The organism is Winogradskyella bathintestinalis, assembly GCF_030407435.1.
GTDB classification, from domain to species: Bacteria; Bacteroidota; Bacteroidia; order Flavobacteriales; family Flavobacteriaceae; genus Winogradskyella; species Winogradskyella bathintestinalis.
This window is the reverse complement of the sequence record NZ_JASDDK010000001.1, coordinates 1,095,757-1,153,427: the sequence shown is the minus strand read 5'-3', so window position 1 is coordinate 1,153,427 and position 57,671 is coordinate 1,095,757. Positions and strand designations below refer to the sequence as shown.

47 protein-coding genes and 2 tRNA genes (1 of these 49 running past the window's edge) are annotated in these 57,671 nt (G+C 34.3%); 18 read left to right on the top strand and 31 right to left on the bottom strand.

Annotated elements, in window-relative coordinates; translation table 11 throughout:
- Positions 1–810: the 5' portion of a cardiolipin synthase gene (gene cls / locus QMA06_RS04805; protein WP_290205713.1), read on the bottom strand. 645 nt of this gene lie to the left of the window's left edge; the window shows 810 of its 1,455 coding nt (coding positions 1–810); the start codon lies at positions 808–810; its stop codon lies off the left edge, out of view.
- Between the two features lie 283 nt (positions 811–1,093).
- Here cls and QMA06_RS04800 point away from each other — a divergent pair, with 283 nt between their 5' ends.
- Both QMA06_RS04800 and QMA06_RS04795 read left to right on the top strand, forming a co-directional pair.
- Positions 1,094–2,683 carry an FMN-binding glutamate synthase family protein gene (locus QMA06_RS04800; RefSeq protein WP_290205712.1) on the top strand — a complete coding sequence of 530 codons (1,590 nt, stop codon included), beginning with the start codon at positions 1,094–1,096 and terminating at the stop codon, positions 2,681–2,683.
- Between the two features lie 159 nt (positions 2,684–2,842).
- Positions 2,843–5,017 (top strand): FUSC family protein, encoded by a 2,175-nt coding sequence (locus tag QMA06_RS04795; RefSeq protein ID WP_290205711.1) that lies wholly within the window; start codon positions 2,843–2,845, stop codon positions 5,015–5,017.
- A 6-nt stretch (positions 5,018–5,023) separates the two neighbouring features.
- Here QMA06_RS04795 and QMA06_RS04790 read toward each other — a convergent pair whose 3' ends face one another.
- Positions 5,024–5,719 carry a DUF2490 domain-containing protein gene (locus QMA06_RS04790; RefSeq protein WP_290205710.1) on the bottom strand — a complete coding sequence of 232 codons (696 nt, stop codon included), beginning with the start codon at positions 5,717–5,719 and terminating at the stop codon, positions 5,024–5,026.
- 99 nt (positions 5,720–5,818) lie between these two features.
- Positions 5,819–6,259, bottom strand: coding sequence for a PepSY-like domain-containing protein (locus QMA06_RS04785; protein ID WP_290205709.1), 441 nt, complete (start codon positions 6,257–6,259; stop codon positions 5,819–5,821).
- Between the two features lie 196 nt (positions 6,260–6,455).
- On the opposite strand from QMA06_RS04785, the gene QMA06_RS04780 reads away from it, so the two are divergent.
- The 5 genes from QMA06_RS04780 to QMA06_RS04760 all read left to right on the top strand — a co-directional run bounded on the left by QMA06_RS04780 (position 6,456) and on the right by QMA06_RS04760 (position 10,803).
- Positions 6,456–7,127: a response regulator transcription factor gene (locus QMA06_RS04780; protein WP_290205708.1), complete on the top strand. Its 672-nt coding sequence runs from the start codon at positions 6,456–6,458 to the stop codon at positions 7,125–7,127.
- The gene (locus tag QMA06_RS04775) at positions 7,127–8,392 is read left to right on the top strand and encodes a sensor histidine kinase (protein WP_290205707.1); all 1,266 of its coding nucleotides are present in this window, start codon (positions 7,127–7,129) and stop codon (positions 8,390–8,392) included. Before QMA06_RS04780 ends, QMA06_RS04775 begins: the two co-directional genes overlap by 1 nt.
- A 252-nt stretch (positions 8,393–8,644) precedes the next feature.
- Positions 8,645–9,103, top strand: coding sequence for a PepSY-like domain-containing protein (locus QMA06_RS04770; protein ID WP_290205706.1), 459 nt, complete (start codon positions 8,645–8,647; stop codon positions 9,101–9,103).
- 117 nt (positions 9,104–9,220) lie between these two features.
- Positions 9,221–10,099 (top strand): SdiA-regulated domain-containing protein, encoded by an 879-nt coding sequence (locus QMA06_RS04765; protein WP_290205705.1) that lies wholly within the window; start codon positions 9,221–9,223, stop codon positions 10,097–10,099.
- Complete coding sequence (locus QMA06_RS04760) at positions 10,099–10,803, top strand: TVP38/TMEM64 family protein (RefSeq protein WP_290205704.1); 705 nt, start codon at positions 10,099–10,101, stop codon at positions 10,801–10,803. The genes QMA06_RS04765 and QMA06_RS04760 overlap by 1 nt, the downstream gene beginning before the upstream one ends.
- 342 nt (positions 10,804–11,145) lie before the next feature.
- Here the strand turns inward: QMA06_RS04760 and QMA06_RS04755 are convergent.
- From QMA06_RS04755 to mraZ, 15 genes are all read right to left on the bottom strand, one after another.
- Positions 11,146–11,219 (bottom strand) — tRNA-Arg (locus tag QMA06_RS04755).
- A 38-nt stretch (positions 11,220–11,257) separates the two neighbouring features.
- A complete protein-coding gene (locus QMA06_RS04750; RefSeq protein ID WP_290205703.1) occupies positions 11,258–11,704 on the bottom strand; it encodes a GatB/YqeY domain-containing protein in 447 nt (148 codons plus the stop codon).
- Between the two features lie 161 nt (positions 11,705–11,865).
- A complete protein-coding gene (gene ftsZ / locus QMA06_RS04745) occupies positions 11,866–13,809 on the bottom strand; it encodes a cell division protein FtsZ (RefSeq protein WP_290205702.1) in 1,944 nt (647 codons plus the stop codon).
- Positions 13,810–13,923: 114 nt separating this feature from the next.
- Entirely contained in the window at positions 13,924–15,255 is a 1,332-nt protein-coding gene (ftsA, locus tag QMA06_RS04740) for a cell division protein FtsA (protein WP_290205701.1), read from the bottom strand.
- Between the two features lie 3 nt (positions 15,256–15,258).
- A complete protein-coding gene (locus tag QMA06_RS04735; protein WP_318036590.1) occupies positions 15,259–15,981 on the bottom strand; it encodes a cell division protein FtsQ/DivIB in 723 nt (240 codons plus the stop codon).
- A complete protein-coding gene (gene murC / locus QMA06_RS04730; protein ID WP_290205700.1) occupies positions 15,974–17,377 on the bottom strand; it encodes a UDP-N-acetylmuramate--L-alanine ligase in 1,404 nt (467 codons plus the stop codon). The genes QMA06_RS04735 and murC overlap by 8 nt, the downstream gene beginning before the upstream one ends.
- Positions 17,378–17,406: 29 nt before the next feature.
- Positions 17,407–18,537 (bottom strand): undecaprenyldiphospho-muramoylpentapeptide beta-N-acetylglucosaminyltransferase, encoded by a 1,131-nt coding sequence (gene murG / locus QMA06_RS04725; protein WP_290205699.1) that lies wholly within the window; start codon positions 18,535–18,537, stop codon positions 17,407–17,409.
- 106 nt (positions 18,538–18,643) lie between these two features.
- On the bottom strand, positions 18,644–19,831 hold the full coding sequence (locus QMA06_RS04720) for an FtsW/RodA/SpoVE family cell cycle protein (RefSeq protein WP_290205698.1): 1,188 nt from the start codon (positions 19,829–19,831) through the stop codon (positions 18,644–18,646).
- Positions 19,832–20,024: 193 nt separating this feature from the next.
- Entirely contained in the window at positions 20,025–21,431 is a 1,407-nt protein-coding gene (murD, locus tag QMA06_RS04715) for a UDP-N-acetylmuramoyl-L-alanine--D-glutamate ligase (RefSeq protein WP_290205697.1), read from the bottom strand.
- A gap of 61 nt (positions 21,432–21,492) precedes the next feature.
- Complete coding sequence (mraY, locus tag QMA06_RS04710) at positions 21,493–22,734, bottom strand: phospho-N-acetylmuramoyl-pentapeptide-transferase (RefSeq protein WP_290205696.1); 1,242 nt, start codon at positions 22,732–22,734, stop codon at positions 21,493–21,495.
- Between the two features lie 149 nt (positions 22,735–22,883).
- Complete coding sequence (locus QMA06_RS04705) at positions 22,884–24,347, bottom strand: UDP-N-acetylmuramoyl-L-alanyl-D-glutamate--2,6-diaminopimelate ligase (RefSeq protein ID WP_290205695.1); 1,464 nt, start codon at positions 24,345–24,347, stop codon at positions 22,884–22,886.
- The gene (locus tag QMA06_RS04700) at positions 24,344–26,356 is read right to left on the bottom strand and encodes a penicillin-binding protein (protein ID WP_290205694.1); all 2,013 of its coding nucleotides are present in this window, start codon (positions 26,354–26,356) and stop codon (positions 24,344–24,346) included. Before QMA06_RS04700 ends, QMA06_RS04705 begins: the two co-directional genes overlap by 4 nt.
- An 87-nt stretch (positions 26,357–26,443) precedes the next feature.
- Positions 26,444–26,761 carry an FtsL-like putative cell division protein gene (locus tag QMA06_RS04695; RefSeq protein WP_290205693.1) on the bottom strand — a complete coding sequence of 106 codons (318 nt, stop codon included), beginning with the start codon at positions 26,759–26,761 and terminating at the stop codon, positions 26,444–26,446.
- A gap of 219 nt (positions 26,762–26,980) precedes the next feature.
- On the bottom strand, positions 26,981–27,877 hold the full coding sequence (rsmH, locus tag QMA06_RS04690; RefSeq protein WP_290205692.1) for a 16S rRNA (cytosine(1402)-N(4))-methyltransferase RsmH: 897 nt from the start codon (positions 27,875–27,877) through the stop codon (positions 26,981–26,983).
- Positions 27,864–28,334: a division/cell wall cluster transcriptional repressor MraZ gene (gene mraZ / locus QMA06_RS04685; protein WP_290205691.1), complete on the bottom strand. Its 471-nt coding sequence runs from the start codon at positions 28,332–28,334 to the stop codon at positions 27,864–27,866. Before mraZ ends, rsmH begins: the two co-directional genes overlap by 14 nt.
- Before the next feature lie 455 nt (positions 28,335–28,789).
- Here mraZ and QMA06_RS04680 point away from each other — a divergent pair, with 455 nt between their 5' ends.
- The 3 genes from QMA06_RS04680 to QMA06_RS04670 all read left to right on the top strand — a co-directional run bounded on the left by QMA06_RS04680 (position 28,790) and on the right by QMA06_RS04670 (position 31,005).
- Positions 28,790–29,554, top strand: a complete 765-nt coding sequence (locus QMA06_RS04680; RefSeq protein WP_290205690.1) for an alpha/beta fold hydrolase — start codon at positions 28,790–28,792, stop codon at positions 29,552–29,554.
- 142 nt (positions 29,555–29,696) lie between these two features.
- Positions 29,697–30,314 carry a ribosome biogenesis GTP-binding protein YihA/YsxC gene (gene yihA / locus QMA06_RS04675; protein WP_290205689.1) on the top strand — a complete coding sequence of 206 codons (618 nt, stop codon included), beginning with the start codon at positions 29,697–29,699 and terminating at the stop codon, positions 30,312–30,314.
- Between the two features lie 43 nt (positions 30,315–30,357).
- Positions 30,358–31,005, top strand: coding sequence for a hypothetical protein (locus tag QMA06_RS04670; protein ID WP_290205688.1), 648 nt, complete (start codon positions 30,358–30,360; stop codon positions 31,003–31,005).
- Between the two features lie 7 nt (positions 31,006–31,012).
- On the opposite strand, the gene QMA06_RS04665 is transcribed toward QMA06_RS04670, so the two are convergent.
- Entirely contained in the window at positions 31,013–32,107 is a 1,095-nt protein-coding gene (locus tag QMA06_RS04665) for an ABC transporter permease (RefSeq protein WP_290205687.1), read from the bottom strand.
- Positions 32,108–32,115: 8 nt separating this feature from the next.
- Positions 32,116–34,305, bottom strand: a complete 2,190-nt coding sequence (locus QMA06_RS04660) for a carboxy terminal-processing peptidase (RefSeq protein ID WP_290205686.1) — start codon at positions 34,303–34,305, stop codon at positions 32,116–32,118.
- A 256-nt stretch (positions 34,306–34,561) separates the two neighbouring features.
- On the opposite strand from QMA06_RS04660, the gene surE reads away from it, so the two are divergent.
- From surE to QMA06_RS04640, 4 genes are all read left to right on the top strand, one after another.
- Positions 34,562–35,335 carry a 5'/3'-nucleotidase SurE gene (gene surE / locus QMA06_RS04655; RefSeq protein WP_290205685.1) on the top strand — a complete coding sequence of 258 codons (774 nt, stop codon included), beginning with the start codon at positions 34,562–34,564 and terminating at the stop codon, positions 35,333–35,335.
- 126 nt (positions 35,336–35,461) lie between these two features.
- Positions 35,462–36,622: a lipid-A-disaccharide synthase gene (gene lpxB / locus QMA06_RS04650; protein ID WP_290205684.1), complete on the top strand. Its 1,161-nt coding sequence runs from the start codon at positions 35,462–35,464 to the stop codon at positions 36,620–36,622.
- A gap of 3 nt (positions 36,623–36,625) precedes the next feature.
- The gene (locus QMA06_RS04645; RefSeq protein WP_290205683.1) at positions 36,626–37,135 is read left to right on the top strand and encodes a C40 family peptidase; all 510 of its coding nucleotides are present in this window, start codon (positions 36,626–36,628) and stop codon (positions 37,133–37,135) included.
- A gap of 249 nt (positions 37,136–37,384) precedes the next feature.
- Entirely contained in the window at positions 37,385–39,415 is a 2,031-nt protein-coding gene (locus QMA06_RS04640; RefSeq protein WP_290205682.1) for a ComEC/Rec2 family competence protein, read from the top strand.
- Positions 39,416–39,547: 132 nt separating this feature from the next.
- On the opposite strand, the gene QMA06_RS04635 is transcribed toward QMA06_RS04640, so the two are convergent.
- The 4 genes from QMA06_RS04635 to QMA06_RS04620 all read right to left on the bottom strand — a co-directional run bounded on the left by QMA06_RS04635 (position 39,548) and on the right by QMA06_RS04620 (position 46,455).
- On the bottom strand, positions 39,548–40,099 hold the full coding sequence (locus QMA06_RS04635) for a thioredoxin family protein (RefSeq protein ID WP_290205681.1): 552 nt from the start codon (positions 40,097–40,099) through the stop codon (positions 39,548–39,550).
- Between the two features lie 84 nt (positions 40,100–40,183).
- Positions 40,184–42,304 carry a peptide MFS transporter gene (locus QMA06_RS04630; protein WP_290205680.1) on the bottom strand — a complete coding sequence of 707 codons (2,121 nt, stop codon included), beginning with the start codon at positions 42,302–42,304 and terminating at the stop codon, positions 40,184–40,186.
- Positions 42,305–42,380: 76 nt separating this feature from the next.
- Positions 42,381–44,210 (bottom strand): peptide MFS transporter, encoded by a 1,830-nt coding sequence (locus QMA06_RS04625; protein ID WP_290205679.1) that lies wholly within the window; start codon positions 44,208–44,210, stop codon positions 42,381–42,383.
- Positions 44,211–44,253: 43 nt separating this feature from the next.
- The gene (locus QMA06_RS04620; protein WP_290205678.1) at positions 44,254–46,455 is read right to left on the bottom strand and encodes a S9 family peptidase; all 2,202 of its coding nucleotides are present in this window, start codon (positions 46,453–46,455) and stop codon (positions 44,254–44,256) included.
- 93 nt (positions 46,456–46,548) lie between these two features.
- Between QMA06_RS04620 and QMA06_RS04615 the strand changes: the two genes are divergently transcribed.
- Both QMA06_RS04615 and QMA06_RS04610 read left to right on the top strand, forming a co-directional pair.
- Positions 46,549–47,922 carry a hydroxymethylglutaryl-CoA reductase, degradative gene (locus QMA06_RS04615; protein ID WP_290205677.1) on the top strand — a complete coding sequence of 458 codons (1,374 nt, stop codon included), beginning with the start codon at positions 46,549–46,551 and terminating at the stop codon, positions 47,920–47,922.
- A gap of 230 nt (positions 47,923–48,152) precedes the next feature.
- Positions 48,153–49,088, top strand: a complete 936-nt coding sequence (locus QMA06_RS04610) for a GYDIA family GHMP kinase (protein ID WP_290205676.1) — start codon at positions 48,153–48,155, stop codon at positions 49,086–49,088.
- Between the two features lie 155 nt (positions 49,089–49,243).
- On the opposite strand, the gene QMA06_RS04605 is transcribed toward QMA06_RS04610, so the two are convergent.
- The 7 genes from QMA06_RS04605 to QMA06_RS04575 form a co-directional block, all read right to left on the bottom strand.
- A complete protein-coding gene (locus QMA06_RS04605) occupies positions 49,244–51,391 on the bottom strand; it encodes a peptidylprolyl isomerase (protein WP_290205675.1) in 2,148 nt (715 codons plus the stop codon).
- 107 nt (positions 51,392–51,498) lie between these two features.
- A complete protein-coding gene (locus tag QMA06_RS04600) occupies positions 51,499–52,788 on the bottom strand; it encodes a hemolysin family protein (RefSeq protein ID WP_290205674.1) in 1,290 nt (429 codons plus the stop codon).
- 3 nt (positions 52,789–52,791) lie between these two features.
- Positions 52,792–52,983, bottom strand: coding sequence for an LPXTG cell wall anchor domain-containing protein (locus QMA06_RS04595; protein WP_290205673.1), 192 nt, complete (start codon positions 52,981–52,983; stop codon positions 52,792–52,794).
- A gap of 134 nt (positions 52,984–53,117) precedes the next feature.
- Complete coding sequence (gene lptC, locus QMA06_RS04590; protein WP_290205672.1) at positions 53,118–53,672, bottom strand: LPS export ABC transporter periplasmic protein LptC; 555 nt, start codon at positions 53,670–53,672, stop codon at positions 53,118–53,120.
- Positions 53,672–55,066, bottom strand: a complete 1,395-nt coding sequence (locus QMA06_RS04585) for a hypothetical protein (RefSeq protein WP_290205671.1) — start codon at positions 55,064–55,066, stop codon at positions 53,672–53,674. The genes lptC and QMA06_RS04585 overlap by 1 nt, the downstream gene beginning before the upstream one ends.
- Before the next feature lie 16 nt (positions 55,067–55,082).
- Positions 55,083–56,405, bottom strand: a complete 1,323-nt coding sequence (locus QMA06_RS04580; RefSeq protein ID WP_290205670.1) for a hypothetical protein — start codon at positions 56,403–56,405, stop codon at positions 55,083–55,085.
- Positions 56,405–57,133 carry a type III pantothenate kinase gene (locus QMA06_RS04575; protein ID WP_290205669.1) on the bottom strand — a complete coding sequence of 243 codons (729 nt, stop codon included), beginning with the start codon at positions 57,131–57,133 and terminating at the stop codon, positions 56,405–56,407. Before QMA06_RS04575 ends, QMA06_RS04580 begins: the two co-directional genes overlap by 1 nt.
- A gap of 102 nt (positions 57,134–57,235) precedes the next feature.
- Between QMA06_RS04575 and QMA06_RS04570 the strand changes: the two genes are divergently transcribed.
- Both QMA06_RS04570 and QMA06_RS04565 read left to right on the top strand, forming a co-directional pair.
- A tRNA-Phe gene (locus QMA06_RS04570) sits at positions 57,236–57,311 on the top strand.
- A 51-nt stretch (positions 57,312–57,362) separates the two neighbouring features.
- On the top strand, positions 57,363–57,647 hold the full coding sequence (locus tag QMA06_RS04565) for a GIY-YIG nuclease family protein (RefSeq protein ID WP_290205668.1): 285 nt from the start codon (positions 57,363–57,365) through the stop codon (positions 57,645–57,647).
- Positions 57,648–57,671 lie beyond the last annotated feature (24 nt).

The following is a 57,671-nucleotide window of genomic DNA, read 5'->3' as shown; positions in this document are numbered from 1 at the left end:
TTGCAGGTAAGCCGTCGCCTGACCATTAATCATTACGTGCGTATCCCTCCAATATACATGCGCTTCTTTTTCTAAATCGTTCCGGTATTTATCACTCATATTAATTCCACCAACAAAACCAATAGTACCATCGATAACTATAATTTTTCTATGGTTTCTATAATTGAGGCGGTTGGCAAAGGCATACCATTTTATTTTATAAAAAGGCGCCGTCTGAACACCGGCATCATTTAGTTTTTTAATAAATGTTTTGCCTAGTCCGTGACTTCCAAAATCGTCGTACATAAATCGTACTTCTACACCTTCTTTAGCTTTTTTAATTAATAGATCCGCCACTTGATTTCCGGTGAAATCATTTTCATAAATATAATATTCAAGATGAATATGAGATGTAGCACTTTCTAAAGCCTTCAAGAGTTCTGGAAACTTTTCTTCGCCATTGATAAATAATTTCACATCGTTATTTGCCGTAAGTGGACTACTACCAGAGCGCCGAATATATTCAATTAGGGTTTTATGTTTCTCACCAACTAGTCCTGAATTTTGAATGGCTTCCGAATAGATCTTCATTTTATCGCTAATGCGTATCCGTAGCGGTTCGTCTAGAAACAACTTTTTAGTATATAATTTTCGTTTTCGATAATTAATACCAAATGAAAAGTAAAAAATCATGCCAACAAACGGCACAAACACAATGAATAAAATATAGGCTAATGCCTTGGTACTGCTTCTTGTGTCGTACAACACTCTGAAACAGATTAAGGTCACTAAAAGAATATAGGCAATTTGTATAAGAAGAATCCAATTCATTATATAATGTAAATCATGCTTCGTTAAAATAAGATTTTTATCCTTAAAACCCCTATTTCGATGCCGCTCATCGTAACTTTTTTTTTGAGCTGGTTCTATTTTTAATATCTCGATTATGTTTATCGCTAATTAAAATGATGGAAGCCCATCCTAGTAACTAGATTGTAATTAAAGACTTAACCAAATTAATGCCGATTACCACTAGTAAAATATAGAATTATGTTATAGTCCCATCTTATTCATTAAATTTGCTACGTATTACATTTAAGAAACCAATTACACTATGAAAGTACGTGAGCAGTTTATTATTATCTCTATAATTGTCATTTTAGCCATTATCGGAATTTCGTTGATTTGGCAACCGTTTTTATGGGCGTTTTTATTAGTTGGCCCTTTAATTATTATGGGCGTATTCGATATTATCCAAAAGTCCCATGCCATTAGAAGAAACTTCCCGCTTATTGGTCGTTTTAGATATGTGTTGGAGTCTATTCGACCAGAAATTATGCAATACTTTGTTGAAACTGATACTCAAGGTAGACCGTTAAACCGCATATTGAGATCATTAATTTATCAACGCGCTAAAGGAGTTAATGATACTGAACCCTTTGGTACACAAATGGATCTTTATCGCTCGGGTTACGAGTGGATGGAACACTCCATGTATGCCAAGCACAACCCAAAACATATCAGCGATTTTCCGCGTTTAATCATTGGCGGCAAAGATTGTAAACAACCGTACTCGTCTAGTTTACTAAATATTTCTGCTATGAGTTTCGGATCCTTAAGTGACAATGCGGTATTGGCTTTAAACAAAGGCGCTAAAATGGGGAACTTTGCCCATAATACTGGAGAAGGCGGTATTAGTGATTATCATTTAAAACATGGCGGAGATTTGATATGGCAAGTGGGTACTGGTTATTTTGGATGCCGAAATGATGACGGCACCTTTAACGCAGAAACTTTTAAGAAAAATGCGCTAAGGCCAGAGGTAAAAATGATTGAAATTAAGCTATCTCAAGGAGCAAAACCTGGTCATGGAGGTATTTTACCCGCCTCAAAAAACACAGAAGAAATTGCAAAAATAAGACACATTAAACCAGGGATTGCAGTACATTCTCCACCTTCGCATTCTGCCTTTTCAGATCCTATTCAGTTTATGCATTTTATTAAAAAACTTAGAGACCTTTCTGGTGGGAAACCTGTTGGTTTTAAACTTTGTCTAGGGAGAAAACAAGAATTCATGGATTTTTGTGAGGCCATGATTTTTACAGGAATCCAACCCGACTTTATTTCTGTTGATGGTGGTGAAGGTGGTACTGGTGCAGCACCTGTAGAGTTTTCTAATTCCATAGGCATGCCTTTACGTGAAGGTTTAGTTTTTGTAAATGATACATTAGTTGGTTTTGGACTTCGAAAAGATATTAAGGTGATTGTTGCCGGAAAAATAATTACAGGATTTCATATGGCAAGAGCTTTAGCACTAGGCGCCGACGGTTGCAATAGCGCACGCGCCATGATGCTTTCTATAGGTTGTATACAAGCACTACAGTGTAACACCAATACTTGTCCTGTAGGCGTGGCTACCCAAAACCCTTCTTTAGTCAAAGGTTTAGTTGTTGAAGATAAAGCTCCTAGAGCCTATCGCTATCACGAAGCTACCATTAAAAGCCTTTTAGAACTTTTAGCTGCAGCAGGCCTAAACCATCCGAGCGAAATTACTAGAGCACTCATCAGTAAACGCGTAGGATTATTTGATGTGCAAACCTATCAAGATATCTATCCTCCTATCAAAGAAGGCGTTCTGCTAAATATTGACACCATTCCTGAATCTTATAAGAAATATTTTCAAATGACTCGGCTAATGAAATGATAAAGTACTACTATACTCAATTTAAATAATTGGTTTTATTGCCCCAATCATTTTATGCACAACCTAAAGTAAAGATTTTTTTCAAGTTGTATCTTTGTATACAATCTTAAATCTATAAATTCCATTTTAAAGTTTATCTCAAAACACGTCAAAGAATTATTGGAATTCTTTAAAAGCACCAGTTTTTCAAAAGCTGTTTTAATCGGTGTTGCTGTAACCATACCTATTATTCTGGGCATTGCAACCGACCAATTAGAAATAGGACTGGCCCTATGTTTTGGCGCGTTTTGGTGTTCACCGAGTGATGTTAGCGGTAGTCTAAAACACAAACAGATAGGAATTTTATTCTCCGGACTTTTAGTGGTAGTTATTAGTTTTATTGGCGGCTATCTCGATATTGTAAATTATCTCCTTTTCCCTATTCTGGGAATTCTAACGTTTAGCATTGCCTTTATTTCTATATATGGATTTAGAGCTTCACTCATTAGTTTTTCAGGGTTATTGGCTTTGGTTCTTAGTTTTGCACACATCTTAGAAAATTTAGAAATCTATCAATATGCGTTGCTAGTTGGCGTTGGTAGCTTATGGTATTTATTGTTATCGACCTTATGGTACTACATTAATCCGAAAGCACAAACTGAAGAAACTCTAAACGAAACCTTTGCTCTTACCGCAGATTTTTTAGATCTCCGACGCCAGCTCATTGGCGAACAACCCCATAGGGCATCTCTACAAACGCAACTCATGGTTTTGCAAAGTGAACTGACCGAGCATCATCAAACCTTACGTGAAATTTTTATTTCCTCTCGTAAAAGTTCAGGTAAATCTACTTACCACAATAAACGTTTATTAGTTTTTGTTCAATTAATTGAACTTATGGAAACGGCGATTGCAAATCCAGTAAATTATAATAAAATGGATAAGCTCTTTGAAGCGCATCCGGAGTTTAAAACGGATTTTCAAAAACTGATTTCCGAATTTTCCTATCAACTACGTGTTATTGCTCAGAATTTAAATAAACCCAAACATTTTCCGAATAACAAAACGCTGTCTAAAATTTTTGAAACACTCGAAACTGACCTATTAAAATTCAAAAATGAAAATCATTCTGAAGATTACGAGCGCTATCTTATGCTTCAAAACTTATTGGATTATCAGAAAAAACAGTTTGAAAAATTAAAGAAAATTAAATGGTTATTGGGTAATCCAGATATCGCTACGTCTCAAATTATAACTAAAGACAAGCTAAAACGTTTTATTAATTCTCAAGATTACAATCCGAAATTAATTTTTAGAAATCTCAGTTTTAGATCTACAATTTTTAAGCACTCATTACGCTTAGCCATAATTGTTATGTTGGGATATGGCATTGGGCTATTTTTCGATTTTCAAAATCCCTATTGGATTATTCTCACCATAATTGTGATTATGCGACCCAGTTATGGACTTACCAAAACGAGGTCTAAAGATCGAATTATTGGAACACTTATAGGAGCGGTAATTGCCACCGGTTTGGTATTTTTAATAAGTAATCCTTATGTGTATGGAGCATTAGGCGTCTTATCATTGGTCATTGCCTTTTCGATGGTGCAGAAGAATTATAAAGCGTCGGCAACTTTTATTACGTTGAGTGTCATTTTTATATATTCTATAATAGAACCTGATATCCCCAAGGTTATTCAGTTTAGGGTGCTCGATACACTAATAGGGGCTGCACTTTCTTTTTTAGCCATGCGTTGGTTATTGCCCGCTTGGTCTTATATGGAAATTAGCGATAACTTGAAAGATGCCCTAAAAGCCAATACTGCCTTCTTTAAGTCAATTAGTAGCTATTACAAGAAAAAAGGGGTTGTCCCTACTAGCTTAAAAGTACACCGAAAAGAAGCTTTTTTACAGATGTCTAATTTAAGTTCAGCTTTTCAACGTATGGCGCAAGAACCCGAATCGAAACAAAACTATATAGATGACATCTATGAACTTGTGGTGATTAATCATAGTTTTTTAGCCTCCCTAGCGTCTTTGAGTACTTATATTCAAAATCATAAGACAACGGAAGCTTCTGAAGACTTTAAATTTATAACGGATAAAATCAATACTAATCTAGACCAAATTTGTGTCCAATTAAAACATATGAATTTTGAAGGCTCACCAAATTCTTCAACCTTTAAAACGGCAGATTTTACTTTTCCTGACCACCACTTAAGTAATGATATCACTCAGCTTATAAATAGTGAACGTCGACGCAAAGAAGCACATTTAATTCGAGAACAATTGTATTGGCTGTTTAGTTTGAGTGAGAAGATGCTGAAATTAACTTACAAATTTAATACGTAATTTAAACTAGCGTTTGAGCTCAATTTCAACCCCAGTAATTAAAAATAATTCGTGTCCTATATTTTGGGTATAATCTGCCAAACGGTATTGCAACCCAATTTCAAAACCAGTACTTGATCCAAATTGCCAACCAAACACACTACTTAACCGTTGTTCTAATTCTGGCTTTTGAGTTTTTGCAATTTCAAATAGTGTTTCTGTTTCCGCTTTAATGTAGACGGTATTCTTTTCAACATTATTAAGCGCCCTATTTGAACGGTTTAAAGGAAAGGTCAACCCCAACTCGTAACGCAATCTATATTTAGAAGTTGATGAATAAAAACGTTGCTCAGTTCTAATTTTTTGTTCCATACTGAAAAGGGTTTTATCAATCCCCCATTCAAAAGCTTGTAAAAATCGAAATTCATTTTCTTCCGTAGGTTTAAAATTTTTCTCAAAACGGTATTGTATCCCTACAGCCAGCGATTGATTAGAGTTTAATGCGTATTCAGAAGTATGGGAGAACTCTAAATGTTTAATAGAAAAGTTATAGGTGGCGTCGTTATAAACAAAATTTCTATTTTCTATTCCAAAACTGTGACTGTATTTGGAGGAGATACGGTATTCTAACTTTATTTCAGGTTCAAAGAATAACGTATAGTTTTCTTGAGCTGCCACTGGCAATACAAATACGATGCATACTATTAAAATTTTATAACGCATGGTTGAAAGATAATTAAGAAACCTCAATAAATTTTATAGGACATAAAAAAAGGTTGGATTTTCACCCAACCTTTAAAGTGTCTATTACTGTTGCACAATTTAGTCTTCAATAGAACTCAATACTTTACCATTAGCATCAAAAATCACCTTCATTTCTTTAGTCCAACCTTTTTCAAGTTCAACTTCATAGGTTTTTTTATTTTCCATTTCGGTAACTTCAATACCATCAATTTTATATCCAGCGTAATCATTTTTAATTGCTGTAGAAATCGCAGCTGGTAAATCTCTCTCTGTAACTTCCATTTCAGATTTTACAACATTACCGTCCTTTGTATACCAAATTTCGTGTTCAACTTTTTTCATGTCAAATTCAACCTTGTAATTCATCCCTTCTTTTTCCCATTCTACATCAGATGCTGTTTTATAGGTATTTTGGAAGTTAGTCATTAAATTTGACGGTACTTCGTTCATTTTTAAATCTTGTGCATTCATTGCTATTGTTGCAAAAATGGCTAACGTTGTTATTTTTAAAGTTTTCATAATTTTTGTTTAATTAATTTGACACAAACTAACTGCAGGAATCTGTAAAGAATCGGGAATATGGCCTTATTGAAAGTTAAACTATGTTAAATGAGCAATCTACAATCTATAAACGAATACCAACAAATACCCTAAGGGGCAATTCCCAATTGTTTATAGTTTTATAGTATATTGTTGTAAAAAAGTAACATAAGCCATGAAAATTTTAATCATAGAGGACGAACCACAAATGATGGATAATATGCGACAAACCTTAGAACGTGAGCATTATCAGGTAGAAACAGCATCTGATTTTAAAACGGCTAGCGAAAAATTAGGGGTTTACGACTATGATTGTATTTTACTCGATATTACGTTACCAGACGGGAATGGTTTAGAACTTTTAGAACAAATAAAATCTCAAGGTAACGGTGATGGGGTGATCATTGTCTCGGCCAAAGATTCTTTGGACGATCGTTTAAAAGGTCTTAATTTGGGAGCAGACGATTATTTGCCTAAACCATTTCATAATGCAGAATTAAATGCACGCGTAAAAGCGGTGTTAAGACGATTACATTTTGATGGCCATAACCAAATTGACATTGGCAATATTACAATTCATCCTGAAAACCGCGAAGTTAACATTGAAAATGAACTATTAGAGCTCAATAGAAAAGAATACGATATACTGATGTATTTAATTACCAATAAAAACCGTTTGGTTACAAAATCTGCCTTGGCTGAACATGTTTGGGGCGATCATATAGACCAAACCGATAGTTTTGATTTTATCTATTCGCAAATTAAAAATTTACGTAAAAAATTAAACAAATCAACCATTACTATCGAAGCGGTTTATGGTGTTGGTTATAAATTGAATGTCGATTAATGAAACTTCTCAATCACACCACAAAATACTTATCCCTATTACTTTTGCCTTTAATAACCCTTTGGGCCATTGCTTTTTATTATGCCATGCTCGATGAAATTTATGATAGTTTGGACGATGGTTTAGAAAACCAAAAAATATTATTGCAAAGACGTATCAGTCACAGTCCTTCAATTATTAACAATACGGATTTTAATGGGCATGCCTACACTTTTAGACCCATCTCAAAAAGCGTTTTCGAGAATTTTAAAGAAAGTTATCGCGACACCTTAATGTATATGTACAATGAGGATGATTATGAACCGGTACGGATTTTTGAAAGCACCTTAAAACATGAACAGAATTTTTATAAATTAAAAATAATTACGTCCATGGTTGAGGAGGATGATCTGATTTCTGACATGGTAAAATATCTCATTATTTTGTACGTATTGTTAGTCATTAGCATTTTAATCCTAAACAATATTTTATTAAAAAAAATATGGAAACCCTTCTACTACTCGATTGCTCAACTTAAAAATTTTAAAATTGAGAAAGAAAATAAAATCAAAACCAAACCAAGTTCTATCGATGAATTTATATTATTAAATAAAACCATTACAAAACTGATTAAAAAGTCGAGCGATAGTTACACAGAACAAAAACACTTTATAGAAAATGCTTCACACGAGCTACAAACCCCGTTAGCCATAAGCATTAATAAACTCGAATTATTTATTGAAAACAACTCCTTAAATGAGGACCAAATTAAAGCTTTAGCTTCTGTTTTAGATAATTTAAACCGTTTAACTCGTTTAAACCGGTCCTTGCTTTTGCTTTCTAAAATAGAGAACAAGCAATTTTTAGCCGAAGAAGTGGTGCACTTCTCACAATTGACCTCACAGATTTTGGAGGATTTTGAAGATTTAATTACTCATAAAAGTATATCTGTAAATTTCGATACATCTTCGGATTTAGAGATTACTATGAATAAAGACTTGGCTATCGTTCTACTTACTAATTTTATTAAAAATGCGATTGTGCACGGTAATTCTCATTCAGTAATTCATATACAGACCAAAAGTAAACTGTGGTCAATTACTAATATTGGTCAACCCAACGCATTAGATCAAACTGAGATTTTTGCACGATTTAAAAAAGTGGGTAGTAATAAAAAATCTACCGGTTTAGGTCTTGCCATAAATAAGGCCATCGCCACAAAATATAATTTAGAACTAACTTATAGCTATAATGATGCTCATATTCTTTCTATTCATTTTCCGTAAGAATTAACTTCAATTTAGATTTTGATTTCTGAACTTTAAAAAAGATAAACCAGCATTTGAGTTAAGGCTAAAGCGAAGCTTTTCATCTTGTTTTTCCAAAACGTGTGTTAAGACTTGGATGACACCTAGATCAGCGTTAAAACTATCTTAAAAATTATGAGTGGTTGTGAGATTCCCAATTCTTTTCAGATTTTGATATGATTTTTGAATCAAATTTAAAATAATACTAAACTCAAAAATTTAAAGAAGAAAATGAAAAAATTAGCAATTTTAGCCATGACCATTTTAGCAATTAATTTCACTTCATGTAGTGATGATGACGATGCTGTTTCTATGTCTGAAGTACCCAATGAAGTAACTTTAGCCTTCGAAACACAATTCCCAGAAGCCACAGATGTTGATTATGAAACATTTAATGACCAATACGAAGTCGATTTCGATTTAAATAATGTGGACTATGAGGCCTTATACGATATGGATGGTACTTTAGTAAAATATAAATATGATATATTAGATACCGACGTACCTCAGGAAATTCTAACTGCAATTATTAATGAATATGACGACCGACCTATCGATGACGCTGAAATTTTAGTTATTGACGGTACTAATTATTATCAAATTGAATTGGATAATATCCCTACGGATGACCAAATTTTATTTAATACCGATGGCACGGTAAATACTACTATTGCCTATTGGGATTCATAGGAAATCTGGAATTACAATTTTTAATATCATCCCAATTTATCATAGTAAAATAAGTTATATTGGGATGATTATATTATTATATTAATTTAAAGGCACAACAATTATAAATTTTAACCCATGAAAATATCAAAATCCAACGGCGTAGCTATTATAACCGTTATTTGTGGCATTATATTGTTGTTATTGCAAATTCCTGTAACCAACGCACTCGTCGATAAAAGCAAAAAAATTGATGCTAAATATTCGAAATTTTACGAGATTAAAAACACTTACAAATTACCGGTAATGTTGAATGAAATTAGTGGCGTTACTTGGCTTTCAGATAATACATTTGCATGTATACAAGATGAAGATGGTATCATATTTATTTATAATGTACTCGAAAATAAAATAATTCGTAAAATCAAATTTGCCAATTCAGGTGATTATGAAGGGCTTGCAATTCACGATAATGATGCTTTTGTAATGCGAAGTGACGGCCTTCTTTTTGAGGTAAAAAATTATAAAACTGATAGTCTTTCGGTGACAAAGTTTCAAACGCCTTTTACAACAAGTAATAATATAGAAAGTTTAGTTTACGATAGCCAAAACAATAGATTTCTCACCGCAACTAAAGATGACGATTTGGGTGACAAACATATCAAAGGTATTTATAATATTGATATGGCTACGAAAGATATGGACAGCATACCTGTGATAAATATTAATTTAGAAGATAAGGCTTTTAAAAATTTTAAACATAAGAAAATTGAAAAGACCTTTAATCCTTCTGATATTGCTATTCATCCTAAGACACAAGATATCTACGTTATAGAAGGTAAAAAACCGAAACTCTTAATTTTAAATAGTAAAGGAAAACTCCTAAAGATTCTTGAGTTAGATAAGCGCAAATTTGCGCAACCCGAAGGGATAACCTTCAGTGATGACGGACGTCTGTTTATATCTAATGAAGCCGATAGTGAAAGTGCAAATATTCTTGAATTAACACTAAAATAATGACTAAAAACAACCAAAATGTTTCTAAGAACAAATGGCCCGTTTACATTTCAATAGCTTTATTAGCAGGTATTGTAGCTAGTTACTTTTTAGTCACCGATGTTCAGCAATTTATGGACAATGCGTGGCAAGTCTTAACTAGCGATGACGAACAGCGCATTTCAGAATGGGTTAATGGTTTTGGCTGGCTTGGTCCTGTGGTGCTCATTCTAGCTATGATTGTGCAGATGTTCTTGATTATTATTCCTACCGTCTTGCTCATGGTGGTTTCTATTTTGGCTTATGGTCCTATTTGGGGAAGTCTTATTATTTTAGCTGCTGTATTCTCAGCCTCCACTGTTGGTTATATAATTGGTAATTATTTCGGAAAAAATATTGTTCTAAAATTATTGGGACAAAAGACAGAAGATAAAATAGAATCGTTTATTGATCATTATGGCTTTTGGGCTGTAATTGTAACACGATTAAATCCTTTTTTATCTAATGATGCTATCAGCTTTGTTGGTGGTATGCTTAAAATGGGCTATTGGAGATTTATCGGCGCAACGCTTATCGGCATTTTACCGTTAACCATATTTATAGCCATTGTGGGTGAAAGCACAGAACGCTTAAAATCTGGTTTACTTTGGGGTTCTGTTGTCTGTCTTATTGCTTTTGGTCTGTATGTATATTGGGATAAGCGGAAACGAAAAAAAAATAATTAGCCTCTCATCACTTCGCTCATTTTTCTCTCTCCACTTTATTTACTCAGACTAAAATGAGATTGCTGTGCGAAGTATAAAGTTCATCTCGACCTTCGCTGCAAAATAGTTTAAAAAAACACATCGTAATTTTAAGGAATTGTCACGCATCCCTTAAAGCTCCGCTTTGAAAATTAAAAAGCTGTATTTACAAATTCAAGCGTGATTAGCGCATCAATTAAAAAAAACACATCGTAGTTTTATGGAATTGTTGCGCATTCCATAAAGCTCCGCTTTGAAAATTAAAAAGCTGTACTTACAAATTCGAGCGCGCTTGATTTGACGTACAGCTTTTTAATTTATTCGTGACCGCGAAGGGATTCGAACCCCCAACCCTCAGAGCCGAAATCTGATATTCTATCCAGTTGAACTACGCAGCCATAAATACCTGAGAAAGCAGATATTACTAATATTATATTTAAGACAATTTAGCTTTTACAATTTTTGAAATCGTTTTACCATCGGCTTGTCCTGCTAATTTCTTATTAACTAATCCCATTACTTTACCCATATCCTTCATACCTTCTGCTCCTACAGCTGCAATTGTTTTCATAATTTCGACTGTAATTTTCTCTTCTGAAAGTTGCTCAGGTAAAAACTGACTAATAATTGTTGCTTGTGCCAATTCTGGCTCTGCCAAATCTGTTCGGTTTTGTTCTGCAAATATAGCCGCACTATCTTTACGTTGTTTTACTAACTTCGATAAGATTTTTATTTCTTCCTCTTCCGTTAAATCTTCACTACTACCTGACGTTTTAGCTAATAATAGTTCCGATTTTACAGCACGCAAAGCAGCTAAAGCCGTTTGATCTTTTTCTTTCATTGCTGTTTTCATGGCAGTCATCACTTCAGCTTGTAAGCCCATAGTTCTATTCTATTTTTAAGAATTGCAAAGATAGTAAAAGTTTCCTAAGACTTTCACTACTATTCACCCCAACATTAAAATTAATATATACAAAAGCCCAAAAAGGATTGGTGACTTTTTGGGCTCGACATGGTGTTTAACACAACAAATAAAACTTGCTATTAATCTACATTATCGTGTAAAAATGAATTATTGCTTCTTAACTGAATGTCGTCATTCTCATCTTTTCCGACAGACATTCTAGAAGCTTTGGTTTCAGAAGAGTGCTGAGCATCTTCTAGGTTTACTCCTTGTCGTTTGTAAGCAGGTACTTTTTCAATTTCATTTACATTAGCATCATTAAACTTATAATTAAAATCTTTCATTTTTCTTCTGCGCTCATCTGCACGAGCAATCAACATTTCTGAAATTGGACTATTCATTGGGTCAATTTCATCTGGTGCTTCAACAGGCTCTTCTCTTGATATCGTTTTCTTCTCAAAAACAACTTCTTCTTTCACTTCTGTTCTTTCCTTTTTAGTATTAATCGAAGATTCAAACGTTTCAAAATCATCTAAAGCATAACGCTTTTCTCCTTTTTCATTTATTTCAGTTACAGAAATAATTTCAACAGGTTGATTTACATCAATATCTTTAACATCTTCCTCTAAACTAAAAAACATTTTATCTTCTTCTGCTTTTGGTTTTTCAACGTCTTGCTCAGGCTTTTTATTTGCTAACGGTAAATCGAATGAGAACGTTATTTGCTCCTCTTGAATTTCTTCAATTGGTTCGGCCTTATTGACAATCGGTGTAATTACAAAATCTTCTGGCTTTATTAAAGGTTCTGGCTTTTTGTCTAGAACTTCATCGTAAACAACATTCATGTTTTTCAAAAAATCGGTCGTCGCTATTAAATCGGTGCCTTTATTTTCATCAACTTTAGATTTAGGCTTCATAGGCTCTGCTTCATCTTCAATAAGCGTATGGCGCACAATTGGTGCTTCCTTTTTTTCTTCTAAAACAATATCTGGTGTGATAATCGCTGGATCTTTAACAGGCGTATTGATGGTTGGTTCTGGTACTTCCTCTAAAGCATGAACAACCTTCTTAGTTTCTGTATTTGAAATTTCATTCTGTTGGTCTAAATCAAAACCCGTCGCAATGATTGTTACCGAAATAGATTCTTGTAAATCGTCATCTTCACCAACACCCATAATTATGTTAGCTCCATGACCTGCTTCATTTTGAATATGATCATTGATTTCTCCAATTTCATCAATAGTAATTTCTTGAGATCCAGAAACGATTAGCAACAATACGTTTTTAGCTCCCGTGATTTTATTATCATTCAGTAATGGCGAATCTAAGGCGCTCATAATAGCTTCTTGTGCTCTAGTCTGACCAGAAGCCGTAGCAGAACCCATAATCGCCGTTCCACTATTGCTTAAAACAGTCTTAGCATCACGTAAATCAATATTTTGCGTGTAGTGGTGCGTAATAACTTCTGCAATCCCTCGAGATGCTGTGGATAATACCTCATCCGCCTTAGAGAAACCGGCTTTGAAACCAAGATTTCCGTAAACTTCACGAAGCTTATTATTGTTAATCACCACTAATGAATCTACATGAGAACGTAGTTTTTCAATACCGCGTTGGGCTTGCGCATTACGCATTTTACCTTCAAACTGAAATGGCATCGTTACGATTCCGACCGTAAGAATATCGAGCTCTTTCGCCATTTTCGCAATGATTGGTGCAGCTCCAGTTCCTGTTCCACCACCCATTCCTGCAGTAATGAAGATCATTTTGGTATTGGTGTCTAACATTCGGCGAATGTCTTCTAAACTTTCTATTGCAGCTTCTTCACCAACATCTGGGTTTGCTCCCGCCCCTAAACCTTCGGTTAAGGCTACTCCTAATTGTATTTTATTGGGAACACCACTACTTTGAAGGGCTTGTGAATCTGTATTACAGATTACAAAATCAACGCCTTTAATGCCTTGCTGAAACATGTGATTGATGGCATTACTACCACCTCCACCAACACCAATTACTTTGATGACGTTTGATTTATGTTTAGGCAAATCAAATGAAATATTTCCAAATTCGTTGCTATTACTCATGATTTATGAATTTTCAATTTTTATTCTTTTTAATTATGGATTTTAATCGTTATGCGCTTCGCATCTGCAGATAATTCGCAGTAAATACAGCTTGTGAGCTATCTCTACTTGCTATTATTCTGCATTATCTAAAAAATCCTTTACGCGTTCCGTTAACTTATCTAAAAACGAACGCCGCTCTTTTACTTTTTCTTCTATTCTCACTTCAATTTCTGGCTCTGATAATTCCTCCGCTTCATTTTCAATTATTTCTTCCTCTTCAATGGCTTCTGCTTTTTTACGTTCTTGACGCTTTAAGCCATCCATTACCAGACCAACGGCTGTAGCAAACAGCGGACTTGCAATATCTTCATCGCTATCTCCAGCCAAATGCTCATTAGGATAACCAATTCTGGTATCCATGCCTGTAATATATTCTACTAATTGCTTTAAGTGTTTTAACTGACTTCCACCGCCTGTTAACACAATGCCACCAATCAGCTTTTTCTTTTGTTCTTCGTGTCCGTAATTTTTAATTTCTACGTAAACTTGCTCTATAATTTCCACGACTCTGGCGTGGATAATTTTAGACAAATTTTTCAACGTAATTTCTTTTGGCTCTCTTCCTCTTAACCCTGGTATAGATACAATTTCGTTATCTTTATTTTCTCCTGGCCATGCCGAACCAAATTTCACTTTTAACAGTTCTGCTTGCTTTTCAATTATAGAACAGCCTTCTTTGATATCTTCGGTAATAACACCACCACCAAAAGGAATGACGGCTGTATGGCGAATAATACCATCCTTAAATACCGCTAAATCGGTTGTTCCACCTCCAATATCAATCAGCGCAACACCAGCTTCCTTTTCTTCTTGACTTAAAACCGCATTTGCGGAAGCCAACGGTTCTAGCGTGATTCCTTCGAGTGTTAATCCGGCACTTTTAATGCAACGACCAACATTTCTAATAGAAGACACCTGACCGACGACAACATGAAAATTAGCTTCTAATCGTCCGCCATACATTCCAATCGGCTCTTTAATTTCTGCTTGGCCATCAATCTTGAATTCTTGTGGCAATACATGGATAATTTCCTCTCCCGGAAGCATCACCAATTTATGCACCTGATTGATTAAGCGATCAATATCTTCTTCATCGATCACCATATCTGAATTGGGGCGCGTAATATAATCGCTATGCTGTAAACTACGAATATGCTGACCTGCGATACCAACCGTGACATCTTCGATTTTCTCGGATGCTGCAGCTTCAGCTTCTTGAACTGCTTGCTGAATGGACTGAATCGTTTGGGTAATATTATTAACCACACCACGATGCACACCCATACTTTTGGCTTTACCCAAACCTAAGATTTCTACTTTATCGTATTCGTTTTTGCGACCAATCATGGCCACAATTTTTGTGGTTCCTATATCTAGACCTACCGAAATATTTTGTTTGTCCATAGTTTATTTTTTGGTACAAATAACTTGTTTATCAAATTTTAAATTCACCAATGTATAGTTATCTAAAATCTGGTCTTTTAAAGCCTTTTGATAAAACGCCTTAAAATTGTTTAACTTTTTTTCGAGTTGATTCAAAGTTCCAACATGAACTGTGAAGTCACTTTTTCGAATTTTAAAATCAATGGTATTATCGTCGTTTTGACGAATCTCAATAATATGCTTTTTTAAGAAATCATCTTCATCCACAATTTTTGCAAATTGAAAGACTGTTTCGAGCTTATTTTTCTCAATATTTCCGGTAACGAGTGGCACTCTTGCAGCATAATTATAAGACAACGGCATAAATCCTCCTTCATCATCAATATAATACGATGCTTTTGTGTGCACTCTTGCGATAGGTCGCTTTTGTTCAATTTCAGCCGAAAGCCTTCCATTTACTGACATGAACACTTCCGCTTGCTTTATCATTGGATTAGAATTCAGGGCAAATTCCAATTTGTTCAAATCTATAATTTCTTTAGGCTGTTTCGAAACTGGTTCTAGATTTTGTATTAACAATTTACTAACATTAACATCTGTTATAAACAATTTGTTTTCTCCTAGAAATTTTATATTCGGTTCACCAACGATTCTTGTTTTATTTCGCTCATTAGAAAACGCAAACAAAAAGATCACTACAACAAATAAACCTATGATTTTGATATAGTTATAATTCACCTTAATCATGAAACGCTTCTTTTATATGTTGAACTTCAGCTCCAATATCACCCGCTCCAATAGTTAAAACGATTTGCGCGTTAGAGTTTTTAATTTCATTGATTATTTCTGACTTTTGAATTAATTTTTTATTCGAATTTTCAATCTTATCTAACAACCATTCGGATGTCACTCCTTCGATGGGTAATTCTCGAGCTGGATAAATATCCAACAACAATATTTCATCGAATTTTGATAGAGTTTCTGCAAATTCACTCACAAAATCTTTGGTTCTACTGAATAAGTGGGGTTGAAAAATAGCCAACACTTTTTTGTGAGGATACATTTCTCTAACCGCTTGATGTACTGCCTTGATTTCTTCAGGATGATGTGCGTAATCGTCTATAAAAACAAAATCTTCAGCTTTTATTTGATAGGTAAATCTGCGTTTTACTCCCTTATAAGACTCCAAGCCTTTAGCGAGTTCCTCATAAGGACAACCATATTCTGCTGCCATTGCAAATGCACTAATAGCGTTAGATAAATTATGTCTTCCTGGTAAACTAAATTTATAATTTTTATGAATTCCTGCTGGTGTTTTTATATCGAATATATAACTACCATTTTCAATAGAAATGTTTTGTGCGCTATAATCTGAATCATCTTCAATGCCGTAAGTGATGCCTTTTAATGGCAATCCGTTTCTAACAAACAACTTGCCATTTGGCTCTATACATTCTGAAAAATCCTTGAAGGTTTTAATCAATTCGTCAGCATTACCATAAATATCTAAATGATCAGCATCCATTGACGTGATGCAGGCCAAATCTGGAGATAAGGTTAAAAATGAACGATCAAATTCATCGGCTTCCACCACGGTTACTTCAGTGCCATTTAATATTAAATTGGAATCATAATTTTCACTAATACCACCCAAAAATGCCGTCATAGGTACATTGCACACTTTTAGCAAATGTCCTAATATACTAGTTGTAGTAGTTTTACCATGGGTTCCTGCTACCGCTAAACAAAAGGTTTGTTTTGTGATTTCTCCTAAAACCACAGCACGTTTAAGTACTTTAAAGTTGTTGTCCTTAAAATAATTAAATTCGGAATGATTTTTTGGAATAGCTGGAGTGTATACCACTAGCGTATGCTCAGAATTTAAAAATTCTTTTGATACCTTTTGAATATTATCTTTAAAATGGATTTGAACTCCTAAACCTTCAAGTGATTTTGTAATTTCGGTTGGTGTTTTGTCATAGCCAGCGACCTGTTTGCCGTTGGCCACAAAATAACGTGCAATAGCACTCATACCAATGCCTCCGATGCCGATAAAATAGACGGAAGAAAAAGCCCACCCTAAATCCTTCCCATTAGAAAGGACCTCCTCATTGTTGCTTATATGTTCTCTATTTCTGCTCATTTATTTTTGGCGTTCTCTGCTTCAATATCTTATTTATAGGAATTGTACGTTGGGTTCTTTTGTAATAGTTTTTCAACCTCATCCACAATAGCATTCGTGGCATTTACTAAAGCCAAAGCTTTGATGTTTTCACTTAATTCCTCTTGCTTTATTTGATCAATAATCAATTGAGAAAATTCATTTTGAAAATCAGTATCTAAATCTTGTTCTCGTATTAAGATTGCCGCATTTTTATCTGCAACCGATTTTGCATTTTTTGTTTGATGGTCTTCAGCCACATTTGGTGACGGAATAAAAACCACAGGTTTACCAACGATGCATAATTCTGAGACCGAAATCGCGCCCGCTCTAGAAATGATAACATCTGCCGCTGCATAAGCCAAATCCATCTGATTTAAAAAAGCGTGAATTTGCACATTTTTTAAGGTATTGTGTTTCTTATACTGATCGAAATATAACTTTCCACACTGCCAGATGACTTCGACATTTTGAGCTTCAAAAAATGTAATATTCGCTTCAATTAATTGGTTGATGCGTCGCGCTCCTAAACTTCCACCTAAAACTAAAAGTGTTTTTTTATCATGCTTTAATGCGAAAGCGTCTTTACCTTCTATTTTTTTATTCTTAACGTCTAATAAATCCTTTCGAATTGGGTTTCCCGTTAGTTTAATTTTATCTTTTGGGAAGAATTTTTCCAACCCTTCATAAGCCACACAAATGGTATTTACTTTTTTGCCTAATAACTTGTTTGTGATTCCCGGAAACGAATTCTGTTCTTGTATTAAACTAGGAATGCCTTTCGAAGACGCTACTTGCAATAAGGGGCCACTTGCAAAACCTCCAGTTCCAATAACCACATCTGGTTTAAATGCATTTACAATTTTTCTTGACCGTAATAAACTGCTTATTAACTTAAACGGAAATGCTAAATTCCTCAACGTCAATTTGCGCTGAATACCTGAAATCCATAAGCCTTCAATTTTATAGCCCGCTTGTGGCACTTTATCCATTTCCATACGGTCGGAAGCACCAACAAACAAGAATTCTGCATCAGGATGGCGCAACTTTAATTCGTCCGCTATAGCTACCGCAGGATAGATGTGTCCCCCTGTGCCGCCACCTGATAATATGAATCGATATGTTTTAGATTTAAGATTCAAAGCTTACGATTTCCCTCTTTATTAATTTTGCAACCTTCCATTTATATTCTACTTTTATTTTTTCGTGATGTTGATTTTTGAATTCATGTTTTACATATCGTAAATTTTAAATCGTCTCTCTCAACACCGCCAAAGGATTATCTTCAGCATCTTCTTTTTCCTTTAATTCTTCGCGCTTTGCACTGACACTTAATATTATGCCTATTGCTAAACAAGTCATCCAAATAGAGGTTCCACCACTACTAATTAATGGTAAAGTCTGCCCCGTAACAGGAAACAACTCAACAGCAACTGCCATATTTATTAAAGCTTGGAACACGATTGGTAGGCCGACAGCCAAAACCAATAATTTCCCGAATATGGTATCTGATTTATGGCTGACAATCACGATTCGAAATAATAACCACAGATATAATATCATTAGAAAAACTCCCCCGAACAAACCGTATTCTTCGATAATAATCGCGAAAATAAAATCGGAGGATGACTGCGGCAAAAAGTTCTTTTGCACACTTTTTCCAGGCCCTAATGGTGTAATTCCGGTGGCAATAGCAATTTTGGCTTTTTCAATCTGATAATCAGCTTCCGTATCCTCACCATTCCAAAAATTTTCAATTCTACTCATCCACGTATCCACTCTATTCGGCATGGTATCTGGAAATGCCTTTGCCACCAAAATAAACATGGTTAATGCCAATAATCCTGATCCTAAAATAATTAATAGATACTTCATAGGGTAACCGCCAATAAATGTCAACATCATTACCATAGTAAATATGATTGCTGTAGTTGAAAAATTAGCTGGTAAAATAAGAATTAAGATTAAAAAAACCGGCCCCCATAGCGGAAGCAACGACTCTTTAAAACTAACTTGTTTATCTTGAATTTTAGACAAATAACGAGCCACATAGACCATTAGAACAACAGCCGCCAAAGTTGACGTTTGAAAAGACATATTAACAATAGGTATCTGTATCCAACGGCTGGCATTTGCCCCATCTATCGTTGTCCCTTGAAGCATGGTAACTATCAATAAAACAAACACTATTGGAATCATAATCATGGATAAACCACGAAAATATTTATAGGGCACCTTATGAATACCAAACATAATTACAAAGCCCAAGAGCAGGTGCATAAAGTGTTTTACAAAAAAAGAAAATGTATTTGTATTGCCGCTATTTGCCAAATTACTAGCAGCACTATAAACAGGCATAAACGAAAATATAGCCAATAGTGCAACTATTGCCCAAATGGCTTTATCTCCTTTTATTTGTTTAAATATGCTTCCCATGGTCTTTCAAACTTCTCCTAATTAGAGAAAATTTCAACTGGTTATTTATTAACGTATTGTATATTTCAATTAACTCCGTAAATACTTCTTGTTATCCACTAGATATTCTACTTCTCTATTGATGTTTAGGCTTTAACAGTTCCTTCCTTCTTTTACTACTCGCAACTATAAGTAGGAATCCGTAATGACAGAATTATAAATTCCTGACAGCATTCTTAAATTGACGCCCTCTATCTTCATAATTTTCAAACAAATCGAAACTTGCACACGCCGGTGACAACAATACATTATCTCCAGCACTCGCTAATTTATAAGCAATTTTTACGGCTTCGCTCATGTATTGCGTTTCGATAATTACATCGACCATCTTCCCAAAGGTCTCCAAAAGCTTTGCATTATCAACACCCAAACATATAATGGCCTTTACTTTTTCGTTCACAAATGGAAATAATTCTCTGTATTCGTTGCCTTTATCGACACCTCCCACAATCCATACCGTTGGTGCATCCATGCTTTCTAACGCAAAATAAGTTGCATTAACATTCGTTGCTTTAGAATCGTTTATATACTGTACTTTATTAATTTTTAATACGTGCTCTAAGCGATGTTCTACCCCTTGAAAATTCTCCAAACTTTCACGTATTGTTTGTTTTCTTATTTTTAATAAATGCGCAACAGTAGAAGCTGCCATTGCATTTTTCACGTTGTGCTTTCCCTCTAATGCTAAATTATTTGTTGGCATAATGATTTGATTATTATCTATTGTTATTATTATCTTATTATTGTCTAAATAGGCACCTTGCTCAATAACTTTCGTTAATGAAAAAGGTAATTTTTTGGAATGAATTTGATGCGTTTGCAAATATTGAGCAATGACTTCATCGTCTGCATCGTAAATGAAATAATCGTCTTCCGTTTGATTCTCCACCACTCTAAATTTTGATGCGATATAGTTTTCAAATTTATAATCGTACCTGTCTAAATGATCTGGTGTGATATTAGTCAGCACTGCAATTTTCGGTTTAAAATCAATGATATCATCCAATTGAAAACTGCTAATTTCCAAGACGTAGTTATCATGATCCTTATCTAAAATCTGATTGGCAAAACTATCTCCAATATTTCCCGCTAAACCAACATCTAATTCTTGTTTTAAAAGATGATGTGTTAATGTGGCTGTGGTGGTTTTGCCATTACTGCCAGTTATAGCTACCACAGTTGCCTCCGTAAATTTTGACGCGAATTCAATTTCAGAAACCACTTTGATTCCTGCTTCACGAATTTGCTTTACTAAAGCCACATTATCTGGAATTCCTGGACTTTTCATGACGATGTCTGCATTTAGAACTTTTGAGTCCGTATGCTGTTCATCTTCAAATTCAATCTCATTATTTAAAAGAACGTGTTTATACTTTTCTTTAATTTTTCCCTTATCTGATACAAATACTTCGTATCCTTTAGCTTTACCCAGTAATGCTGTTCCTACACCACTTTCGCCTCCACCGAGAATCACTAAAAGCCCTTTTCTATCCCGACGTTTGGGGACCTCCTCAAAAGCGAAGGACTTTTCATTCTGCCGGTAAATTCTCTCTTCGTTCATTCAGTTCCTAACGTTCGTTCGTCATTTTCAATTATAAAACTCCTGCTTTCGTAGGAATTGGTTATCTAATTTTTAGTGTTACAATACTGATTATAGCAAGTAAAATTCCTATAATCCAAAACCGCGTCACAATCTTACTTTCGTGATATCCTGATTTCTGATAATGATGATGTAATGGTGACATTTTAAAAATGCGTCGCCCTTCACCAAACTTTTTCCTGGTATATTTGAAATAACTGACTTGCATTACAACCGATAAATTTTCAGCCAAGAATATGCCACATAACACAGGGATTAACCATTCTTTTCTAACGGCAATAGCAATAACTGCTATAATTCCACCTATAGTTAAACTTCCTGTATCTCCCATAAATACTTGCGCCGGAAAAGTATTGTACCAAAGAAACCCAATTAATGCCCCTACAAATGCTGCGATGTAAATCGTAATTTCTTCTGCTCTTGGGATGTACATAATATCTAAGTATTCCGAAAAAACAATGTTACTAGAAACCCATGCAAATATTCCTAGAGTTAAAACAATTATAGCCGATGTTCCGGCTGCAAGTCCGTCAATTCCGTCCGTGAGATTTGCACCATTTGAAACAGCTGTTATAATAAAAATGCTCACTATTATAAAAACTATCCATGCGTATTTTTCCAAATCAGGACTAATCCAAGTAATTAAATCTGAATAATCAAACTCATTATTTTTCACAAAAGGAATGGTCGTTTTTGTTGACTTTTCTTCAGGTTTAAATAATTTAGCCGCTTGTACATCTGGATTTTCAACTCGCAATTCATTTTGCTGCTGAATTGGTAGTTTTTCCTTTATGGTCACGTCATTATGAAAAAATAATGTAGCGCCAACAATAATTCCTAATCCTACCTGGCCTAATACTTTGAACTTCCCTTTTAAGCCTTCTTTATCGTTTTTAAACTTTTTAATGTAATCATCTATAAACCCTATAGTTCCCATCCAAAGTGTTGTAACAATCAATAGAATGATATATATATTCTCGAGCTTTGCCAGCAACAATACAGGAATTAAGGTGGCTAGAATGATGATAATTCCACCCATGGTTGGTGTCCCTGCTTTTTCAACTTGACCTTCTAATCCTAAATCGCGAATGGTTTCACCCACCTGTTGCCTTTGTAAAAACCGAATAATGCGTTTACCATAAATTGTAGAAATCAATAACGACAATATGATTGCCACCGCCGCTCTAAAGGTTATAAACCCAAAAAGTGTTGCTCCCGGAAACTGGAACTGCGTTTCTAAATATTCGAATAGGTAATACAGCATTGTATTTTATTAATTATTTATTTCCTTTGTTTTAAAATTCTTGAGCAATTGCTCTTTACTCTTTCAATTCACATCTGCTATGTCACTTACAGATTAATTGATTTGATTTTTCTATGTTGAGCGTTTAATTTCGCGCTTCCCGCTTTCTTCTACTTTTGCAGTTGTCTCAAATACTCTTGAACGATTTTATAATCATCAAAATCAAAGCGCTCTCCTTTAATTTCTTGATAATTTTCATGGCCTTTCCCAGCAATGAGAATGATATCATTAGGCCCCGCCATTTGGCATGCCGTTTTTATCGCCTGTTTTCTATCGGTTATGGCTAATGTTTTTTTGAAATTTTGGGGTTCAACCCCTTTTTCCATGTCCTCAATAATGGTTTCAGGCACTTCGTTTCGAGGATTATCACTTGTTAAAATCACCTTAGTACTCAGCGCTGAAGCAATATTTGCCATTTTTGGACGCTTTGTTTTATCTCTATTGCCACCACAACCAACAACAGTAATGAGTGTTTCATTTTTGGTCCTAATGTCGTTTATAGTTTCTAGCACATTCTTTAAAGCATCTGGAGTGTGTGCATAATCTACAATAGCCGTAATTTTTTCATTCGAAATAAAATACTGAAAGCGTCCAGCTACATTTTCAAGTTCACTAATCAGTCTTAAAATCTCATTTTTTTCTAAACCTAATAATTCGGCCGCACCGTAAATAGCCAAAATATTATAAGCATTAAAACTTCCGATTAAACGTGTCCATAATTCGCTCTCATTGATCTTTAATAACAAACCACTGAATTCATTTTCTAAAATCTGAGCTCTATAATCAGCATAATTTTTTAACGCATACGTATATTTTTTGGCTTGTGTATTTTGAAACATCACCAAACCATTTTTATCATCTATATTAGATAATGCGAAAGCCGTTTTTGGTAACTGGTCAAAAAACTTCTTTTTAACATCTCTGTATTCCAAAAATGTATCGTGATAATCTAAATGATCGTGCGATAGATTAGTGAAAATGCCACCTTCGAATTTTAAACCTTCGGTTCTACTTTGATGAATACCGTGCGAACTCACTTCCATAAAACAAAATTCGACACCTTCCGTATTCATTAACTGAAGGTATTTATTGATTGTTAACGAATCTGGTGTGGTATGCGTGGCCTTATAGGTTGTATTATCTACCATTATTTTTACGGTAGACAAAAGCCCAACTTTATAACCTGCACTTTTAAAAAGTTGGTACAACAAGCTTGAAACTGTTGTCTTTCCATTGGTTCCTGTTACACCGACAAGTTTTAAATTTTCTGAAGGTTGACCATAAAAATTATTCGCCATAAAAGCCAAAGCCCGATTAGAATTAACGACCTCTATGTAGGTGAGACCATCTTCTAAATGCTCTGGAAGCGTTTCACAAACTATAGCGGTAGCTCCGTTTACTATGGCTTGTTTTATATAATTATGACCGTCGGTAATTGATCCAGAAATCGCCACAAAAACATCATTAGTTTTAATTTGACGTGAATCGAATTCAATCTTGCCAACCGTTATACCTGTGCTGCCAACGACTGCGTTAATGGTAACCTTATACAATATGTCTTTTAAAACCATCATGACGCGTCTAAAACAATTGTTTGATTGGTTTGTAATTTCTGATGCTTTTCAACAGATTGTTTTTTTATGATACCACTTCCGGTTAGTTTAATTCTTATATCAACTTGTAAATTTTCTAATAAAGCTATGGCATCCATTGCAGGCATACCAATAACACTTGGCATTAATTCTCTATATTTCCGAGCGTTTTCAAAATAATTCTCGTAATCTTCATTAACCAAATTATGCTCAAAATTGAGTGTTTCGATTTTATCTATAATTGGGGTATCTGTATAAATTTTCTGGGCAATTCTTTTAAAAACAGGTCCGGAAACATCGGCTCCATAGTAACCCACTTTTGTACTTGGCTCATGGATAACAACGATGCAAGAATATTTAGGATTGTCAGCAGGAAAATACCCAGCAAAAGAGGATACATACTTTTTATCTTTATACCATTTTTCCACGTCCGCATAATTGGTTCTTGCGGTACCTGTTTTACCAGCCATAGAAAAGGTCTCAGAATACATACGTTTTCCTGTACCACGAATAACGGCGTTCTTTAGTACATCTTGGATTTCAGCCAAGGTTTTATTAGAGCAAATTTTATCAATCATCACCTCTTTTTCAAACACTTCGATAGGTTTGTCAAAAGACTTGACGGATTTGATAAAACGCGGCTTTATCATTTCGCCATTGTTTGCAATAGCATTGTAAAACGTTAGCGTCTGTAAAGGTGTAATAGTTAAGTTGTAACCGTATGCGATGGAAGGCAATGCATTTCTACTCCAATTTGAAGCACCAGGCTCTGGAATATCTGGAACACCTTCACCCATAATTGAAATATCTAATGAATCATTGAGTTTCCAAGCCTTTAAATGGTCTATAAATTTTTGTGGTTGCTTGGCATAATTATCATCTATAATTGAAGCTAAACCAATATTTGAAGACACTTCTAAAGCACGTGCCGCTGAAATTGCACCAAAGCCACTCCCAGAATCTGTTATATAACGCCCATAAAATTTCTTTCTACCATTCTTTGTATCAACAACAGTAGACGTATCAACAACCTTATCCTCTAAAGCAGCCATCAAAGCCATAACTTTAAACGTAGATCCTGGCTCTTGCGCTTCGTAAACTGCGTAATTACGTTTCTCGTAGTAAGTTCCTTTTGAAGTTTTAGCTAAATTAGCTATAGCTTTCACCTCTCCCGTTTTCACATCCATCACTACTACACAGCCATGCTCAGCCTCATACAGTTCTAATTGTTTTAATAGAGAATGATGTGCAATATCTTGAATATTAACATCTATAGTGGTATAAACGTCATAGCCATCCTTGGGCTCTACTTGGTCGAAATCTGCAATAGGCTTCCATTGTCCATTACCAATTTTTTGCTTTCGACGTTTGCCATTGGTTCCTCGTAAATATTTAACTCCGAAAGCTCCATCGATTCCCGCTCTACTTACATTGCCATCTTCATCAAATCGTTCGTAACCGATAGAACGCGAAGCAACACCTCCCATTGGATGTTCGCGTCTCGTTGTTTGCTCAACAATTAATCCCCCTTTTATAGCACCAAGATTGAGTAAAGGAAAATTTCGCATTCGGATATAATCGGAATAGCTAATGTTTCGAGCTAAAAGGAAATATCTGTTTTTATTTTTTCGAGCTTTTCTAATGATATTTTTATAATAAGAAACTGGTTTACCTTTATAAGCATGAAGTGAATCTGCTAGCGCATTAATATGTTTTTCAAAAGTGGCGTCCTTTGCCTGAATGGCATCAATTCTGATATCATATTTTGGAATTGAAGTCGCCAATAAACTACCATCTGCCGAATACACATTACCACGATTTGCCGGGATAGGAAAATCTCTTGTAGTCGTTTTGTCAGCAAGCGCCCTATACTGATCACCTTGAACAAACTGAATATCAACAAGCTTAAACACCACAGCCAAGGCGAACACAAACAAGCAGCCAGCTACGAAGTATAATCTTTTTAATATGTTTTTTTCTGTTGTTGCCAAAGTTGTTATTCTTGCGTTTTTTTAGTATTTCTTGAAATCTAATTATGCTCAAAGTTTTTATAAACCTATTTGAGACTTTATATACCTCTACTCAGAAGGCTTAACTATTATTTTGGTTGGTGGGTTTAAAGAAATCCCAACTCCTTTGTCTTTCATTTCTGCCTCTACAAAAGATTCTTTTTTTAGCTGCATTAGTTTTCCTCTTTTATCCACAAAAGCTGAACGTAGTTCTTTTACTTCATTAGTCAATTTTGCAATTTCATAGACTTTTTGATCGGCTTTATGCGAACTTGCTATCATTATAATAGCCAATATTGAAATCAAAATGATAATGCGCCAATTCTTAAACGAATCATCACTGATTAGAAACTTACCTCTTAATATGTGGTAGACATTTTTTTTCATCACATTCCCTATGTAAGGAAGAATCTTTATTTAATCAACTATAAAAACAAACTGATTTTAGTTGGCCGTATCTCTTATTAACAATTCACTTACACCTTAAAGATTATGAGGTCAATTTCGCTTCGCAGCCATAGAACTCTTAAAAGATCGAAAAACTATTGACGGTTACTTTTTTTTATAATTTCAAAACAATTCGAATAAAAACAACTGTAATTGCAATTATAATTTTTCTGCGACCCTAAGCTTAGCACTACGTGCGCGGTTATTTACCTTTATTTCTTCTTTTGAAGGAATAATCAATCCACCTACCTTTTTTAAAGGCACCTCAAAATTCCCAAACACATCGCGCTCAGGTTCACCTTCAAACAAACCGTTTCTTATAAAACGCTTAACTAACCTATCTTCTAAAGAATGATAGGAGATAAAACTTAAGCGCCCATTTTTCTTTAGAATTTCAGGCATTTGAAGCAATAACTCTTTTAAAACTTCGATTTCTTGATTAACTTCTATACGGATGGCTTGATAGATTTGCGCCAACACTTTATTTTCTTTCTGATGGTTTAAAAATTTCTTTAAAACCGTTTTTAATTGTTCGCTTGTTATAATTTTTTCATTTTTACGAGCTTCAACTATCACCCTTGCCATTGCTGGGGCTTGTCGCAACTCACCATATTGTAAAAACACTCCTTTTAATTGCTCTTCGTCATAATTATTAACCACTTCAAAAGCAGACAACTTATTTTCTTGATTCATGCGCATATCTAAATCCGCTTCGAATCTTGTAGAAAAACCACGTTCGGCAACATCGAATTGATGCGACGACACTCCGAAATCAGCTAAAACTCCATCAACCTCCCTTACGCCGTAAAACCTTAAAAATCGTTTGATATGTCTAAAATTCTCACCTATAAGCACAAAACGCTCATCATCTATAGTATTAACTACCGCATCCTTATCTTGATCGAACGCGTATAACTTTCCGTTAGGCCCCAATCTCGATAATATTTCACGACTGTGTCCACCACCTCCAAAGGTGACATCGACATACACACCATCTGGTTTAATTGCTAAACCATCGACGGTTTCTTTAAGTAATACTGCATTATGATACTCCATATTCTTCATCCTCTTGGCCCATTACTTCTTCAGCTAAATCAGCAAAATCTGATGCCGCATCGTCAATAGCTTGTTCGTATTTATCTTTATCCCAAATTTCTAGAATATTTACAGCAGAGGCCAATACCACTTGCTTACTTATACCCGAAAAACTGATTAAATCTTTAGGAATCAATAATCGACCTGTACTATCCACCTCAACGATTTTAACTCCGGCGGTAAACCGTCTTATAAAGTCATTATTCTTTTTCTTAAAACGATTAAGTTTGTTAATCTTCTCCATCATTGTGTTCCACTCAGACATAGGATACAGTTCTAAACACGGCTGAAAAACAGCGCGCTTTAAAACAAAACCATCTTGCAAAGCCGATGAGAGCTGCTTTTTTAGCACAGCAGGTATCATTAACCTACCTTTGGCATCAGCTTTACATTCGTATGTTCCTATAAATGAATTCAAAAGACTAATCTTACCACTTTAACGATTAAGATTCAAAGATATTGAAAAAAACACCACTTTTTACCACATTCTACCACATTTGTTGATAAGTTTTAAATGAGAAATTGTTTCAAATACAATTCACATAAAACAAATTCAACCATACTGGTCAATAGGTACCAAATTGATAATTCAGGAATCGCTTAAGTTGATGTTTATATCTTGTTAACAGTATCAGAATTTTAAAAATCTATTTTAAAAACAATTTTGGCATCTAGTCTTGTTATTATTCTATCTAATCAGGTAGAGGTTAAGCATCTACTTTTTATAATTTCTTTTGTTAAAAAATTAATTTTGTAACTCATGGGACGCTATGAATTTTAGCCTTGAGACATGAAAAATAATTTTACTAAATTATCCGAAAAACTAAGTGTAATGAGTATATTTGTTTTTAACACACAAGCACTAACTTGCACATGGCACACCTTTTAAAGAAAGAAAAGGATTTTAGATATATTGAAGTTGGAGAAGGCACACCGATAATTGTGTTGCACGGATTGATGGGGGGACTCAGTAATTTTGATGCCGTAACTAATCATTTTAGCACCAATGGCTACAAGGTAATAATTCCGGAATTACCAATCTATTCCATGTCATTAATAAAGACCAACGTTAAAAACTTTGCTAAATATTTAAAAGATTTTATTGCGTTTAAAAAGCTTGATGAAGTCATTATTTTAGGAAACTCGCTTGGAGGACATATTGGGTTATACTATACTAAATTGCATCCTCAAAAAGTAAAAGCACTTATTATCACTGGTAGCTCTGGACTTTACGAAAGCGCCATGGGTGGTGGCTATACTAAACGCGGTGATTACGAGGTTATAAAAAAGAAAGCTCAAGATGTTTTTTACGATCCGGAAGTTGCTACTAAAGAAATAGTAGACGAAGTTTATGAAACGGTAAATGACAGAAATAAACTCATTAAAACTTTAGCGATTGCCAAGAGTGCTATTAGACACAATATGGCTAAAGATTTACCGAATATGAATACTCCCGTTTGCATAATTTGGGGTAAAAATGACAATGTTACTCCGCCTGAAGTTGCCGAAGAATTTCATGATTTATTACCAGATTCTGAATTGCATTGGATTGACAAATGCGGACATGCGGCAATGATGGAGCATCCTGAGGAATTTAATATAATTTTGAAAACTTGGCTTGAGAAGCGCGGTTTTTAGGTAAGCTTATATCTAATTTCTTCCTTAAACAAACGAAATACAGGAAAATAACGTGCTTTAAACTTATATGTTCTAATATATTTGGCGCCTAAATTACCATAACGTATAATTAAAAAAGATCCCATCCCTATGGGAACTAAAGATGAAAATAAAATCAGCCGAATTTGTAGTTAGTAATTCTGAAGTGGCTAAATGCCCCAAAAACAACTTACCTGAATATGCCTTTATAGGGCGAAGTAACGTGGGGAAATCGTCGTTGATTAATATGTTAACCGACCGTAAGAGCTTGGCTAAAACCTCTGGACGACCAGGAAAAACACAGTTAATTAATCATTTTGTCATTAATGATAATTGGTATTTGGTAGATTTGCCAGGTTATGGTTATGCCCGTGTTTCTAAATCTTCTAAGAAAAAATTCCAGCAATTTATAACCAATTATTTTGAACAGCGGCAGCAATTACTTTCTGCATTTGTACTTGTCGATATTAGACACAAACCACAGCCTATAGATTTAGAATTTATGCAGTATTTGGGCGAAAGTGGTATTCCGTTTGCTATCATATTTACCAAAGCCGATAAATTGAAACCTAAAGCGATTGAACGCCATGTGGACGACTACTGCCAGGTATTACTTAAAACTTGGGAGGAATTGCCACCTTATTTCGTGACGTCCTCTTCTAAGGGTATTGGTAAGGATGCCGTTTTGGACTTTATAGGTGCTACGAATGATGAGATTGAAAACTTGAAATCTAACACATAATTATTTTAATAATATAAAGATGAAACTCCAAATCTGTTTATTAATGGCAATCGTTCTAACATCGGTCGCTATGAGTCAGCAGAAAATTCATATTGACGAAAAAGGAAATACGGTTAGTGCAAGTTATTTTCAGGAAAAATGGAGACATCAGGACTTAGGCTTAAGTCGATGGGATAGTATAGGAAGTGATGGAAAACGCTATAACACCTTAAAAGAAGATTTATATCGATACGGAAAATTTGATTATTCCGACATAAAAACAGAAATTGAAAACATCACTTCTCTCAAAATTTCAGATAGTAGCCTATTAATCATAGAATATTATTACAAAAACGATTTATGCACAGATACAAGAAATAATAGATGGACTAGAACCAAAATTAATAGTCGTAAAAAATTTACTAACCCAATAAGAACTAAACTTAATAAAAAGGACATTATATTTATTTGTTTATTTGAAAAAGGCATAGAACTTAATAACAAACGAAATAAACTAAATGAATATTTTTTCTTAGATCGTAATAATTATTTCAGGACACATATATTTTTAAAAAGTACATTGTGTGGCTCTTATGCTGCTATAAGACCAAATGGAGAAACCTTACTGAGAAATGGAGAATATAGAGCCGATCTGTTTGCAGAGCATTTAAAGTCTGAAAATTGGACTCTATTTTTCGGCAGCAAAGACTAATGTAAATTTAACCTTTTACATCCAAAGCATCGCGCAAAGCATTTCCAACCAACATAAAAGCCATCACCAACAACATAATACAAATTCCAGGAATCAGGGCTAAATATGGTTTTCCTAGAATAATATAATTGTAATGATCCTTTATCATTGCTCCCCAACTTGCCATTGGTGGTTGCGCGCCGATTCCTAAAAAGCTTAAGCCACTTTCTATTAATATGGCTGCTGCAAAATTAGCGGCTGAAATAACGATTAATGGTCCAAAAATATTGGGCAGAATATGCTTAGTTATTATTCTATAATCGTTATAACCCAAAGCTCTTGCCGCTGTGATGTATTGCATTTCCTTAGCACTGATAATTTGCCCTCTAACCACTCTCGCCACTTCTACCCACATGGTTAAACCCACTGCTATAAATACTTGCCAAAAACCTTTTCCTAAAGCTAAAGTTATAGTAATTACTAATAATAACGTGGGAATTGACCAAGTAATATTAATAATCCACATAATGAATGCATCCACTTTACCTCCATAATAACCTGCAATGCTACCCATCAAAAGCCCAACGATCAAGGAAATAAAAACAGCGACAAAACCGATGAAAAAAGATATTCTTGAGCCAATTAAAATTCGGCTTAAGTAATCTCTTCCATATTTATCGGTACCGAAAATAAAGCTTCTGTTGTCTATATAATTTTTATAATTTGAATTTGGGAATTTGGATAAATCGATTTGTTTTTCAAGTCCTTTTAAACCATCGGAAGCATATTCAGTATAATTTAATTTATTTCCGCTTATCTGGTAAGATTGAATAGGAACTTCAGTATCTGTATTATTTTTTCCGAAGAATAGTTTAGAAAAGACATTTTGTTCAGAATTAATACCTGAAGGAATCGTTAGCATCTGCACTTTAAAACCAGGTGATTTGGAATGAATAGACAAATGCATCTGATTGGCATTTTTTGAAGCATCTGGCGCAAACACATATGCAAAAATAGAAATCAATCCGATACAACTAATTATACCCAAACTAAAAACGCCCCAAAAGTTTTTTTTAAACTTTTGAAGCGCAAGTGTTGATAATGAATTATTTTGAGTATTCATTGATACGTTTAATTCTTCACAGAATTAGCAACTTTATTTTTTACGGCATACGCCATCTTTATATCATTAAGAACATTTATAGCTTCCTCAACATACACATCTTTTGCTAACGCCTTGTGCCATCGGTTACGCTTTTCCATTAAAACAGAATCCTTATCCATCAATTTTAATTCATAAGGCAAAGAGTTAAAAGTTAAGTCTGTTTGATATTCTGAGAGTTTAGAAAAGCGTTTTGCTTCTTCCTCGTTAACTTGCATTTCTTTCTTATAGTTATCATAATTTAAAGAATAAGTTTCACGATCTCTAATTTTTTTCACCCATTGCGCATTAGCATCTATAAGTTTTAGTTGCTCGTTTGCCGCCATACGTGCTTTACTTTTACGAATAGTAGTATCGTAATCGAAATAATTTTCCCAAACATCATAGTCAGCGGCGTCAATTTTATCCCATGGCAATGGATTTTCTTGATCTTTTTCACCAATATTAATATAACTATAACGGTCTGGAACCACCACATCACTTTTCACCCCTTCTAGCTGTGTGGAACCTCCATCAATTCTATAGAATTTTTGAGTAGTAAACTTCAAAGCTCCCATATCGCCTTTCGTATTATTTCTAACCATTCGGTTTAAATCCATCACCGTTTGTACAGTTCCTTTTCCGTAGGTTTGTTTACTACCTATAACAATACCTCTCTTATAATCTTGCATTGCCGCGGCAAGAATCTCAGAAGCAGAAGCCGATAATTCATTCACCAAAATAACCAAAGGTCCATCCCAAAGAATGGATTTATCTTTATCGCTAAGAACTTCTTTAGCCTCACCAGTCGTTTTCACTTGTACCACAGGTCCTTCTTCAATAAACAACCCTGCAATATCAACAACTGTCTGTAAGGAACCCCCACCGTTGTTTCTTAAATCCATAACTAAACCTTCAACTCCTTGTTCTTTCAACCTTAAAATTTCTTGTTTAATGTCTGACGCTGCATTTCGTTCGCTATAGTCATCAAAACTGATATAAAATTTTGGAAGATTAATAATTCCAAAGGTTTTACCATCTTTTTCTACCGTTGAGGATTTAGCATAAGTTTCCTCTAACTCCACTACATCTCGTTTTATTGATATATCTTGAATGGTGCCATCAACCTTTTTAAGCGTTAAGGTTACTACCGTACCTTTTGGGCCTTTAATAAATTTTATAGCATCGTCTAATCGCATGCCTACAACAGTTATAGGCTTGTCTTCATCCTCTTGCTTCACTTTAAGAATTTGATCTCCGACTTCAAGTTCATTTGCTCTCCAAGCTGGTCCGCCACTGATAATTTCATTCACCATAATGCCATCTACTTTCTTCTGTAAACGTGCTCCGATGCCTTCAAATTTACCAGAAATATCTCTATCGAAACGTTCTTTATCTTCTGGAGCGAAATAAAATGTATGAGGGTCAAACTCTTCTACAATAGCATTTATATATACTGAAAACCAATCTTGACGTCTCCTATCTTCAATATAATCATAAAGTTCATCGAGTGATTTTTTTGTGGTTAATCGCGCTTCAGACTCATATTCTTTTAGCGTTTTCTTCACTTTCGATTTCTCTTTTTTTGTAGCGGTATTATCCGCATCATTTCCATTCGGATTTGGATTTGGATTTGCATTAAGATCTATATCTCGTTGCGCAAAAGCATCGTCATAATTCGCAATAGTAGAGAATTTAAGCTGTTGACGCCACCTTTCTTTCATTTCGCGTTTATCATTAACATAGGCGAGTTTTTCATAATCTGCATTATAGTCTTCCTGTTTAGAAAAATCGAAAGGTTTACTTAAAATGTCAGAATATATTGCTTTTGATTCCTCAATTCGTTGTAACAAACGTTGGTGTGTAAGATTAAAGAAAGATACATCGTACGCTTTAATCTCATCGTCTATTTTGTCTTTATAGGCCTCAAACTCCTTAATGTCCGACGCATAAAAATAGCGCTTAAATGGATCTATATTATCTAAATATGCTCCGAAAACATGTGATGAAAACTCATCATCAATATCTTTTGGATCAAAATGCCCTTGGTCTAATAAATATGTTATAAGCTGTATGAGCAATTTATCCTTATCTGGATCGTCAAATTTTTTGCTAGTAAAACTACATGACGCAAAGGCGATCAACAATGCCAGTAGTAAAAACTTATAATTCCCTCTCATTATTCTATTTTTTTTTAATTGCGTAAAAAATTATGTTTAACGTTTACCGTTCATCATAACCTAAAATATGAACACCCCTCATTGGCTCGTTGTATAAACATAATTATTAAATAAGTAGGCATTCAATATTTCACTAAAATAGAAGAAAAAACCGTGCCATAAAAAAACATGGCACTAATTTTTTGTTAAAGCCACGTTTACTTATAAAACCATCCCTTTTTTAGTATTTTTACGTCGTATTAAACTTTTGTACACTATGTCTGCACGCCCTTTAATTTTAGTGACCAACGATGACGGTATTACAGCGCCTGGTCTACGAACTTTAATTTCCGTTATGAATACCATTGGAGACGTCGTGGTTGTAGCTCCAGATAGTCCTCAAAGTGCCATGGGCCATGCGATCACCATCAACTCAACCTTATACATGGAAAAAGTAACTATAGATGGAGAACAACCCGAGTATAGTTGTTCTGGAACTCCTGCCGATTGCGTTAAACTTGCTGTTAATGAAATTTTAGATAGACGGCCTGACATTTGTGTTTCGGGTATAAATCATGGTTCTAATTCTTCAATTAACGTTATTTATTCTGGAACTATGAGCGCCGCACTAGAGGCCGGAATTGAAGGAATTCCTGCGATAGGATTTTCACTTTTAGATTATAATTGGAATGCTAATTTTGAACATTGTAAATCTTTCGTTGAGACTATTACAAGACAAGTTTTAAAACACGGATTAGCCGAAGGTGTAGTGTTGAATGTTAACTTACCGAATCTTGAAAAAGAAGCCATAAAAGGAATTAAAGTCTGCCGACAAGCTCGTGCCAACTGGAAAGAAGAATTTGATAAGCGCACCAACCCAGCTGGACGTGATTATTTTTGGTTAACTGGTAAATTTGTTAATATGGATAACGGTGAAGATACAGACGAATGGGCTTTGGAGCATGGCTATGTGTCAGTTGTTCCTGTACATTTTGATTTAACAGCACACAAATCCATACAACAATTAAATACTTGGAACTTGAATGATTAAAAAAATCGAGATGCGATTACTTTTTTTATAGCAAGAATCGAGATTAGTAATATTGTGAATGACAAAATATATAGATTTTATAAAAAATGACATGGCTAAAATCCATATAATTCCTTACTCAAATTTATGAAATATTATATCATAGCTGGTGAGGCTTCGGGAGATTTGCACGGTTCTAATCTTATGAAAGCCTTATTTCAAAAAGATGAAAAGGCAAACATTAGGTTTTGGGGAGGCGATTTAATGCAATCTATTGGCGGGGAGTTAGTAATGCATTATAAAGAACGGCAATTCATGGGGTTTGCTGAGGTCATTCTCAACCTGCGAAAAGTATTGAGGCAAATAAAATATTGTAAGTCTGATATTGAAAGGTTTGAACCAGATGTAATAATTTTTATTGATAATTCAGGATTTAATCTTAGAATTGCAAAATGGGCCAAAGAGCACAATTTTAAAACCCATTATTATATTTCCCCTCAAGTTTGGGCATCTAGAGCAAGTAGAGTAGAAAAAATAAAGCGTTATGTCGATGCCATGTATTGCATTCTTCCTTTCGAAAAAGATTTTTATAAAAAATACAATTACAATGTCAATTTTGTGGGTCACCCCTTAATTGATGCTATCGCAGATAGACCACAGGTTAATGATAGCGCATTTAGAAAAGAACACCATCTTGGCGACCATCCGATTATTGCATTATTACCTGGAAGCCGTAAACAAGAAATCACAAAAATGCTTGGTGTAATGTTGAGTATAGTTGACGATTTCAACGATTTTCAATTTGTAATTGCAGGAGCACCTAGTCAAGATTACGAATTTTACAGGCGTTTTATTAAGAAGAAAAATATTCGTTTTATATCAAATAAGACCTATGATTTATTGAGTATTTCTACTGCTGCTATTGTAACTTCCGGAACTGCAACCTTAGAAACTGCTTTGTTTAAAGTTCCACAAGTCGTGTGCTATAAAGCTAATACCATTTCATATCAAATTGCAAAGCACATTATAACATTGAAATATATTTCATTGGTGAATTTAATTATGAAAAGAGAGGTGGTTACCGAACTCATTCAGGGAGATTTAAATAAAAGCCGATTAAAGAAAGAATTAACTGCCATTTTGAATTCCGAAAAACGAGAGCAATTATTTTTGGATTATTACGAATTAGAGAAAACATTAGGAGGACGTGGTGCTAGTAAAAAAACTGCTGAGTTAATATATGAGGCCGTTAACAATAATAGAATATCCACGCTTGAAGATACTGAAAACAAAAACCGAATAAATTAATAAATGAAGCATATCATCCCATTTATAATTCTGCTTTTATTAGCGAGTAGCTGTAAATCTAAAAAATCTTATTCCAGTAAAAAAAAGCAAACCCACACTGTTAAGGTCAATACGACTGCCAAACCTTCGAAGATGGCTGAGTCTGTTGTTAACTTTGCTCAAACTTTTGATGGTACAAGATATAAGTACGGTGGCACCACAAAAAAAGGCATGGATTGCTCAGGCCTTATTTACACAAGTTTTAAAAAACATAACGTCACTTTACCTAGAACTACGTCAGGACTTCAAGGAACGGGCGATTGGGTAGATCTCAAATCCGTAAATGTTGGAGATTTAGTATTTTTTGCGACAAATAAAAATAGTAGAAAAGTAAATCACGTCGGTATTGTTACTAATGTAAGAACTGGAAATGTTGAGTTTATACACGCTTCTAGTAGCCGAGGAGTAATGACATCTTCCATTGCTGAAAAATATTGGTATTTCGCTTTTGTACAGGCTAGACGTGTGCTGTAGCTTTTACAATTATGATTTCTTTGATAGGAAAATTAAGCCCTAAAAAACATAACGACAGCTATTAAAAATGTACGCACTCAACATATTTCAATAACAGGAATTTAATTTTACATCTTAACGTAGTAGGCATCTTGATTTAACGGTTTAGAATTATGATGTTTCGATTGCTTTCGCATTACTTAACCTCTTTTTAGATAAATATTTTCACTCTCTTATTACATTAAAATTTTTAGTAACTTACTATATATTATGAAGTTACTAAATTTCACCATCATTAAGTTGACCATTTTTTTGGTTTTAGGGATTCTTTCAGCGCATTATATAACACTGAATTTCCAAATAGTGCTATATATCACAATAGGCTCCATTGGTTTACTTGGAGCTTATTGGTTGAACTTAAGATCTAAAATTAATCGTACTCCATATTTTGGAATCATGGTTTACCTCTCTATGGTAGGCATTGGAATGTTGTCGTATAATCTCCAAAATGAAAAACTAAGACCGCAACATTATACCAATCTTAAGTCTACTAAAAATTATAATTCATTTACATTTCAAATTGAAAAACGCCTAAAACCAGATGCTTATAATCGTAAATATATTGTAGCCTTAAAATCCTTCGATAACAAAATAGCGACAGGACATTTATTGATAAACCTACAGCGCGATAGTCTTTCAGAACAAATTAACGTTGATGATGTATTCTTCACGTCATCACAATTGAAAGACATTCAAAAACCATTAAATCCATATCAATTTGACTATAGTAAATTTTTAGAATTACAGCAGGTATATCATCAATTGTATTTAAACACTGATAATATCTTAAAAGTTTCAGATTCAAAAACGACTATTTATGGTTATGCTGACGCTTTAAGAACTCAAATTAATACAAAACTTATCGATGCAGGATTCAAGAAGGACGCATTAAGTATAATGAATGCGTTACTACTAGGGCAACGACAAACGATTGATAAGAATATTTACAACAATTATGTGAATTCCGGAACAATCCACATTTTGGCAGTTTCGGGATTACATGTAGGCATAATTTTATGGATTCTTAATTTTATATTTAGACCGCTTCTCTATTTAAAATATGGCAATTTTATAAGACCTTTTATTTTAATCACAATTCTTTGGTGTTTTGCTGTCATAGCAGGCTTGTCACCGTCAGTAACACGAGCTGTCACCATGTTTAGTATTATTAGTATTGCTATGCATCTTAAGCGACGAACTAATATATATAACACACTAGTAATTTCTGCATTTGTGATACTGTTATTTAAACCTACATTTCTTTTTGCGGTTGGATTCCAAATGAGCTATTTGGCCGTTTTAGGAATTGTAAGTATACAACCCATTATTTATAAACTATGGAAGCCTAAATACTGGATTATTGATAAACCCTGGCAAATTTTTACGGTAACATTAGCTGCACAAGTAGGAGTTGCACCTATTAGTTTACTTTATTTTCATCAGTTTCCTGGCTTATTTTTTATTTCAAATTTAGTCGTGATTCCATTTTTAGGCTTAATTCTTGGTTTTGGAATACTAGTAATTGCCATGGCATTGATTGGCTTTCTACCAAAGCCTGTGGTATCTGTCTATAGCTTTGTGATAAACACTCTAAATAACTTTATTGCTTGGGTCGCCCAGTTTGAAAATTTTCTGTTTAGAGATATTCCTTTTACGATTCTTCAAGTTATTATATGTTACGCCATGATAGTGGCTTTTATTCAAATTTATAAATTTCGAAATTTTAAATGGACAGCATTTGGACTAGTCACCATAATGGTGTTTCAAGGTATTTTCATTTATAACAAACATGATAACAAAAATGACAATTTTATAATTTTTAATAAGAGCCGTTATTCAATGTTTGGTATAAAAGAGAAGGAGAAATTAAACCTGTTTCATAATTTAGATTCAGCTCAACTAATATCTAACTATGCCATTAAAAATTATAAAGTTGGTGAATCTATTGATGAAATTGCTTCGGATAGTTTACAATTCGTTTATCAATATAAAAATAAAATTATTTTAGCTATTGATAGTTTAGCTATTTATAAAGGCGTTTCGTTTCATCCAGATTATATCGTATTACGTAATTCCCCAAGATTGAATTTCAACAGGGTTATCGACAGTTTAAAACCTAATCTAATCATTGCTGATGGCAGTAATTACAAATCGTATTTAAAACGCTGGAAGGCTACTTGTGCGCATAAAAAAATCCCTTATCATCAAACCAATGAAAAGGGAGCTTTTATAATAGAGTAGATATTTATTGTTAGTAGAGCTCAGCCATTTCACTTATTGAAAGATGTGAAATAAAGACTTATTTCTAACTAAATAAAAACAAAGCCACACTAAAAACTAAGAAATAGCTACTGCATTTGTGGGATAACAAAATTATTCTTTAAAGGTAGGTTTAAAGGCCTTATAGTATTCATTAAACTGTTCTTGCGTAGTCATATCCTTATACTTATTACTTTTGAACAATTTTAAATATAATTCTAATTGTTGTGGCTTTTGGTAACCTTGAATAGGCGAAATAAAACCACCGTCTTCATCGAAAAAAACCATCGTTGGATAGGCTCTTACTTTTAAAAATTTTGAAAATTCATGTGCACTATTTCGTCGATTCGCTTTTGAAGCATCGTAATTTGGATTTCCAAATGTATTGTCTTTATAAGTCACTTTTTCATTGCCCTCTGCGTTAAATTTAACGGCGTAATAGTGTTCATTCACATAAGCAGCCACATCAGCATTCTGAAATGTATTTCTATCTAACATTTTACAGGGTCCACACCAATTGGTATAAACGTCCATAAAGATCTTTTTTGGTTCCTTTTTCTGAAGTTCTAAAGCTTCATCCATAGTGACCCAATTAATCTCTTGAGCTATCGTGGTTAATGAAAAAGCACAAATAGCTATTAGTCCTAAAGTTATTTTTTTTATCATAATTAGATTTGTTGCAAATAATGTTCCGAACTTACAAAAAATGCTCCCGTTTAGGAGCATTTTAAGGATTTTTAACGGTTTATACTATCGCACTCCGTGCATTAATTTTTTCAACAAAGGATTTAGAAAGAATATTAAAAGTCCTGCAATAATTGGTACAATTGTGAAAATTAAAAAGAAGGTTGACAAGCTGTATTCTTTTGTAATATTTTCAATCTGTCCACCGAGAACGGCGGCTAATTTATTACCAATAGCGATAGCCAAATACCACATACCAAACATTAGAGCAATCATTCTTCCCGGCACTAGTTTACTTACATAAGATAAGCCCACAGGAGATAGACAGAGTTCCCCGAGGGTATGGAATAAATAAGCTAAAATAAGCCAAACCATACTCACTTTAACACCCTCAACAATTCCAAAGGCACCAAAGGCCAATAGTCCGAAACCAATACCCATAACACTTAAACCAAGGGCGTATTTAGTAGCTGCACTTGGATTGTATTTGCTTTCCCACCACTTAGAAAAGAATGAGGCGAAGACAATGATAAAAAATGAATTTAAAATGCTAAACCAAGATACTGTGATTTCTACTTCATTTTCGCGTACTTTGGTAATGGTCGCAGCGACCACTCCATTATCTCTATTCAGTTTTTTACCGTTTTGTCTGGTAAGTTCTAATCGATTATCATCTAAAAATCCAAATTCGGTGCCATCATTATTTTTTGGTGTAATGTTTAATTTATCGCCCATAGCGAATGTTAATGGTTCTGCAATAGACGTTGTTCGTGTAATTATTTGATGGTCAGAATTGGTCGCCGTATTTTCTGAAACAGGAATATAAATGAACTGCATGTTACCATCTTTATCCATTTTTTGATTGCCTTCTTCATCTAAATCTGGTTGTTCGATGGCGGAATATTGAACATCATACGCCACCGTATTATAATCTCGGTTAAGCATCCATCCTACTATTCCCCACATTAACAGGAAACAGATTACCAAAACAATATTTGACCCTGGTATTTTTGAAAATGTCTTCTTCCATAAAATATAAAGCACGTAAGAGATAATTAGCAATGGGATGACCGTGAGTAAGGTATTAACCACATTAAAGATCGTTGCCGCATTACCGCTTAATAATCTATCTACATTATCTCTGGCAAATATTACTAAAGAAGATGCTCCTTGCTCAAAGGACATCCAAAAGAAAACCGTAAAGAATGCAAAAATGATAAACGCAATCATTCGATCTCTAACTACAGCGGTGTATCGTAAAATCCTTCCTATCACTAATATTAAAAATAGTAATAGTGCAAAAAGAACAGCGGTATATTGTCCTTCGAAATCGCCAATTTGTAGAAAACTGAACATATCGACACCAGCAATCTTAGACATAGGGTCATTAATGGCGTAACCAAGACCAATGATAGACGATATTAAGATTAAAACTTTATCGAAAGTTGTAAAAGGGTTTGGTTTTTCTTCTTTTTCTTCAATGGGATTATTAATTTTTACATTCTCCTCCTTGTGGTTTTGAGGCACTTCAACTTCATCAACTTTAGAAGGCTTTGCTCCAATCTTTCCGAATAGAGGACCAGCCAACCAAAATTGTATGGTTCCTAAAAGCATAAAAACTCCAGCGAGTCCAAAACCATAAGCCCAACCAATTTTTTCCGCTAAATATCCACATAGCATCATGCCGAAAAAGGCTCCTGCATTTACGCCCATATAATATATGGTGTAGGCCCCATCTTTTTTCTCGGGGTGCTTTTTGTACATATCAGAAATAATAGAGGTCATCGTTGGTTTAAAGAAACCGGTACCCACAACCAATAGAAATAGCCCAAAGTACAATGAGAATTCAGTTTCTAAAGCCATGGAGGCATGACCAGCCGTCATAATCAACGACCCAATAATAACTGCCCATCGATAGCCCGTATATTTATCGGCCAACCAACCACCAATAATCGGTGTGATGTAAAGAAGCATTGCATACGTACCAAAAAGTGCTCCTGCATTCTCAACAGACCATTCCCAACCTGGATTATAGCCAATAGCAGCCATAGTCAAGAAATTCACTAATAATACACGCATACCATAAAAGGAAAAACGTTCCCACATTTCGGTAAAAAACAATACAAAAAGTCCGGCAGGGTGCCCTAAAACTTTGTCTTTAAACAGGTTTTCGATGTCTGTATTCATAAAATAAGATATTACATTAGTTAGGAGGAAAAACCCTTATGTAAACTATACATAAGGGATTTGTAGTTAATTGTATTTATTCATTTAAATCTGGGTTGGCAAGTTCGTAATTTTCTTGCTCTAACATTTCGTGTTCGTTATCTTCCGCGCCATGTGTTAATTTCTTCAATTTCTTCAAGAATAAAAGAAGTAATAGACCAAAAGCTACGGTAAATACCGTTAACCACATGAAGGTGTTGAATTCTTGTTCACTTTGTTCTTCTTCTAACACAAATGATACTCCATAATCCTTTCCATCACCCTTATTTTCGGTAAGCTGCGCTTTGTCTTTATCCTTTTCGAATACTAATTTTGCGTGATATGGATCTGATGCGGTTACGTTATTCTCGGTTAACGATGTTAATAGTTCTTTGGAATTTGAATCTTCTCCTTGCGACATTTTAAATAAGGAATTCAATGCTTTTCCTGTTTCAAAATCTTTAAAAACTACTTGACCATTTTCAGGATAAACTGTAGATCTTATACTGAAATTTTTATCTTCATTTATAGGGTAATCGTAAATATCAACAACCTTATTTTCACGGTTTTTAACTTGCATTGAATCCTTTGAGATAAATGGTAAGACTTCTTGTTTACTTACCATCATTTCACCAGAAAAAGACTCTAATTGAGACGCTTCGCCAATGCTACCTGCTAGTTTGTTACCAAAACCTGTGGCCGCAAAATAAACCCCCATCATAATAGAAGCATATTTTAGCGGAGCTAATTTTGTAATAAATGATAAGGATACTGGAGAGGTACATAATTCTCCAATAGTATGGAATAAATAAGCTAAGAAAATCCAAATCATCGCCGCTTTACCAAACGTTTCTGCACTTGCTTCTTGTGAAGCAAACATCATAAAAACATAACCTAAGCCCATAATTATTGTTCCAATTGCCATTTTGAACAATGAAGAGGATTCTTTTCCTTTCTTTTTCCACCATATCCAAAATCCACCAACCATGGTTCCGAAAATTATAATATATCCCGCATTTAAAGATTGAAAAACGGCTGCTGGAATTTCTTCTAACCAACTCAATCCAATATACCTGTCTACTTTAGCATCTGTATAAAGGTTCATTAGTCCACCTGCTTGCTCAAAAGCTCCCCAAAATACTACAACGATAAGGAATGAAATCAACAAAACAATAACTCTATCTTTTTCAATTTTACTTAAAGGACGCTTTGAGGCTAATCGCTCCGCTTCAGAAGCCTGACTTCCACCTGTAAATTCTCCAACGCCTTTCAAGAATTTTTGTCCCCAAATAAATACAGCCTGTCCAACCAGCATACCAATTCCAGCTAATCCAAAACCATAATGCCAACCGTAATAATAGGCTACTAACCCCACTGTAATACTCGCTAAAAATGCACCAATATTAATACCTATATAAAAAATGGTAAAACCACTGTCACGTCTTATATCTCCTTCTTTATACAGACCTCCAACCATTGTGGAGATGTTTGGCTTAAGTCCGCCAACTCCTAAAATAATTAAAGTTAAGCCCGTAAAAAAAGCCCAAGACTGCGGTATGGCTAAAACACCATGGCCGACACATAGTAATAAACCACCGAGCATAACGGTTTTCTTTTGTCCCAAAAATTTATCAGCGATCCAACCCCCTGGTATGGATGCCACATACACCAACATAGTGTACCAACCGTATAACCAAATAGCATCCTTATTAGACCAACCTAAACCCGGATCGATTGCCGTGGCTGATGCAGCCATATATAACACTAAAATCCCTCGCATTCCATAATAAGAGAAACGCTCCCACATTTCCGTAAAAAATAAAACAAAAAGACCTACCGGATGTCCAAAAAGTTCTTTTCGCTTAATCGGTTGAGTTGTTGTTGACATAATATTCTATAATTAGTTAGTTGAATTGTAAGTATAATGATTTCTAATTCTGGCTCATTTGTAATTTATCCCCTAAAGTTCTATGGATAAAATCCGTCATTTTTTTGTATAAATGTACTCTTGTGTTACCACCGTAAATTCCGTGATTTTTATCTGGATACAGCATCCATTCAAATTGTTTATCCGCTTGAATTAGAGCTTCAACCATACGCATGGTATTTTGTACATGCACGTTATCATCTCCTGTTCCGTGAATCAATAAATAATCACCTTTAAGTTTATCTACATGATTAATTGGAGAGTTTTCATCATAACCACTTGGATTTTCTTGTGGTGTCGTCATATAACGTTCAGTGTATATGGTATCATAAAACCTCCAGCTCGTTACAGGAGCTACTGCAATGGCCATTTTAAAAACATCATTCCCTTTTAGCAACGCATTACTACTCATAAAACCTCCATAACTCCAACCCCAAATTCCTATTCGTGTTTCGTCTATGTAGTCTAATTTCCCCAATTGTTTCGCTGCTTCAATTTGGTCTTCTAACTCATATTTACCTAATTCGTTTTGAGTCACCTTTTTAAAATCGGCCCCTTTAAAACCTGTTCCTCTACCATCAATACAAACGACGATATAACCCTGTTGCGCCAACATTTGGTACCAATAATCATTGGCGCCATTCCAGCGATTAGCTACTTGTTGACTACCTGGACCCGAATATTGATACATAAATAAGGGATATGTTTTACTTGAGTCAAAATCCTTAGGTTTAATCGTCCACATATTGAGATCATTGCCATTTACAGAAATAGTACTGAATTCCTTTTCAGAAATCACATAAGATTCTAGCTTTTTAGCCAAAGCTTTATTATCCTTTATCTCTTTTACGATTTCACCAGACTTTGAATTATATAGTGTGTATTCTTGTGGGGTAGTTGCACTAGAAAATGTGTTAATAAAATACGTGAAATCTGCACTAAATGCTGCGCTATTTGTTCCTGTTTTATTTGTGAGACGCTTTTTATTTTTACCATTTAATTTAATAGAATAAACATCTCTATTTATAGAACCATTTTCGGTAGACTGGTAAAAGATCGTGTTAATCTTTTCATTAAATCCATAATAATTGGTGACTTCCCAATTTCCATCCGTCACTTGTTTTATGAGTTGACCATTTTTAGAATAATGATAAATATGGTTAAAGCCATCCTTTTCACTTGTCCAGATAAAACTATTATCTTCCAAAAACGTTAAATTATCAGTTACATCGATATAAGCGTTGTCTTTTTCTGCTAATACGATTTTAGACGTCATGGCTTTGGTATCTATCAACCAGAGATCTAATTCGTTTTGATGTCTATTCATATAATGCACACTTAAAACATCAGCTTCTTTTGACCACTTTAATCGGGGAATGTAAAAATCTTCATAAGTTCTACCAACTTCAATTTCCGTTAAATTTTTCGAATTAACATTATACAAATGCAATGACACTTTAGAATTCGCTTCGCCCGCTTTCGGATACTTAAACACATGTTGCGTTTGGTATAAATCTGAACCATAGACATCCATAGAAAATTCTGACACTTTGGTTTCATCAAATCGAACAAATGCAATTTGATTACTCTCTGCATTCCAATCAAAAGCACGTACAAAAGCAAATTCCTCTTCGTAAACCCAATCCGTTATACCATTGATAATTTTATTTTTTTCACCGTCTGTTGTAATTTGTTCAACCTTACCAGATTTTAAATCTTTGACGTATAAGTTATTTTCAAAACCATAAGCTATCTTAGTCCCATCTGGCGACAACGTCGGTTCTTGTATTAAATCATCTGATACTTTGGTTACTTTCTTTGACGCGATGTCATAGATATAATATTCGCCTAGAGTAGAATGTCTAAAGACAGGTTGTGATTTTGTTGTTAGAATTACTTTAGATTCATCTTCACTAAAAGTATAATTAAAAAACCCCTGGATCTCAGCTATATCTGCAGAAGACACCAAAGTATTTATCTTTTTTAAGGTTTTATAATCGTAAATATCTATCGTTGAAGTTCTAGTTTGTCTATCGACATTTAAAACAGAATAATGATTTCCGTTGTCCATAGAATGTAGAGCTTGCATCCCTTCGGTTCTAAATTGTCCTGACCAGATTTCTTGAAGTGTAAATTGTTTTTCCTGACAAAAAACTGATGTGGTAATCAAAAAACAGAAAGCCACTAGAACCTGTTTAATTTTCATAAATTTTACGTTTTAATAAAGCAATGCCAAGTTTACTAAAAATTATACAAAAAATCACTATTTTTAAGAGTAATATGGCATTTGCAATCCATAATGCACACATTTTATACCAATCCTAGTATCTTTGTTTTTTTAAAAATAAAAAACAACATGTCAAATACCATTTCTGGGTTTTCAAAGCTCTCAAAAACCGAAAAGATTGAGTGGATTTTAGAGACTTATTTCACCGATATAGATAAGGCAAGACATCTGGTTCAAAGCTATTGGAATTCGGACGAAAAATTGCAGAAATTACATGATGAGTTTATCGAAAACACCATTACAAATTACTATCTGCCATTAGGTGTAGCACCCAATTTTTTAATCAATGACACCTACTATACTATTCCCATGGCCATCGAGGAAAGTTCAGTTATTGCAGCCGCAAGTAAAGCGGCTAAATTTTGGCTAGAGCGTGGTGGGTTTAAAGCCGAAGTCTTATCTACAGAAAAAATCGGACAGGTTCATTTCATATATAAAGGTGATTTTGAAAAGTTAACAGCATTTTTTGAACATGTAAAGCCAAAATTATTTAGCGATACCGCTGCTATCACTAAAAGTATGAAACGCAGAGGTGGAGGCATTCTAGACATTGAATTGCGAAATAAATCTAAACATTTACCGAATTATTATCAGCTTCATGCCACTTTTGAAACTTTAGATGCAATGGGTGCGAATTTTATCAATTCGTGTTTAGAACAATTTGCAATGACCTTTAAAAATGAAGCCTTAAAATTTGAAGGTTTTAATCCTGAAGAGAAAGCTATTTCCATTGTTATGAGTATTCTATCTAATTATGTTCCCCAATGTTTGGTACGTGCAGAAGTATCTTGTAAGATTGAAGATTTAAAAAGTAAGGACATTCCAAACCCAGAAGCTTTTGCACAAAAATTTAAGCAAGCGGTAACCATTGCAGAAATAGAAACCTACAGAGCTGTCACGCACAACAAAGGTATAATGAATGGTATAGATGCTGTTGTATTAGCCACAGGCAATGATTTTAGAGCAGTAGAAGCCGGTATTCATGCCTACGCGGCTAAAGAAGGCCAATACTCAAGTTTAACACATTGTACTGTTGAACATGGTATTTTTAAATTTTGGATTGAAGTACCCTTGGCTTTGGGCACCGTTGGAGGTTTAACCAATTTACATCCTTTGGTTAAATTTTCCATGGTAATGCTACGAGAACCAACCGCCAAGGATTTAATGAAAATCGTTGCTGTTGCTGGATTAGCCCAAAATTTTGCTGCATTAAAATCATTGACTACCACAGGAATTCAAGAAGGTCATATGAAAATGCATTTGATGAATATATTAAACCAGTTTGAAGCTACTGAAGGCGAAAAAGTAAAACTTATTGATCATTTTAAAACTAATGTAGTTACGCATAGCGCGGTTGCAGAAGAGATTAAAAAATTGAGGCAATAAAAGGATACAATAAAAATTCTATTATTATTCGGTTGAAAAATCTTCTTGTTAAGTTGTGAAAACTTTATGATGCTAATTATAAAACAAATTCAGAACTGAAGCAAATCAGAAAAGGTAGCTTTTAATACAGTAATACTATTATAATGCGATATAGCTTTGACTACATTCAGCCATTGAAACACAAATGCTTCGAGAAAACTCAATCACAACTAATCAATTAAAAAACAAGTTTGAATCATCAACCCAAAATATTCAAAAGTAACGGAAAGCTACTACTCACAGCTGAATACGCTGTTTTAGATGGTGCAAAAGCTCTAGCTATCCCGACTAGATATGGCCAACGTTTAATTGTTGAACCAAATGAGACTGACTTTATAAGTTGGAAGAGCTATAATGAATTGGGTGAGGTTTGGTTTGAAAGTCGAATTACCTACAATGAAATTGCAACGTCTAATATAAAAAGTGAGACTCACAGGGACGTAAAGATCCGACTAATTCAAATATTAAAAGCGACCAAAATGTTGAATTCTGAATTTTTAAGTTCTAATCAGGGAGTTTCCATTACTACAGAACAAGACTTTAATCGTCTTTGGGGGTTAGGCACCTCTTCTACCTTAATTAATAATATTGCGGACTGGGCTAGCGTAGATGCATACCAACTTTTAGAAAAAACATTTGGAGGCAGTGGTTACGATATTGCATGTGCGCAACATGACCATGCGATTTCATTTCAGCTTCAAAAGCCTCAAGAACCCTTAGTAGCATCAGTAGCTTTTCAACCCAACTTTAAGGCACATCTCTATTTTGTGTATCTAAATCAAAAACAGAACAGTCGTGATGGTATATCCGATTATAAAAAATTGGGAACGATTAATTCGGAAATTATTAATCAAATTAATCGTATTACCGAATCTATGATTGTATGTAAATCACTCAAAGAATTTGAAAGCTTAATGGAATCTCATGAAACTATTATTTCAACCCTTATTCAACAACACCCAATTAAAACACGACTTTTCTCTGATTTTAATGGAGCGGTAAAGAGTTTAGGAGCTTGGGGCGGGGACTTTATTTTAGTGGCTTCACAAGATAACCCCACCGATTATTTTAACGCAAAAGGGTTTGAGACCGTTATACCTTATGTAGATATGGTTTTAGAATCGTAAAAACAAATATCAACCCATAATACACTCTTACGCAGCTTAAGTACACTCTTTCAATATTATACCTTATTATAAGCTAATCCTAACAAAAAAAATGGCTTTACATCCGATAATATCGGAACTGTAAAGCCATTTGTACATATGTATCTTAAATATGGTTAATAAACCGTTTTTGCTCTGTTGTCTTCTATATCAGCCGCATTTTCTAAAGCTGTAAATACCTTGTTTTGTACCGTATTTCTACGTTCGGTATTTAACCTGTTCATAATAGAATTATAATTATCTAATTTTGTAGCTTCGTTAACTTTAGTAACCTCTACAACAAAAACACCTTTTTCACCATCGATTGGATTAGAGGTTGCACCTTCCGCTAAACCAAATGCTGCACCTACCACTTTTGGCTCAACACCAGCACCTGATAACGTGGTATTGTTAAAAGTCACAGCTGCTGCTGTTTTTGGACTTTGTCCTTGGTTCTTAGCAATATCAGCGACTGTTGTTGCTGTAATCTTTTCGCGAATCATTTTCGCTTTCTTCTCTTTTCTAATTTCTGGCAATGCTGTAATAGAAGCATCTTCTGTTGTCATTAAACCTTTTTCTCGCTTATCGACTACTTTGGCAACAATAAAACCAAAATTAGAAATTGGGAAATTCTTAAAATCCCCTACTTCCGTGTCGTCATCAAAAGACCAACGTACCACTTCTCTCTGACTGCCCAATCCAGGGATGTTCTCATCTAATTCCTTAAACGTAATTGGCTTAACCGTTAAATCACGTTCTTCTGCCAACGCATTAAAATCACCATCTTTTGCTGCAATTTCAAATTTTGACATTTTATTAAATACCTCTTGAAGTGTTTCATCTGAAGGTTCAATTTCATCAGCCAATGTTGCAATTTTCAACGCTTGGTTAAAACTCTTTTGTTCTAATATTTCAATAACATGGTAGCCGAAAGACGTTTGTACCACATCAATATCTCCTTTTTTATTGTCAAAAGCAAAGGCCTTAAATTCTGGTGCCATACCTGCTCTGTAATCAAATTCTATTTCACCATCTTGCTCGTTACTAACTTTATCAGAAGAAAGTTCTAATAAATCCATAAACTTAGTACCAGATTTTATTTTATTAAAAATGCTATCTGCCGTTGCCTTAGCTTGTTCTGGAGTTTTAGTTACCGAAGCATCTGCTCTTTGACCGCCCATGTGTGGTATTAAAATATGACGTACCTTAACCGAATCTGGCAATTGTTTTGAAGCAAGAACCTTAGATAACTTGTAGTATTCCCCATCTTTATATGGACCATAATAATCGCCAACCTTAGAGTTAAGTAATGTGTCCTTAGCCGTTGCTGGCAAATCAGCAGCTCTTAAAAAAGAATCACTGTATTTAATATCTGAATTAGAATTCACAAATTCTTCAATATCCGTAGCGGAATCAAAACCTGGAATAGTTTCGGTGTTCTTACTGCTTTCGTTGTATTCAGATTTGTCTGTTTTTAAAGCTAATAAATCCGCCTTAATTTTTTCTTCATCAGCTTTAGAAGCGCCTTCCTTAAATTCTACATAAATCACTTCCGTTGTTGCATCAGTTTCATAAGTATCTTTATGGGCTTCCATATATGTTTTAATATCACTCTTTGAAACTTCTACTAAGTTGTCTTCAATTGTAGTGTATGGAATTTGTACATAACGAATATCTACTGTTTTTGCATCTCCAAAATATTCATCTTCCGCTTCAGCAATTGTGGCACTCACACCAGCCTTAATCATATTATAATATGTTTGCTGAACGGCGTTTTGTGCAATAGTTTGCTCGTTACTTGTCCAACTATCATAATTTACCATAAAATTACCCAGTGGCGCCGCCTCACCATTTAAGTCTCTTAAATTCGCTATAAATGCATTTAAACGATTAACATCGAAATTACCATTTGCATCTTGAAATTCAGGGTATGAAGAAAAGCTATTTTTCAATAAATCTCTCATTTCGTCCTTTTCAACAGATAAACCTAATTCATCGGTTTCTGATTGCAAAACAATTTTACGTAACTCTTGGTTGTAAATTGCATTCATAGATTGCGTAGAAGTTTGTCTCCCTCCTGCTCTATCTTGATAATTTTTTACTTTTTGCTGAAATTCGTTTCGGTTAATGTCGGTACCATTAATCGTAGCAACTACATCTTGTGAACCCCCGGTTAAAGCATCAGAATTTTTGAATAAATCACCAATTACGAATGAGAATAACGCCAAGGCGATAACCAATATTAATATCAGCGAGCGTTGTCTAATTTTATTTAAAACTGCCATAGTCTTTGTTGTATAGTATATTTTTCGTGTAAATAAGTCTGCGAAAATAGTATTTTCTAGTTAATAATAAAAGTAGAAGTGTAGTTTTTATGTGCGCTGAAAATGCATTAATCCTCTACTAGGATTTTTAAAATCACTTCATCGATTTTTGTTGAAGAGACTTCAGTAACTGTAAACTTGAAATTTTCAATTAATACATCGTCTTTCTCTTGTGGAATTCCTTCCGTGGCATTTACTATTAAACCTCCTAAAGTTTCGTAATTTTCACTTTTTGGAAGGTTCAATTTGTACATTTCATTGATATAATTAACTTCTAATCTTGCGGAAAACTTATAGGTGTTATCGTTGATTTGCTCTTCTATCATCTCAACCGTATCGTGTTCGTCTTCAATTTCACCAAATAATTCTTCAATAATATCTTCCACAGTCATAATTCCAGAGGTCCCACCATATTCGTCTATAACCACAGCCATACTGCGGCGTTTTTTAGTTAAAATATTTAATACATCTTTAATAAGAATGGTCTCTGGCACAAAACCTACACGTATGATGATTGATTTAATTGTTTTAGGTTTTTTAAACAATTCAAAGGAATGCACGTATCCTAAAATATCATCAATATTATCTTTATAAACAATTATTTTAGTACGACCAGAATCAATAAAGAGTTGTCTTAAATTCTCAATACTATCTGAAATATCCACCGCAGTGATTTCGGTTCGAGGCACCATTACCTCGCGGGCTTTCACTTCTGAAAAATCTAAAGCATTCTGAAAAATCTGAATCTCGCTATCTACATCGTCATGATCGTCAACCGATTCCATTTGTTCGGTTATGTAATTTCCTAATTCTACTTTGGTCATTGCTAAGGCTACATCTTCACCTTCAGCTCTAAAAATATGTTTTAAAACGGCATCTGAAATCCAAATAATAAAATCTGAAACCCAGAAAAAGATTAAATAAAAAATATACGTTGGAAATGCTAAAATCTTCATCAAGGTATTGGCATAAATTTGAAAAAACACTTTAGGTAAAAACTCTGCTGTAATTAAAATAACCAATGTAGAAATTACCGTTTGTGTTAACAGCTGCAAATCTGTAAATAAATAGGTTAACATAGCACTGTCCGCTGGTAACATAGACTGAAACCAACGCACCAAAACCTCTCCCATTTTAAAACCATAGATGACCAAAGCTATATTATTACCAATGAGCATTGTGGCAATATATTTGGAAGGTTTAGCCGTTAACTTGCTTAAAATATTTCCTAAAAAGTCTCCTTGTTTTTTTTCAATTTCTATATGAATCTTATTAGAAGACACATAAGCGATTTCCATTCCAGAAAAAAAAGCTGAAAGAATAAGTGTAGTGATAATAATGACTAGATCGGCAGTCATCGCTTATTTTTTATTACGATCATCAAACTTTTTATTGAAACGTTTTCTAAAGAAAAACATAAAAATTGCTAAAGCTGCAAGTCCTAAAGATACGTAAGCGCCAGTTCTATCTTCGGACCATTTGATAATGCCATCATATATAAATAGCATTGCGAAAACAATATATGCGTATTGGAAGATCTTCTGTATTTTCATGTGATAATAATTGTTGTTTTTTTAAGTCATACGTTTACTTTGAAAAGTAAAGTCTTGTTATTCTCGCTAGGAACATCCGCGAACTTCGGAATAATTTATGAGCTATTGATAATGTGAATATTGAGCAAAGATAACTAATTATCGAGTTCAAATTCGCCTCCCATTTCTAACATTTGAAAATTCTTGAATTCTTTATCGGAGTCAAAACCGATACCATGTAATGTTCCAAATTGCCAAGGCTCATTCGTAAAGGCCCATTCTAATTTTTGATTGTAGTATAACTGCTCAGTATACAGCGTATCTTTTTCGTGTGTAGCAATCCTTACATCACCACGTAAATCAATAATGTCGGTCTCATTATACACAATAGCATAATTTGAAGTTATTGTGGTCTGGTTGTTATTATCATCATATATTTTAAGCTCAATGCCTTTTGGAAATTCATTGAACGGAAAGTTTCTATTAGAATAATCCAACATTTTAGGACTTAACAGATTGGCGAGCAACTTAACCGTATCTTCTGCAAGCTCGGTGTACTTTAAATTAATATCTTCAGCTTCACCGATGGGTTGGTTTTGAAGAATACCAACTTTCTGAATATCATCAAAATCATTATTACATGAAAAAAACGTAGTCACAACAATTGCTGTGACTACGTTTTTTATAATATGTAAATTTAATTTTATCATTAACCTTGTGGAACGGTGATTGAGCGTCCAATCCAACATCCTATTTTAATAGTTTCGCCTGCATTAGCCGCACTAAATATTTCCGATTTAGTTGGTGCGCTACCTCTATAGCTCGCCGCTGTCTTCGCTGCTGTAGATTTTAATCGTCCATCTACTCTACCTGCTTTCTCTGCTTCTAAAGCTGCTAACCAGAATACCGCTCTTTTGTTAAAATTGGTATCTCCACAGTTATTTGCACTTTTAGCGTACATCGCTGCAATTCTTAAATATGGACCTCCATTAGAAGGGTTCAATTTTAAAGCTTCCATATATTGTTGTCTTGCTTTTCCGTAACTACCCCTCTTATAATTTTTCTCAGCTACGCGCATTACAAGCTTCCATTTTTTAAGTGGATCTGTTTCCAATTCGAACGATTGGTTATAATATTTATCTGCTTCAGATGTTTTCCCTTGCTTTTCTTTTAAAACTCCTAAATAATAAGCCGTCTTAGCATCTGGTTCCACTCTATTTTTTTGTTCTACTAACTTTTCGAACATAGGATCATCAGTACATTCCTTCTCACCCATTTTATTCATAGCACGTTGTAACCAAAGTGCATCTTGCTTATTCTCTTCGTAATCTTTTTGATATAACGGAATTAAGACTTCACAATTAGCTCTATCTCCAAGCTTTTTGTCCATACTTCCTAATATCTGATTTTCAAAGGCCTCTATGTTAGACTCATAACTCCCCTTATATCTTTCTTCTTTCTTAGAAAGCGTTTCACCTGCTTCTTCTTTTTCTGCATACGTATTCAGGTTTTTTGTATACCCTGCAATTAAATCTTCAATTATAGCACTAACATCATCATATTTATCGAACATTTCCTGAGTTTCATCTGGCGACTTAGAACCTGCGTCGTATATATCTACGGCCAAAGAAAAATAAGTATATAACCCTTTTGCACTCGTAAAGTTCTTAGCATCTTTTTTATATGCTTCATCAAACATGTCGTAAACTTGTTTGTCTGTCTTGCCAAGTTCTTTTTTATACTTATAAGCCAAGTTAGCCTTATCAGCTAAAATTTCACCAAGATCGTATTTAGATGCAAAATACTCTCTACTTTGGTCGTATAACAACATTAAATCCTTGATATGCGCTACTTGTTCTGCTCCAGATGAGTTTTCAATTTTATGCTTTAAAATTTTCTCACCATGTGCATAGATGGCCCTATTGAACTTAGGACATTTTTCTCTAACTATTTTCCATGGTCCGTATGCGTCATCATATTTTTTGCTTTTCACATAACTATCAAACATTGATAGATTATTCATACATTCTTCGTCTTGCTGAGCAAATCCTATATTCACACCCATAAAAAGCGCCAAAAATAGTACTGTAAATCTCGTCTTCATCTTTTAATAAATTTTGTTAGTTATATTTCTTTTGTTTAAACCAGCTAGAATTCAAAGATAAACTTACATTAAAGTTTACAAAATTCTCTTGAATTAAATTTTGATCAGTAGTTCCTCGTTTACCTAATTCTAAACCTAAATTGGCGTTAGAGAACAAACTTCGATTTCCAATCGGTAATCCTAGACCAAAAGATATGCCAAACTCTTTAATTGATTCATCTTTTACAACTAAACCTGTATTGGAAAAGTTAAAACCTGCTCTATAAACCATTCTTTTATAGTAACCTGAGAATGCGTTATACTGAGGAATATAAAATCCACCAACAGAAATTTGTGATGAGTTTTCAAAGGCCGTAATTTGATTAGAAAATACTGGGTTAGAAAAATCACTTGTGTTTTGATACGTATATTCTGCACCTACGAACCAAGATTTAGGCTCACCTATTCCGGCACCAACAGATATAGTAGATGGTAAGGTTAAATCAGTTTTGTCAAGATTATCGGCCTCTAAATCTACATCTATTGTTTGAGAAACTCCAGTTACCTCTAATGTGGTTCCATCTAAACTAACTGTTGAAAAAGATCTTTTATTATCTGAACTTAATTTACTTCCTGGGGCAAAAGTAGCCGTAGTGGACAGTTCTAACTTCTCGGTAACCATAGTTTTATAAGCGACTCCAAAATTAAGATTCAAACCACTTAAATCAGATCGATTGTATTCTCGCGTTTGGTATTGAACAATATTGCCTTCTTCAGGATATTCTATTTGAAGTGCTGTGTTTTGAATATTTCCAAAATTATAATTGAAATCGACTCCGATGCTAAGCTTATCATTTATTTGATATCCGAAACCTGCAAAAACCCGATTTACACCTCCTTCACCGTTATAACGGTTAACTAATACATCATCATCGTTGATATCATTTAGCCTATAACCCACCGAGGTAAAAGGCATTATACCAAGACCAAAGCCAAATTTACCCACCGGAAATGACAAGGCCACATAATCGAAAATTGTACTGTTAGTTTCTGCCTCGCCTGAGTTGCTTTTCAAGGTAACATCCGACATCGTTCCTGCGACTGCAAATTTCACAGGTCTACTCTCCCCTTCAAACGGATAAGATTCAACATTTTTACTTACGTAAGCAGCTGGATTCTGTAAATTGACGTGAATACTATCAAGATATACCCCGATACCTCCCATACTTCGGTTCTCTACTGAACCTTTAAACTTAAGACTTCCAATACCATAAAATGAATATGGAGAACCAGTTCCTTGTTGTGCAAACGCAGCGGAACCTATAATTGTAATGCAAATTACAATGAATCGTTTTATCATTATTTTGAATTATATTCTAGAATAAAATTCAAACCCTCCAATAGAAAATTTGAATTCGCAAATATGCTATTTTTTAATTGGTTTGACAAAAATTTGGCATCGCCTCCTGTTAAAATAACTGTTAAATCTGAGTAATCCTCAAGATAATGGTCTATAATACCATCAATTTCTTTAACGACACCGTTAACAACACCAGAATGAATTGCTGTTTCTGTAGAGTCGCCAATGATGCTTTGAGGTTGTTTTGTTTCTAATAACGGAAGATTAGCGGTTAAATTATTCAACGTTTTATAACGCAACCTAATACCGGGAGAAATAGCACCTCCGAGGTAGTCATTCTCTTTTGAAATAAAATCGTACGTAATACATGTACCAGCATCTATGATTAAAACATTGCCATCTGGAAATTGTTTTACCGAAGCACTCACCAAAGCTAAACGATCCACCCCTAAAGTTTTTGGCGTTTTATAATCGTTATTAAATGGAAAATTTAACATTGAAGATAATTCCATTACATTTAAATCTTTTTGAACACATTCTACTTGTAATTTAGATAAGTACCCAACAGAAGAAATGATGGCATTTTTTAACTCAGGATACTCGTTTTTTAGGATTTTATACTGTTTTTTAAACTCCTGAAGCTTAAAACTCAGTTTATAAATTAATTTTGCTTTATTAAAAACAGCAAACTTAACATACGTATTCCCCACATCTACAATAAGATTCATAAGTTTTTTCTATTGTACAAATTTATAAAATCAAATTTTATCAAATTCTTTTTGTGAATAATAAAAATGCATCTATATTTGCATCCGCTTAATTAAGCAATTGGTGCCTTAGCTCAGTTGGTAGAGCAAAGGACTGAAAATCCTTGTGTCCCTGGTTCGATTCCTGGAGGCACCACCATCAAAAACCCGATTCATCTGAATTGGGTTTTTTGGTTTTAATAATGCCCCTATGCATAGTTTATACATCTTATACTCAGAATCCATTGACAAATATTATGTAGGAGAATCGAAAAATGCCGACATTAGACGCAACCTCCATAATAACCATCATTACAAAAAAGGATTTACCAAAGCTGCATCAGACTGGGTGATTGTTCTCAATTTTGAATGTACCTCTAAAGTGGACGCATTGTATCTTGAAAATTTTATAAAAAGAATGAAAAGCACCAAATTTATCAAAAAGTTAATCGCAGATCGAGAAATATTAACCGACATCCTCGGCAACCGCAACTAAGTCCATGGTTCCTCCGACGCTTCG

Bases quoted from the DNA above. Each gene is read 5' to 3' on its own strand.
- QMA06_RS04565 (WP_290205668.1), top strand. From the start codon at position 57,363: ATGCATAGTTTATACATCTTATACTCAGAATCCATTGACAAATATTAT.
- QMA06_RS04640 (WP_290205682.1), top strand. From the start codon at position 37,385: ATGAAGTTACTAAATTTCACCATCATTAAGTTGACCATTTTTTTGGTT.
- QMA06_RS04750 (WP_290205703.1), bottom strand. From the start codon at position 11,704: ATGGGCTTACAAGCTGAAGTGATGACTGCCATGAAAACAGCAATGAAA.
- QMA06_RS04580 (WP_290205670.1), bottom strand. From the start codon at position 56,405: ATGATAAAACGATTCATTGTAATTTGCATTACAATTATAGGTTCCGCT.
- yihA (WP_290205689.1), top strand. From the start codon at position 29,697: ATGAAAATAAAATCAGCCGAATTTGTAGTTAGTAATTCTGAAGTGGCT.
- QMA06_RS04760 (WP_290205704.1), top strand. From the start codon at position 10,099: ATGACTAAAAACAACCAAAATGTTTCTAAGAACAAATGGCCCGTTTAC.
- QMA06_RS04790 (WP_290205710.1), bottom strand. From the start codon at position 5,719: ATGCGTTATAAAATTTTAATAGTATGCATCGTATTTGTATTGCCAGTG.
- QMA06_RS04600 (WP_290205674.1), bottom strand. From the start codon at position 52,788: ATGACTGCCGATCTAGTCATTATTATCACTACACTTATTCTTTCAGCT.
- QMA06_RS04630 (WP_290205680.1), bottom strand. From the start codon at position 42,304: ATGAATACAGACATCGAAAACCTGTTTAAAGACAAAGTTTTAGGGCAC.
- QMA06_RS04605 (WP_290205675.1), bottom strand. From the start codon at position 51,391: ATGGCAGTTTTAAATAAAATTAGACAACGCTCGCTGATATTAATATTG.
- ftsZ (WP_290205702.1), bottom strand. From the start codon at position 13,809: ATGAGTAATAGCAACGAATTTGGAAATATTTCATTTGATTTGCCTAAA.
- QMA06_RS04635 (WP_290205681.1), bottom strand. From the start codon at position 40,099: ATGATAAAAAAAATAACTTTAGGACTAATAGCTATTTGTGCTTTTTCA.
- QMA06_RS04575 (WP_290205669.1), bottom strand. From the start codon at position 57,133: ATGAATCTTATTGTAGATGTGGGGAATACGTATGTTAAGTTTGCTGTT.
- rsmH (WP_290205692.1), bottom strand. From the start codon at position 27,877: ATGGAGTATCATAATGCAGTATTACTTAAAGAAACCGTCGATGGTTTA.
- QMA06_RS04615 (WP_290205677.1), top strand. From the start codon at position 46,549: ATGCACACATTTTATACCAATCCTAGTATCTTTGTTTTTTTAAAAATA.
- murC (WP_290205700.1), bottom strand. From the start codon at position 17,377: ATGAGCAGAAATAGAGAACATATAAGCAACAATGAGGAGGTCCTTTCT.
- QMA06_RS04645 (WP_290205683.1), top strand. From the start codon at position 36,626: ATGAAGCATATCATCCCATTTATAATTCTGCTTTTATTAGCGAGTAGC.
- QMA06_RS04585 (WP_290205671.1), bottom strand. From the start codon at position 55,066: ATGAAGACGAGATTTACAGTACTATTTTTGGCGCTTTTTATGGGTGTG.
- lpxB (WP_290205684.1), top strand. From the start codon at position 35,462: ATGAAATATTATATCATAGCTGGTGAGGCTTCGGGAGATTTGCACGGT.
- QMA06_RS04660 (WP_290205686.1), bottom strand. From the start codon at position 34,305: ATGAGAGGGAATTATAAGTTTTTACTACTGGCATTGTTGATCGCCTTT.
- lptC (WP_290205672.1), bottom strand. From the start codon at position 53,672: ATGATAAAATTAAATTTACATATTATAAAAAACGTAGTCACAGCAATT.
- QMA06_RS04720 (WP_290205698.1), bottom strand. From the start codon at position 19,831: ATGGGAAGCATATTTAAACAAATAAAAGGAGATAAAGCCATTTGGGCA.
- QMA06_RS04665 (WP_290205687.1), bottom strand. From the start codon at position 32,107: ATGAATACTCAAAATAATTCATTATCAACACTTGCGCTTCAAAAGTTT.
- QMA06_RS04705 (WP_290205695.1), bottom strand. From the start codon at position 24,347: ATGATGGTTTTAAAAGACATATTGTATAAGGTTACCATTAACGCAGTC.
- QMA06_RS04765 (WP_290205705.1), top strand. From the start codon at position 9,221: ATGAAAATATCAAAATCCAACGGCGTAGCTATTATAACCGTTATTTGT.
- QMA06_RS04780 (WP_290205708.1), top strand. From the start codon at position 6,456: ATGAAAATTTTAATCATAGAGGACGAACCACAAATGATGGATAATATG.
- QMA06_RS04735 (WP_318036590.1), bottom strand. From the start codon at position 15,981: ATGATTAAGGTGAATTATAACTATATCAAAATCATAGGTTTATTTGTT.
- QMA06_RS04785 (WP_290205709.1), bottom strand. From the start codon at position 6,259: ATGAAAACTTTAAAAATAACAACGTTAGCCATTTTTGCAACAATAGCA.
- murD (WP_290205697.1), bottom strand. From the start codon at position 21,431: ATGAACGAAGAGAGAATTTACCGGCAGAATGAAAAGTCCTTCGCTTTT.
- QMA06_RS04625 (WP_290205679.1), bottom strand. From the start codon at position 44,210: ATGTCAACAACAACTCAACCGATTAAGCGAAAAGAACTTTTTGGACAT.
- QMA06_RS04770 (WP_290205706.1), top strand. From the start codon at position 8,645: ATGAAAAAATTAGCAATTTTAGCCATGACCATTTTAGCAATTAATTTC.
- QMA06_RS04695 (WP_290205693.1), bottom strand. From the start codon at position 26,761: ATGAAAAAAAATGTCTACCACATATTAAGAGGTAAGTTTCTAATCAGT.
- QMA06_RS04595 (WP_290205673.1), bottom strand. From the start codon at position 52,983: ATGAAAATACAGAAGATCTTCCAATACGCATATATTGTTTTCGCAATG.
- QMA06_RS04680 (WP_290205690.1), top strand. From the start codon at position 28,790: ATGGCACACCTTTTAAAGAAAGAAAAGGATTTTAGATATATTGAAGTT.
- QMA06_RS04620 (WP_290205678.1), bottom strand. From the start codon at position 46,455: ATGAAAATTAAACAGGTTCTAGTGGCTTTCTGTTTTTTGATTACCACA.
- ftsA (WP_290205701.1), bottom strand. From the start codon at position 15,255: ATGGACAAACAAAATATTTCGGTAGGTCTAGATATAGGAACCACAAAA.
- mraY (WP_290205696.1), bottom strand. From the start codon at position 22,734: ATGCTGTATTACCTATTCGAATATTTAGAAACGCAGTTCCAGTTTCCG.
- QMA06_RS04775 (WP_290205707.1), top strand. From the start codon at position 7,127: ATGAAACTTCTCAATCACACCACAAAATACTTATCCCTATTACTTTTG.
- surE (WP_290205685.1), top strand. From the start codon at position 34,562: ATGTCTGCACGCCCTTTAATTTTAGTGACCAACGATGACGGTATTACA.
- QMA06_RS04800 (WP_290205712.1), top strand. From the start codon at position 1,094: ATGAAAGTACGTGAGCAGTTTATTATTATCTCTATAATTGTCATTTTA.
- QMA06_RS04670 (WP_290205688.1), top strand. From the start codon at position 30,358: ATGGCAATCGTTCTAACATCGGTCGCTATGAGTCAGCAGAAAATTCAT.